The following is a 55,067-nucleotide window of genomic DNA, read 5'->3' as shown; positions in this document are numbered from 1 at the left end:
ATCGCCTTCCGCAAGGGGTTCATCAATCGCGATCAGCTGGCCGAACTGGCGAAGCTGACGGGCAAATCGAGCTATGGGCAGTATCTGGCGAAACTGCTTTGATTGCGGGCCTTCCGGCTCATGAGGATATGGAGATCGTTATGAGCTGGTCGGCGCGGCAGTACACGAAATTCGAGGATGAGCGGACCCGCCCGGTTCGCGATCTGCTTGCCCAGGTCCCGACGGACGCCGTGGCAAACGCGGTCGATATCGGTTGCGGTCCCGGCAACTCGACCGAGCTTCTGCTGGCGCGTTTCCCCCACGCCGCGATCAGCGGGATGGATAGCTCTGCCGACATGATCGCGGCCGCCCGCAAGCGCCTGCCCGCGATCCAGTTCGAGGTTGCCGATATCGCCTCATGGCAGCCGGCCGCCCCTATGACGTGATCCTGTCGAACGCCGTGCTGCAATGGCTGCCCGATCACGACGTCTTGATGCCATCGCTCATGGCCAAGCTTGCGCCGGGCGGCACGCTCGCCGTGCAGATGCCGGATAATCTCGACGAACCGGCCCATGTGCTGATGCGTGAGGTCGCAGCTGACGGGGCCTGGGCCGGCAAGCTCGCCCCAGCCTTGCAGGCGCGCGCGGCGCGCCATAGCGCCGACTGGTATTATCGGGCGCTGCGCGGCGGCACGGCAAGGCTCGATATCTGGCGCACGACCTATCATCATCCGCTCGCCGGCGGGGCTTCGGGGGTGGTGGAGTGGTTCAAGGGCGCCGCCTTGCGTCCGCTGCTCGATCTGCTCGACGAGGCCGAGCGCGAAGCCTTCCTCGCACGCTATCAGGGTCTCATTGCGCAGGCTTACCCCGCGATGCCGGATGGCACCGTGCTGCTGCCCTTCCCGCGGCTGTTCATCGTCGCGACACGCTAAAGCATCGGCCCGACAAGTGGATTGCGGTTTTCGGGAAAGCCGATGCAATCACAGATGGTTAGATCACGCTGCGTTTGGATGAAATTGTCCAAGTGCAGAAAACGTGATCGATTCTAATCGTTTAGAGCATGCTCTGAGGTGCGAACGGGGGGCTACGCGTAGCGCATCGCAGCTGCGCTGTGCATTCGCCGCAGCGCGGCGATGTCCAGTTCGGGCACGGCACCGTCGACAACCCGCCAACGCCCCGCGACCATGACACGATCGGCCCGGTTCGCTCCGCACAGCACCAGCGCCGCGACGGGATCATGCGCGCCGGAGAAGCGCAGTTCGTCGAGCCGGTAGAGTGCCAGATCCGCCTGCATGCCAGGCGCGATCCGCCCGATATCGGAGCGGCCGAGACAACGGGCCGAGCCTTCCGTCGCCCATCGGATCACGTCGCGCGCAGTCACGGCGCTGGCGCTCTTGTAGTGCAACCGGTTGATCAGCAGGGCGTGGCGCAGCTCTTCCATCAGGTTCGAGCCGTCATTGGAGGCCGAGCCGTCGACGCCGAGGCCGAGGGGCGAGCCGGCGGCCTCGAGTTCGCGCGTCCGACAGAAACCGGAGGCGAGCACGCCGTTCGAGGTCGGGCAATGGCAGATGCCGACGCCGGCCCGGCCCAGCCGCTCGCATTCCTCGCAGGAGAAATGGATGCCATGCGCCAGCCAGGTCTTCGGCCGCATCCAGCCGGCATCCTCCAGAAGGTCGAGCGGGCGCTTGCCGTAGACCTGGAGGCAATAGGCCTCCTCATCCTGCGTCTCGGCGAGATGGGTGTGCAGCGGAGCATCGAAGCGCGCGGCGAGCTCAGCCGATTTCGCCATCAGCGAAGGTGTGACCGAGAAGGGAGAGCAGGGCGCCAGCGCGATCTGGATCATGCTGCCTGGCTTTGGATCATGGAACAGCGAGAGCACGCGCTCACTGTCGGCCAGGATCGTCTCCTCGTCCTGCACCACAGCATCCGGCGGCAGCCCGCCATCCTTCTGCGACAGGTTCATCGAGCCGCGTGAGACAGTCATGCGGATGCCGAGCGCGCGCGCCTCGTCGACCGCGATATCGACCGCGCTCTCCAGCCCTTTCGGGAAGAGATAATGGTGATCTGCCGCTGTGGTACAGCCGGAGAGCAGCAATTCGGTGAGCGCGACCCGCACTGCGAGCCTGAGATCGTCGGGCGTCAGCCGGGCCCAGAGCGGGTAGAGCGCCTTCAGCCAGGGAAAGAGCTCACGGTCGATCGCGGCCGGGTGGGCACGAGTCAGCGTCTGGTAGAAGTGGTGATGCGTGTTGATCAGCCCGGGCAGCACGACATGATTGGAGGCATCGAATGTCTCGTCGACCGGCTGTGCCGGAGCGCTGCCGGCGGCCAGCAGTTCGGCGATGGCGCCATGCTCGACCACCACGCCGCCGCCGGCGTCCTCGGCGACGATGCCGAGCGGGTTCCTGATCCAGAGGCGCATGGCCGCTCCTTGCGAACGAGGCGTGGACGTCGCTCTTCAATAAAGGAAGGCGGCAGAGGGGAGGAATAGACCGAACGTCTTCCGGCACATCAAGGGGGCGCGCAGACGCCCTATGTCGGCTTTCGGCAGGCGAAGGGCAGGAATGTGCTCGAGAGTCCTCCGTTGAGGGACATCAGGACAAGGATATTAGCCAGCTCAAGCTCCTTTCCGCTGCGTGGGCAGACGTCTGCCTGTGCCGTGCAGTTGGTCGCAAGGAAGGCATCGTGCCGGGCGAGGAATTCGTCGCTCAGTCCTGTCTTTCCCCGCTTGGCGATGGCCGCACCATAGGCCTCCTTGTATCGAACGCATTTCTGCGTGGTCCAATCGACGTCGCGTTGGGCTTGCGCCAAGGCTTGGGGGGCTGCGCCCATGATCGTGGCCGACAAGGCAATCGCGGTCGCGGCTCGTCTTGAAAGAGAAGGCTTCATCGCATTCATGATTCCGAGTTTCCCGGCCCAGGTCGATGACCTTGGGGGGGCAATTGGGGCGTTCCTGCGGCGCCGGATTCATGATGCCCTGGTGCAGTCAAAGCCAGGCGGCCGGCGTCGGCACGCGCGGACGAGAAGTCGGCGGCGCGCCGCGCTTCTCCTTGACGCCGCTGTCTTGATCCGCCATCGCTCCGGCGCATTCTGAACGGAGACCGACGATGAGCCTGACCGATCTCGCCGCCACCATCGATGCCGCCTGGGAAAACCGGGTAGAGATCGGCGTCAGCACCAAAGGGGCGGTGCGCGATGCCGTCGAGCAGGCCATCGAGATGATCGATTCCGGCCAGGCCCGCGTTGCCGAGAAGCTCGGCGGCGAGTGGGTGACGCATCAGTGGCTCAAGAAGGCCGTACTGCTCTCCTTCCGTCTCAACGACAACAAGATCATCGCAGGCGGCCCGGGCGAGGGCGTCTTCTGGGACAAGGTCCCCTCGAAATTCGAGGGCTGGGGCGAGAACCGCTTCCGCGCCGCCGGTTTCCGCGTCGTGCCGCCGGCCGCCGTGCGCCGCGGCGCCTTCATCGCGCCGAATGTCGTGCTGATGCCGTCCTATGTGAATATCGGCGCCTATGTCGATTCCGGCACCATGGTCGACACCTGGGCGACAGTCGGCTCCTGCGCGCAGATCGGCAAGAACGTGCACCTTTCCGGCGGCGTCGGCATCGGTGGTGTGCTCGAGCCGCTTCAGGCCAACCCGACCATCATCGAGGACAATTGCTTCGTCGGTGCCCGCTCCGAGGTGGTCGAGGGCGTGATCGTGGGCGAAGGTTCGGTGATCTCGATGGGCGTCTTCATCTCGGCCTCGACCAAGATCATCGATCGCGCCACCGGGCAGGTCCATATCGGCAAGGTGCCGCCCTATTCGGTGGTGGTGTCCGGGTCGCTTCCCGGCAAGCCGTTGAATGACGGCACGCCGGGCCCCTCGCTCTACTGCGCCGTGATCGTCAAGACGGTCGATGCCCAGACCCGCGCCAAGACCGGAATCAACGAGCTGCTGCGGGACTGATACGCGCGCTGAGACCCCGGCAGAGGCGTAGTGCAGCCGGGGTCCTCGTCGTCAGCGGTAACGAATGGATCCCGGGCCTCGCTCTGGCCGCCCGGGATGACACCGTCCTGATGGTGTGTTTCAGCCCACGGGCGAGGGCGCTTCGCCGGCCGTCGGCGTTGCTGTCGCGCCGGGCGTCGAAGGATGTTCGACGGCCCCGGGCGAGGCCGAGATTGCGTCGCGCAGGGCTTGCTCGCGAGTGTGGTCGAGCGATGTCTTCAGCACCACGCCACCCGTGCCCTTGATCGCTTCGAGCACCTTGTCACCGGTCATCTTGCGGATCAGCAGGAAGAGCGCGGCGTTGCCGGGCTGCAGGCTGGTCGAGAGTTCCTTCATGAAGCCGTCATTGACGCCGTAATCGGTCAACGCACCACCGAGTGCGCCGGACGCAGCGCCGATCGCAGCGCCGAACACGGGCATCAGGAATATCGCGCCGATCAGCAGGCCCCAGAAGCTGCCTGAGACCGCCCCGAGCGCGGTGGTGTTCATGAGCTGGTTCAGCTTGATCTTGCCGCCCTCATGCATGACCGCGATCGCCGCGTCGCCGATCTCGATGAGGTATTCCTTCTGCAGGGAGATGACTTTCTGGCGCATCTCCTCGGCCTTGGCCTCGGTCGGGTATACGATGACGACGAGATCGGACATGGGACTCTCCTTTGGCGGGCAAACTCAACCTGCCGCGCAGCTGTGACAGAGTTGCGGCAGCGCGAGATTGCGCTCCGCTCTAGCCTGCCGGCAACCCCGCCGGTTTGATGCTCGTCAAACGCGGGCGAGGATGCTTGTCCCGCCCTATTCGCCCGCGATTTCCTTCGCCGCCTCGATGGCGCGGCCGCGCAGCGGCATTTCCTGCATCCTGACCAGGAAGAACAGGGCCAGAGCAAAGCCGGCGAAGGTCGCCGCGAAGACATATTGGAACAGCATGATCATGGTGGCGCGGTCCGCCGTTCCGGCCCGCAGGGTCTCGGCCGTAACGCCCGAGCCGGCGCCGATCCCGCCGAGCACGATCGCCCCGAATACGGCGACGATCAGCGCCCCGCCGATCTGGCGAAAGAAGTTCGCCGTCGCCGTCGTGGTGCCGAGCTGGTGCGGCTGGACGGCATTCTGGATCGAGACGGTGGCGACCGGCAGCAAGGTGCCGAAGCCGAGGCTGATCACGGCCAGCACGATGCCGAAGGGGATGAGCGACATCCGACCGGCGAAGGCGATCAGCAATGCGGTCCCGATCAGGGCGATGCAGAGCCCGGCCATCGGCACGCGCTTGTAGTGCTTGAGGAGGGTCATCGCCCGCCCCGATGCGGTCGCGCCGATGACTGTGCCGCAGGTCAGCGGGATCAATCCCATGCCGGAATTGGCGGCCGAAAGGCCGGCGACCGTCTCGAAATAGAGCGGCAGATAGATGGTGAGCCCGATGAAGGTGCCCATGCCGAAGCCGGCGGCGATCGTGCCCATGCGCACCACCGGATTAGCCAGGATCGCGAGTGGGATCAGCGGCTCCTCGGCGGTCTTGAGGCGAATGGCGAACGCGATCCAGAGCAGCGCCGACAGGCCGATCAGCCCGAGGATCTGGGTCGAGGCCCATGGGTAATGCACGCCACCCCAGGAGAGCGCGAGCAGCAGCGTCACCGTCGCGCTCGTCATCAGCCCGGCGCCGAGGAAATCGAGTTTGTGCGGCCGCTCATGGCGCGGGAGCCGCTTCAGCGCCTTGTCGGTCATCAGGTAGGCGAAGAGCCCAAGCGGCAGGTTGATCCAGAAGATCACCGACCAATGCAGCGCCTCGGAGATCACCCCGCCGAGCACCGGTCCGAGCAGCGAGGAGGAGAAGAAGACACTGGCGATATAGACTTGGTATTTTCCGCGCTCCTTCGGCGGCACCATGTCGCCGATGATGGTCTGCGCCATCGAGATCAGCCCGCCGCCACCGAGCCCCTGGACGAAGCGCGCCACCACCAGCAGCCAGAGTGACGATGCCAGTGCGCAGGCAACCGAGCCGACGATGAAGATCACGATGCCGGCGAGCAGCGTGATCCGCCGTCCATGGATGTCGGCGACCTTGCCATAGAGTGGCGTCACGGCGGTCGAAGCCAGCAGATAGGAGGTCACGACCCAGGGCAGATGCGTGACGTCGCCGAGCTCGCGTCCGATCGTCGGCATGGCGGTGGCGACGATGGTCTGGTCCAGCGCGGCCAGGAACATGGCGAGCATGATGCCGATGATGATGGAGCGGATATCCGCCTCCGACAGAGCCGGTTTGTGCTCATCGGTCTCGACACGCTTGTCCATCGAACTGCAACGCCTGCCCTGTGTTTGGGGAATGGCGGACTGTAGGATTCCATTGGTCCATGCGCCAGCGGCGCGCGCGCAAGGCAGGGCTGTGAACCAGGGCGGTCACGGATTCGTGTCGTGCCGATTCCAGATACAGGCGGACCAATGGAGTGGACCTGAACTGCGGCCGGCCCGGGCGTGGACCGCAGCGGGGGGGCGTATGACTGCAACGGCGCTGTTCACAAGGTGACGATGATCAAGCCCGGCAAGCGGCGCTAAGCCGTGGCGCAACTGAACCGGATTGTCTCTGCCGATCGGCTCCATGCTCCGACCGCCTGGCATGCATGACGGTCATTCCAGCCAGGCCCGCCTGGTGACCGTGACAAGCGCGGGACGCCCGCCTATCGTCGTATCCATGCTGCCATAGCGCCAAACATTCCGTCAGGTGGAGCTGGACGAGCCGCTCGCGAGGGCGATGCGCGCTGGCCGGATCCGCCGTCAATCCCGGTCGCCAGCTTCAGGGGCTGCGGCCGCCTCGCTGCCGTTCCCCGGGCATGGCCTGTTCAGGGACGAGCATTACTCCCCCCAACGACCAGCCGACGGAGACCTCACCATGTCGCATGCCCTGCAATTCTACATCGATGGCCAATGGGTCCAGCCGATGGGCAACAAGACCCTGGAGGTCATCGACCCTTCGACCGAGGAGGCATTTGCCACCATCGCGCTTGGCACCGAGGCCGATGTCGACAAGGCGGTCGCCGCCGCACGCGCCGCCTTCCCCGCCTTCGCCGCGACGTCGAAGGCGGAACGCCTTGCCCTGATGCGCTGCCTGCTCGAGGCCTACAAGGCGCGCTATGCCGATATCGCCGATGCGCTGTCGCAAGAGATGGGTGCGCCGAAGGATCTGGCGCATCGTGCGCAGGCCGGAATGGGCACCGCCCACCTCGCCAAGATGATCGAGACGCTCGAAAACTTCGAGTTCGAGGAGCTGCGCGGCACGACGCTGATCGCCAAGGAACCAATCGGCGTCGTCGGCATGATCACCCCCTGGAACTGGCCGCTGAACCAGATCATGTGCAAGGTCGCGCCGGCGCTCGCCGCCGGCTGCACCATGGTGCTGAAGCCGAGCGAGATCGCCCCGATCAACGCGATCATCTTCGCGGAGGTCATGCACGCGGCCGGTGTGCCGAAGGGCGTGTTCAACCTCGTCAATGGCGATGGCCCGACGGTCGGCGAGGCGATTTCGCGCCATCCGCAGGTCGACATGGTCTCGTTCACCGGCTCGACCCGCGCCGGCATTCTCGTCGCCAAGGCGGCGGCCGACACCGTCAAGCGCGTGCATCAGGAACTCGGCGGCAAGTCGGCGAACATCATCCTCGACGACGCCGACCTGAGCCAGGCGGTGAAGCTCGGTGTCGAGAGCGTGATGCGCAACAGTGGCCAGTCCTGCAATGCACCCACCCGGATGTTCGTGCCGGCCGAGCTGCATGACAAGGCGGTCGCGATCGCCAAGGCAACGGCGGAGCCGCTCAAGGTCGGTGCTGCTTCGGCTGAAGGCACCTGGCTCGGCCCGGTCGTCAGCGAGACGCAGTACAACAAGATCCAGGCACTGATCGAGGCCGGCATCAAGGATGGCGCCGATCTCGTCACTGGCGGTCCGGGCCGCCCCGAGGGCCTCAATCGCGGCTACTTCGTCCGCCCGACGGTGTTCGCCAATGTCACGGACGACATGACGATCGCGCGCGAGGAGATCTTTGGTCCGGTGCTCTCGATCCTGCCCTATCAGACGGAAGAGGAAGTCGTTACCCGCGCCAACGATACGCCTTACGGGCTTGCGTCCTATGTCCAGTCCGGTTCGCTGGAGCGCGCCCGCAAGGTCGCGGCGCAGATGCGCAGCGGCAATGTCTACATCAACTACCCGGCCTGGGATGCTGGCGCCCCCTTCGGTGGCTACAAGCAGTCGGGCAATGGCCGCGAATATGCCGATTTCGGCCTCGAGGAATTCCTCGAGATCAAGGGCACGGTCGGCTACGCGGCGGCCTGATCCGGGCGGCTTGCCGCATCCCTTCTGGTTGAGGGGATGCGGTGAAGCCGGGACGGTGGACGCGGATCGAGATCGGGTCTCGATCCCGGCAGTCGGACGGTGTGGGCCTCGGCTTGCGTCTGATCGTACAGGGGCGGCTGCGGCGTCCAAGCCTGTGTGAGTGCCTGCCGTGGCGAGGCACTGTTCGCGCAAAGGGGCGCGTGCATCACTGCGCACGCCCTTTCTCGTCTCTGCACGACATTGAAGGGCGCATTCCGCTCCCCCCGTTGAGGCCAGGCACTAGGGATCCTGAGATGACGCGCAATCGACGCGCGTCCCCAAGGAGCCGGGCAGTGAAGCGCTCGCTGGAAAACTCTCTGCGGTCTTGACGGCGGGCCAACCAGTCGGAAACGGCGTGCTGCGCTTTCGGAGAGGTTCTCGAAGATCTGCTCAGGGTGGGCTGGTCAGTAAAGCTGCCGCCGCTGAGCGCTTTCCAGGAATTTGGGTAGACCCCGCCACTGGTGAGCATGGCGACCGTGGCGACGCTTCAGTGGTAAGTTTATGCGACGAATGCAGGTTATTTACGCTATAAGATCGTCGATGGCGTGAAATAAGGTCACAATATACGATTGATATATTTTAGTCGGAGAACGTGCCGTAATTGGGCGCGTCGATTATTTATCAGGATCCGGAATATTCCGGGCAGGGGACGATCTTTGACTCGATGCGGCCATGTGGTGTGAATGGTTGTTCAAATTTTCTAATGAAATAAGTTACTAATTTCTTGACAGTTTTATGAATTCCCTTGCGGTATGCGTTTGCTATTGGGCGTTGAAGACCCAGGGGGGCGCATGCGGCCGCTACGGAGTTATCCTCGTGCCATCACGGGGCTGGCGGCCTTGTCGTCGGTGAGTTGGTTCGCGCTTGGCGTGACGCCGTCACTTGCCCAGACAGCATGGCAAGGCGTTTCTCCCAATTGGCATACGGCGTCGAACTGGTCGCTGGGGGCCGTTCCGACTGGCGCCACGACAGTTACCATCGGCGCTGGCTCGCTGATTGCGCCGTCCATTACTGCCGCCGGCGCGTCCGCGAACCTGCTGCATATTGGCGCGATCGGCATGACATCATCGCTGATCGTGTCGACCGGCGGCTCGCTCACCGCGGCCGCGACGACCGTCGCAAACCTTGCCGGAGAGGCGGGATCGGCCAACCAACCTGATCGGCGGGGCCTGGTCCGGCAACTATCTCTATGTCGGCTACAGGGGCCAGGGCAGCTTCACCGCTTCGGGCGGTGCGGCGGCAAATTTTGCGGCTTTCGTGACGACCGGCTCCTTCGCCGGATCTGCCGGAACGATCACGCTCTCGGGAGCGGGGACCACCTGGTTTAATGGCAACGGCCATATCGTCGGAGAATCCGGGCAAGGCACCTATCAGATTCTCGCCGGCGCGAGGGCCGATGACCGCGCCGTCACTGCCGGCTACAACGCGACGGGGGTGGGGGCGGTCACCGTCAGTGGAGCCACCTGGAATATCCGCGGCACGTTGATGACTGGCTACGCGGGGCGCGGCGATGTGGTCATCTCCAATGGCAGCTCGGCTGCGGTTGCGGTCAACACGAATGTCGGCGAGTTCGCGTCCGCCCGGGGGGCGCTCACCATCGATGGCGCCGGCTCAAAGCTGAAGGTCGGAGGCTATTCGGTCTTTGGAATGAGCGGCCAGGGCAGTGGTCTTGTCTCGAACGGCGCTGTTGTCCAGACGAACGAGGGCATCCTCGCCTGGCAAACAGGTTCGCGCGGCGATCTGCGGGTGACGGGTACGAATTCCCAGTGGCTCGGCTCCAGATACCTGATGGTCGGCAATCTCGGCGTCGCTGAAACAACGATCGACAGTGGCGGCAGGGTGCGCATCGACGACGGCCGCGGCATGCTTGTCATCGCCAACAGCGCCGGCTCGACGGGCACCGTGAACGTCGGCGCGGCAGCAGGAGCAGTCGCCCGCGCGCCCGGCTTCATCGATGTGGCGGAAATCCGCTTCGGACGTGGCTCCGCGCGGCTCGTGTTCAATCATACCGATACAAACTATGTGGTTGGCGCGACGTTGACCGGCAATGGAGCGATCCTGCACGAAAGCGGGACGACGATCCTGACCGGAATGAACACCTTCCGGGGGACGACGACGGTGAACGGTGGTTCGCTGATCGTGAACGGATCGATGGCGGCATCGTCTGGACTGACCGTCGCGGCGGGCGCACGGCTCGGCGGGTCCGGGCAATTGCCGTCGACCACGGTGAACGGCACGCTGGCGCCCGGCAACTCGCCGGGAACGCTGACGGTGAACGGCAATCTGACCATGGGCGCGGGCTCGGTCTATGAGGCCGAAATCCAGGGCGCGGTCGCAGACCGGGTCAATGTCACGGGGAAGGCCAACCTCGCAGGCACGCTCAGGCTGGCCTGGCTGGGCGGGCCCTCTTCCTTCACGACGTCCTATACACTGCTCTCGGCGCAGGGCGGGCTCGGTGGGACGGGTTTCGGTACGCTCGATTCGGGCAGCGCCTTCGGGGCCGGCATCGCCACCAACCTGGCCTATACCTCAAACGACGTGATGCTGACGCTATCGCCAAAGCCGCTGGCCGGCTTCGTCGCATCGCCCTTGAACGCCTTTTCGGTCGCCGCCGGGCTCGATCGGGCGGTGGCGGGCGGGGCCGATCCGTCGACGCTGTTTGGCATCTACAACCTGCCGGCGGCGGCGATCCCCGGGGCGGTGAACCAGCTTTCGGGCGAGGCGCATACGGCGGCCCCGGCGATGGCGGTCTCGGCCGCCGACCAGTTCCTGCGCGTCATGCTCGATCCCTTCGCGGCGGGCCGCGGCGCGACCGGGTCGGCGCCCGGCGAAGCCTCCTTCTCCGGCCTCGTCCGCAAGGGAGCCGACGTACCGACCACGCCGGCTTTCCTCGATCCACCGCCCTACACCGTCTGGGGCGCGGCCTTCGGCTCGGTCGGCCGCACCGACGGCAGCGCGCGCATCGGCTCGGCCAAGCGCGATCTCGACGATGCCCATCTCGCCGTCGGCGCCGATGTCAGGATCATGCCCGGCACGGTCGCGGGTTTTGCGGTCTCCGGCGGTAGCGCCCGCTCCTCGCTGTCCGGCGGTCTCGGCAAGGCCGAGGCCGATGTCTTCCAGGCCGGCCTCTACGGCACGACCCGGCTCGGGCCGGTCAATCTTGCCGCCGCCTTCGGCTATGGCCGGCTCGAGAACGAGATCAAGCGCAGCATCCCGGTGCTCGGCAGCGCATTGTCCTCGTCCTATGCCACCACCGCCTGGAGCGGCCGGCTGCAGGCGAGCGCCGCGGTGCTGTCCTGGAACGGCCTGACCTTCTCGCCGCTGGCGGCGCTGCAGGCGATCCAGGCGCGCAGCCCGGCCCTGACCGAGGCGAACTGGGCCGGGGCCAATGCTGGCGCGCTGGCTCTCGCCCGGCGCAACGACATGACCTCGCGCAGCGAGCTCGGCCTGCAGCTCGACTATGCCAGCGGCCTCAACGGGCTGCCGGTCGCGGGCTATCTCCGGGCGAGCTGGGCGCATTACTACCAGCGCGATGCCGGCCTCTCCGCCTCGATTGCCGGCCTGACCGGCGCAGGCTTTGCGGTCGAAGGCGCAAGGCCCGCCCGCAACAGCGCGCTGCTCGCCGCCGGGCTCGACCTCAAGCTCAGCCCCTCCGTCACGCTCGGCGCCCGCCTTGACGGCGAACTCTCCGGCACCACGAACCGCCTCGGCGGCCAGGCCCAGGTCAGGGTTAGCTTCTAGCGCGGGCATTCCGGCCGCGTGCATGATCTCGGTCTCATGACAAGCCTCGGAGTTGCAGCCAAAGTCTGTCCGCGCTTAAACGCAGCATGCGCCAAGCCCTGCTGATCGTGGACGTGCAAGCCAGCTTCTCGCCGCCGGAATGGCTGATCCAGGGTATTGCGGCTGTTGCTGCCGGTATGCCCTCAGTGGCGACGGTCGAGAGGCATGACGAGGCAGTGACGCCTTTCGAGCGTCAGCTGGGCTGGAAACCCGGTCTGTCGGACGAGAGCCTGGTCCCTGCCGATCGCGTCTTCATCAAGCACGGCTATCTGCCGCCGGCCGCGATGATCGACCATCTCCGAGGCATGCAGGTGCAGCGTGTGCTGGTCTGCGGCCTGCAGGCCGATACGTGCGTGCTGGCCGCCGGCTTTGCCCTCTTTGATGCGGGCCTCAGTCCGGCGCTCCTGAGGTGGTTGACCGTCGGCTCCTCTCTGGATCGTTCCGGCGAACTGGGTGTCCGGCTTTGGCGCCACCATTTCGGTGCGGTGATCCTGAACCCTGATGAGCTCCTGGCTGGGTAGGTGGCCTCGGCGCCGATCCGGTTCGATCCGGTATGACGAAGCATTAATGCCTGCGTCATCGAACAGTTCGGCCGGCTTCCCTATGCGGAGGGTGCTCGGTGTTTCGCTTTCAGGACGCGTCGCGTGAGTGATTTGACGCGATACCGATGGCTTGGCGTCGAGTGCAGGTCGAAGCAGTGAATGCTCCCTGCGCGCGTCGTTACTCGTACCGGGAATACCCGGGCGAGGCTTCGGCCCGCGGGAGGAGGCGCCGTGATGGGGAGATAGCGGCGCCTCCTCTTCGATCGCGCATGAAGTGTTGCGCATCGCAGGGTCTGCGAGCTTGGCGGCATTGCATGTGTCGCGCTGGACCCAGCGCTGTCCCGCCTCACATGCATCCGTGCATAAATCCGCCAAAGCCAAATCCTTCGGCTGGCGGAGCGCCGGGCCGCCATCGCCCAAGAAAAAAGGGCCACGCCAGAAGCGCAGCCCGAAGTCTAGGGAGGAAACGCCCAAGGAGGGCGCCACAGCATCTCTGCTGCGGTGCACAGGAGATAGGGCGCCACTCTCGCGACCGCAAGAGGAAAAGGGCAGTATCGCTGCCCTTTTTTGAGGCGGCCTGCTCAGCCTTGCTGCACGGCGGCGGGGTCCATCCACATCAGCTCCCAGACATGGCCGTCGAGATCCTGGAAACCGTGGCCATACATGAAGCCGTGGTCCTGCGGCTTCGCGTAGGTCTTGCCGCCGGCGGCGACCGCAGCATTCACCATCGCGTCGACATCACCGCGGCTCTCGCGCGAAAGGCAGGTCAGGACCTCGGTGACCTTGGTCGCATCGGCAATCGGCTGTGGTGCAAAGCCTGCGAATTTCTCGTGCGTCAGCAGCATCGCGTAGATGGTGTCGCTGATCACCATGCAGGCGGCAGTGTCGTCAGTGAATTGCGGGTTGAAGCTGAAGCCGAGCGCCTTGAAGAAGGCCATGGACTTCTGCAGGTCCTTTACGGGCAGGTTGACGAAGATCATCTGGGGCATGGTCGTTCCTTGCTTGTTTCTATGTTTGAGTTGGGAAACGGCCGCCGCCATAGGCGGTAGCAGTCAGGGCCGGGACAGTGCCCTGAGGTCCTGTCGGAACCGGTCAGGATCCGTTTCGGGCAAGAGCGCGTCGACCTCGCGGTGGACGCGCTGCCAAACCGGGACGGCGAGAAGGAGGAGGGCGTGACCGGCTGGCAGCAATGCCAGCAGCCGGCTGCGCCGATCCTTCGGATCGGTTCCGACGGAGATGAGACCGCGCCGTTCCAGCGGCTTCAGCGCCGCGGTCAGGGTGGTGCGGTCCATGGCGAGCAGGCTCGCCACCGGGCCGAGGCCCGGTGGCTGCGGACGATTGAGCGACATCAGCAACGAGAACTGCTGGTTGGTCAGGTCAAACGGCCGCAAGGCCTCGTCAAAGCGTCGCGCCAGAGCCCGCGCCGCCCTCTGCACATGCAGGCACAGGCAATGATCCCGCACATGCAATGTGGTCTCGAAGGGCAGCCGGTCCACGGCGGAAAGGGGAAGAGGCTTTGACATGGAGCCTTTATGTTGATATCAACCTATCCTGTCAAGAGGGGCGTTTCGGAAGGAGGAAGGCCATGCAGCAACACCCGGTTGTTTCACGCGAGGACTGGCTTGCAGCGCGCAAGGTACTGCTCGCCCGCGAGAAGGAAGAGACGCGTCTGCGCGACGCGGTGAATGCCGAGCGAAGCGCCTTGCCCTGGGTCCGGGTCGACAAGAACTATGTCTTCGACACCCCGGCAGGGAAGCGGCGGCTGGCGGAACTGTTCGACGGGCGCAGTCAGCTGATGATCTATCATTTCATGTTCGGGCCGGAATGGGAGGCAGGTTGCCCTGGTTGTTCCTTCCTGGCTGATCATCTCGACGGCACGCTGGCGCATCTGAACAATCACGACGTGACATTGGTCGCAGTCTCGCGGGCACCGCTGCCGAAGATCGAGGCCTATAAGCGCCGCATGGGCTGGCACTTCCCCTGGGTCTCGTCCCATGGCAGCGACTTCAATTTCGACTACCACGTCTCGTTCACGCCCGAGCAGCTCAAGGGAGACAGCGTCAGCTACAATTTCACCGATACGCCGGTGGGCAATGCGCATGACGAATTGCCCGGACTGAGCTCGTTCATCCGCAACGAAGCCGGCGAGGTGTTTCATACCTATTCGAGCTATGCGCGGGGCCCGGAGGAGCTGATCGGCACATTGATGATCCTCGACCGCGCGCCCAAAGGCCGCAACGAGGAGACGACCATGAGTTTCGTCAAGCGCCACGACGAGTACGAGACGGTGCCGATGGCCGCAGCCTGTTGCGCGTGATTGCAGGCCAGGTGCGCCCGGAACCCGGTCGCGGCGAAGCGCAGGACCGGGGTCCATGCCAGCCTTGGGACGGCCCGGGTTCAGGCATGGGCCCAGGGGAGGTCTCCAGTCGCCTGAAAGGCGGAGTGGCTCAGCCCCGCGCCACGCTCGCGCGTTTCACGATGCTTGCCAGTTCGGGCGAAGGATCGAGCGTGCCGAAGACATAGCCCCAGTCGGCATCGAGCCTGGAGCGGCAGAAAGTCTCGAACACCGCCTCATTCGCGTGCTTCTTCAGCTCCGAGGCCTGCAACGCATAGGCCATCAGGTTGGCGAGCCGGCGGCCATGGCCATCGTCATTGCGCGGTTTGGCCACCTCGTCGCCGAGCCTGTCGAGCCATCGGTCGAGCGCGCGGTTGGCGCCGCGAGCGGAACCGAGTTCGGCCATGAAGGCCTCTTTCGTGCGTGGATCGCGGTTGAACGAACGCAGCACGTCCATGCACATCATGTTCGAGGTGCCTTCCCAGATCGCGTTCAGCGGCGCCTCGCGATAGAGCCGTGCCATCGGGTTCTCCTCGATGAAGCCATTGCCGCCATGGCATTCCAGCGCCTCGGCGACGAAGGCGGCAGCGCGCTTGCAGTTCCAGAATTTCGCCAGCGGTGTCGAAACCCGTGCGACGTGGCGCTCCTGCTCGCTGCTCTCCATCGCGTCGGTGGCCGCGGCAACGCGAAAAGCCATCAGGGTCGAGGCCTCGGAGTCGATCGCGAGATCGGCAAGAATATTGGTCATCATCGGCTGCTCGGCCAGCGAGGAGCCAAAGCCCTTGCGCGATTGCGTGTGGTTGAGCGCCAGGGTCAGCGCCTGCCGCATCAGCCCGGCCGAGCCGATTGCGAAATCCAGCCGGGTCAGATGGGCGTGGCTGAGGATCTCGCGGATGCCATGGCCCTCCTCGCCGACGAGCCAGCCCAGGCACTCGCGGAATTCGACCTCCGACGAGGCGTTCGAGCGGTTCCCCGCCTTGTCCTTCAGCCGCTGGATCTGCAGCCGGTTGCGGCTGCCATCCGGCAGGAAGCCGGGGGCGAAGAAACAGGAGACGCCGCTCTCGCTGCGCGCGAGCGTGAAGAACCCGTCCGATTGCGGGACCGAGAAGAACCATTTGTGTCCGGTGATCAGAAAGACCCGCCCCTCCGGCGTATCCTCCAGATAGCGCGCGGTCGTCTGGGTCTGCCGGAGGTCCGATCCGCCCTGTTTCTCGGTCATCGCGTAGCCGATGCTCGCCCCTGTCTTCTGCGAGACCGGGAGTGGGCGCTTGTCATACTGGCCGGACGTGATCTTCTCGCGCCAGAGCGAGAACTCAGGCTGGGCCAGGCCCGGCCAGGCGGCATAGGTCATGCCGGTCGGGCAGCCGACCCCATGCTCGATCTGGTTCCAGACATAGGAGAGGACGCCACGCGCAACGTGGCCGTTCGGTTCTGTCGCCGTCCAGGCCAGCGAGGGCACCTCGAGCCGGAAGGCGAGCGCCATCAATTCGTGCCAGGCCGGATGAAATTCGACCCAGTCGACGCGGTTGCCGAAGCGGTCATGCGTCCTGAGCTCCGGCGTGAACCTGTTGGCGAGACGCGCCAGATCCTGCACCGCCTCGTCGCCGGCATGGGCGCCGAGCGCCGTCGCTCTGCCTGCAACCCAGGGAGCCTGGCGGGTGACGACGCCCTGCAGCACCGCGTCGTCGGAGAAGGCGTTCCAGCCCGTGGCGGGGCGCGCCTGGTTCAGCACCTGATGGGTCGGGGCAATGGCGTGCACGGTCATGGTGGTCCTCTGGTCAGGTCCGGCGCTGCGCCGGCTATCCCGTCCCGCGACGGGGAATGAAGGGGATCCGAGGCTGACGGGTTGCGCTATTCGGCCGCTTCGCGCGGGACCCCGTTCGGCGATTCCGGCACCTCGCAACCGGTGACACAGCAGCGCCCCGGCTGCTTCGAGACCCTGCCGCCATCGGCGAGGACGCCACGTCCGAGCAGGCTCTCGACCAGTTCAACCTTCTCCGCCACCGGGTAGTTGCGCCAGATTTCGCGCTTCATCGCTTCTGGCGAGCCGCCGCCATGCAACGAGATCACCGAATACCAGCCGGCCTCCTTCGAGACGGTCAGATCCTCGATGAAGCGCGCGACCTCGGCGCGCTGGGCGTGCGGGATATCGGGGCGGCCCGCTAGTACGGCGGACAACGAGGCAGCGGTCTCGGGATTATGATCCTCATCCGGACCTGGCAGCGCCACGATCAACCCGCCCGATACGTAGTGGGCGATGCGGTGCATGTCGTAGATCTGCGTCGCCAACAGCAGCTTGCCGATATTGGAGAAGACGCTGTCAGGCATCACCGAGCCAGCAGGATCCTTCTGGCAGTAGACGGAGGCCGCGACACCACAGGCAAAAAATCCTTCCGTGATCTTGATCAACTCGACCATCTGTTCGCGGACGTGGCCATGGCGCTCCGTATCGAGCCCGTTGGCCTCGATCATCAGTGCGCCGGCGCCGATCAGGAGATCGCCGAACCCGGCTCTGGCGCCGATGCAGGAATGGCGGTGATGCGTCGCGTAGCTCGTGGTCAGGAAGCCGCCTTCCTCGGTCTCGCCGGCAAGGAAGACGCGGTCCCATGGCACGAAGACATCGTCGAACATCACGACGCCGGTCGACTGGCCGTATTGCGCCGAGAATTTCGCGGCTGGATCGCCGGGGCGTCCGGCAGGTCGCGCCACGATGGTGACGCCCGCGGCATCGCAGGGCACGGCGCAGCAGACCGCGAAATCCTCGTCGCCCAGCACGTGGGTGCGGCAGGGCATCACCAGGAATTCGTGCATATAGGGCGCGCCGGTGACGATGGCCTTGGTGCCGCGAATGACGATGCCGTCCTTCCGCCGCTCCTTGATGTGAACATAGGAATCCGGGTTCGCCTGTGCGCCCGGCCGTTTCGAACGGTCACCCTTGGCGTCGGTCATGGCGACGCCGAGCGTCAGGTCCTTGTCCTGGACCTCGTGCAGGTAGGCTCGGAAGCGTTGCGCATAATCGGTGCCGTGGCGGGCATCGGTGACTGCTGTCGCCTGCCAGAGCGCATTCAGCGCATCATGGCTGAGATAGCGCTGGGCGCAGCCCGAGATCTTGCAGACCAGCCGAACCGCCTCGAGCTTGGCGAGCAGGTCGCTGGAGCGCTCATTGATGTGCAGCATGCGGTTGACGGTCTTGCCGGAGCTTGTCTGCCGTGCCGTCATCACCGGGAGATGGGCCTCCTGATGGGCGAGGCCGTAGGTAATCCCGACCGCGTTGATGCCGGGTGCCAGCAAGGGCTCGTCAGCCACGCTCTCGACACGCTGGCCGTTGACGAAAACACGCGGATGATAGGCGCGCAGCGACTCGCGGTAGCCCGCAGCATCCATCAGCATGGGCGTGTCCTCTTGGTATTTGATTGTTGCCCATAAAATTGAACGCCGTTAGAATTTCCGTCAACCCAAATTTGGAGCGATGTCGAGGTGGCAGTGGCCGAGACGATGCAAGGGCGCCGCAAGCGGGCGGTCACGGAACTCAGGCGCGGGCTGATCCTGGACGCCGCACGCACGGTCTTCGAGCGCGACGGGCTGGATGGCGCCTCGCTGCGCGCCATTGCGGCGGAGGCCGGTTACACGCCGGCGGCGCTCTACTTCCATTTCGATTCCAAGGAAATGCTCTATGCCGAGGTCCTTGGCCAGTCGCTGTCGGCGCTGCGCAACCATGTCGACAAGGCGGTCGAAGGGGCTGTTACGCCGGAAGCCCGTTTCCGCCTGGCAGCACTCGCCTTCTTCGATTTCTATGCGGCCCATCCGAGAGATCTCGATCTCGGCTTCTACCTGTTCCGTGGCGGCATGCGCCCCCATGGGCTCGGCCGCGAGCGGGACAAGGCCCTGAACGAGGCCCTGGAGGCGGGGCTCTCGCCAATCAGGCTCGCGGTCGAACAGATGGGCCGCGATCAGGAGACGGCACGGCTGGCCATGGCCGATGCCTTCGCCCATGCTTCGGGCGTGTTGCTGCTCGCCCATACGCAGCGGCTGCGGATGTTCGGTGCCCAGGCGCGCACGCTGATGGAGCGCTATGTCGATGTCCAGATCGGGCAATTGCTGATGGAGGGAGAGCGTCCATGACACTGCTTAAGGTCGAGCGCGCCCGCCTCGTCATCATCGATTTTCAGGCGCGCCTGATGCCGGTGATCCATGACGGGCCTCGCATGGTCGCGAATGCGCGCCGGCTCGTCGAGGCGGCCGCCCTGCTCGATGTTCCCGTGGTGATGACCGAGCAGAACCCGGTCGGGCTCGGCAGTACAGTGCCGGAGCTTTCGGGCGCCGGGCCGGTGGTGACCAAGATGAGCTTCGATGCCTGTGCCGAACCGGCCTTTCTGGGCGCGCTGGAAGAGGACGAAGAGCTGATTGTCTGCGGTTGCGAGGCGCATGTTTGTGTCGGCCAGACGGTTCTCGGGCTGCTGACGCAATGGCGCCGCGTGCTTGTGGTGCAGGACGCGATCGGCTCACGCGCGCCCGAGAACAAGGAGGCTGCAATCCGGCGCATGTCTGCTCATGGCGCCGAGATGGTCACGACCGAGATGGTCCTGTTCGAATGGCTGCGGACGGCGGAACACCCGCAGTTCCGCGCCGTGTCCAAGCTGATCAAATGAGGATGGGAATGACCAAGCCTGCCATCTGGTATTTCGACCTCATCTCACCCTTTGCCTATCTCGCATTGACGAAGCTCGACGCGATTGAAGAGCTGCGGCCCGTCGTGATGAAGCCCATCGTCTTTGGTGCGGTGCTCAAGCATTGGGGCCAGCTCGGCCCGGCCGAGATCGCGCCGAAACGCGTCCACACCTATCGGCTCGCGACGCACCTGGCCCAATCGCTGAGCGTACCCTTCCGCTTCCCGCCGAGCCACCCGTTCAACCCGCTCGCCATGCTGCGTCTGTTGACCGCGCTCGACGGGCAGAAGGCCGCGGTCCGCGAAGCCTTTCGGCTGATCTGGGGGCAGGGGCGCGACGGTAATGACCCAGCCGTGCTGGCCGAGGTTGCTGCGGTCGGCGGGGATCCTGCGACGCTGGACCGCATCGGCGAACAGCCGGTCAAGGATGCGTTGCGCCTGGCCACGGAAGAGGCTGTCGCAGCTGGGATCTTTGGCGTTCCGAGCCTGCTGATCGATGGAGGGATTTTCTGGGGCGTCGATGCCATGTCGATGGCGCGTGACTATCTGGCAGCGCCGGAACGCTTCCTGAGCGGTGAAATGGCGCGGGTTTCGAGCCTGCCGATCGGAGTTCAGCGGCAGCTCTGACCGGCGGGAGGAGGCGGCGCAGTTTCACCATGTTGTCGTCCCAAGCTGGAAATCGGCCGAGGCGTTGCGCCCGGCGGGTACAGGAGGAGACGCTTCATGCTGCGCCGGTCCTTTCTTCAGCTTGGCCTTGTCGGGCTTGCGGTGCCGGCCCTGGTCGGCCGGGCGGCGGCGGCCGGACCGACGGCGCCGGGTTCCAGATTCAACATCACCTATTTCGATATCCCCGCGATCAAGGGCTCGCGCGATGTCACCGATGCCGGCGACGGCACGATCTGGGTCTGCGGTCAGCGCAACGGCACGCTCGGCCGCTTCGATCCGCGTTCGAGCCAGCTCAAGGTGGTCGAGCTCGGCCAAGGGGCCGCACCCCACGGCGTGATCAGGGGCCCGGACGGCGCCGCCTGGGTGACGGAAGGGGGGCAGAACGCCATCGCCCGCGTCGATGACAAGACCCACAAGGTCGACCTGTTCAAGCTGCCCGCGGGGCGCGAGAATGCCAATCTCAATACCGGGATCTTCGACAAGGAAGGCATCCTCTGGTTCACGGGCCAGAGCGGGATCGTCGGCCGCTTCGATCCGCAGACCGCCAGGATGGAGATCCGGGATGCGCCGCGCGGTCCGGGCGCCTATGGCATCACCAGAACGCCCTCGGGCGAGATCTGGTACGCCTCGCTGGCCGGCAACCACATTGCCCAGATCAATCCCGGTACCTTCGAGATCACGGTGGTCGAACCCCCGACGCCTGGTCAGGGCGCGCGGCGGGTCTGGTCGGATTCGAAGAACCGTATCTGGGTCAGCGAGTGGAACTCCGGCAATGTCTCGGCCTATGACACACTCAGCAACAGCTGGAAGACCTGGAAATTGCCCGGTGACAGACCGCGCACCTATTCGGTCTATGTCGATGATGCGGACAAGGTCTGGCTGACGGATTTCGCGGCCAATGCCATCGTGCATTTCGATCCGGTCACCGAAGCCTTCAGCAGTTTCCCGAGCGACAAGCCGGGCGCCAATGTGCGCCAGATGGATGGACGTTCCGGCGAGGCCTGGGGCGGTGAGAGCGGAAATGACCGGCTTGTCCGCATCCAGACCGTGAAGCAGGCGTGAGGAGCGCGCTTGTCGCATCTGCGGCGGTTCTGCTTGCCGCTCAGCCGGGCACAGCTCAGGAGAGCGGGACGGGCGAGCGCCTGTTCGCAACCTGTCAGGCCTGCCACAGCCTTGATCCCGCGAAGCCCGGCATGGCAGGTCCGCATCTCGCCGGTCTGTCCGGCCGCCGCGTCGGCACGGCCGCGGGGTTCGATTATTCGCCGGTGCTGAAGGCCGCTGGCGCGCAGGGCCTCAGCTGGGACGCAGAGCGGCTGAGATCATACCTCGCCGATCCCGAGGCCATGTTCAAAGGCAGCTGGATGAGCGCGCCCGGACTCGCCCGTGAGGCCGACCGGGCAGCCGTCGCTGATTTCCTGATGCGGCAGCGCTGACGTCAGAGCGGTCGCTTGATGGCCCTCGAGATCACGCCGACGATGCCCTCGCGGAACAGCATCACGCAGATCACGAAGATCACGCCCTGCACCACCGTAACCCAGGCGCCAAGGCTGGCGAGATAGTTCTGCATGGAGACGATGACGAGCGCGCCGACGATCGGTCCGAACACGGTTCCGAGTCCCCCGACCAGGGTCATCAGCACAACCTCGCCGGACATCGACCAGTGCACGTCGGTGAGCGAGGCGAGCTGGAAGACGATCGCCTTGGTCGAGCCCGCCAATCCGGCCAGCGCAGCCGAGAGCACGAAGACCGCGAGCTTGTAGCGATTGGCGCGATAGCCGAGCGAGATCGCGCGCGGCTCGTTGTCCCGGATCGCCTTGCAGACCTGGCCGAAGGGCGAATGGATGATCCGGTATATCAGCAGCAGTCCGGCCATGAAGATCACGGCGACCACGTAATACAGCGCCCGGTCGTCGGCGAGGCTGATCAGGCCGAAGAGCTTGCCGCGCGGCACCGACTGGATGCCGTCCTCGCCGCCCGTGAAGCGCGGCGTCTGCAGCGAGAAGAAGAACACCATCTGCGCGAGCGCGAGCGTGATCATGGCGAAATAGATGCCTTGCCGGCGGATCGCGAGCGAGCCGAACACGGCGCCGAGCATACCGGCGATCAGCGTCCCGGACAGGATCGCGAGCTCGGGCGTCAGGCCCCAGTTCTTGGCCGTATAGGCGCTGACATAGCTTGCCATGCCGAAATAGGCGGCATGGCCGAAGGAGAGCAGGCCGCCATAGCCAAGCAGGAGGTTGAAGGCGAGCGCGAATAGCGCAAAGCACATCACCTTCATCACGAAGACGGGATAGGCGAGGAAAGGCGCGACAGCGACCAGAACGGCGAGCCCGATGAAGATCGCCCGGTGGAGGCGCTCGGTACCCTTCGTGGTCTCGGTGACCGCGAGGCCGCCCGCGGGAGCGTCGGCGGAAAGCGCGTCGGCCATGGTCAGATCCTTCCAATCATGCGGAACGGCGCCATCACGCGGGCCGCCCGAACAGCCCGGCTGGCTTCACCAGCAACACCAGGACCATGATGATGAAGATCACGGTCGCGGACGCTTCGGGGTAGAAAACCTTGGTCACGCCCTCGATCAGGCCGAGGCCGAAGCCTGTGACGATCGCGCCCATGATCGAGCCCATGCCGCCGATCACGACGACGGCGAAGACGACGATGATCAGATCGGCACCCATGTTCGGATTGACCGAGTAGATCGGAGCCGCGAGTACGCCGGCGAACGCCGCAAGAGCAACACCGAAACCGTAGGTCAGGGTCACCAGCAGCGGTACATTGATGCCGAAGGCCTGTGTCAGCGTAGGGTTCTCGGTGGCGGCGCGGAGATAGGCGCCGAGCCTGGTCTTCTCGATCATGAACCAGGTCGCCAGGCAGATGACGAGCGACGCGATGACCACCCAGGCGCGGTAGTTCGGCAGGAACATGAAGCCGAGATTGTGCCCGCCCGCCAGTTGCGGTGGAATCTGATAGGGCAGCCCGGATGAGCCGTAATTGTTGCGAAACAGGCCCTGGATGATCAGGGCGAGGCCGAAGGTCAGCAGCAGCCCGTAGAGATGGTCGAGATGAGCCAGCCGTGAGATCAGGAACCGCTCGATGAGCACGCCCACGACCCCGACGATCAATGGCGCCAGCAGCAGCGCTGCCCAGTAGTTGATGCCGAGATAGTTCAGGCACATCCAGGCCACGAAGGCGCCCATCATGTACTGCGCGCCGTGGGTGAAATTGATGATGTTGAGCAGCCCGAAGATCACCGCCAGCCCGAGGCTGAGGATGGCATAGAACGAGCCGTTGATCAGGCCGAGCAGGACCTGGCCAAACAGCGCCTGTGGTGGGATTCCGAGAAGCTCGAACATGCCTTGCTCAACTTATCCTGAAAATGCTGCCAAGGACCCGCGTACCGATACGCCATCCCCTGCTGCCATCATCCCGGGTCGGCCGATGACCTGACCCGGGAGATGTGCCGGAACACATGGATCCCGGGTCCCCCTAGGAGCGCCCGGGATGGCGCGCGAGCCGGGTAAGCGGGGCCGAAGCCTCGCTCACTTCTTGACGAGCGGACATTCGCTTTCGCTGAGCGGCTTGAAGGCCTGTTCAGCCGGCAGAACCGCGATCTGCTTGTAGTAGTCCCACGGCGCCTTGGACTCGGACGGCTTCTTGACCTCGAAGAGGTACATGTCGTGCATCTTGCGGCCATCGGCGCGGACCGAGCCCTTGCCGAAGAGCGGATCGTCGGTCGGCAATTCCTTCATCTTGGCCATAACGGCCGCGGAATCCTTGCTCTTCGCGGCCTCAACGGCCTTGAGGTAGTGGAGCATGCCGGAGTAGACGCCGGCCTGGACCATGGTCGGCTTCTTGCCGCCATGGGCCTTCGAGAAGCGCTCCGACCAGGCGCGGGTCTGATCGTTCGTGTCCCAGTAGAAGGCTTCCGTCAGCACCAGTCCCTGAGCCGTCTGCAGGCCGAGCGCGTGCACGTCGGTGAGGAAGACGAGTAGCCCCGCGAGCTTCTGGCCGCCCGCGACGATGCCGAACTCGCCCGCCTGCTTGATCGAGTTGATCGTGTCGCCACCGGCATTGGCAAGGCCGATGACCTTGGCCTTGGAGGCCTGCGCCTGGAGCAGGAACGAGGAGAAATCGGTGCCCGGGAACGGTGTGCGCACGGCTCCCAGCACCTTGCCACCGTTCTTGGTGACAATGGCGGCGGTGTCGCGTTCCAGGGCGTGGCCGAAGGCGTAATCGGCGGTCATGAAGAACCAGCTGTCGCCGCCGGCCTTCACCATGGCGCCGCCCGTGCCCTGGGCGAGGGCATAGGTGTCATAGGTCCAGTGCACGGTGTTCGGCGAGCAGGCCTTGCCGGTGAGATCCGAGGAGGCCGCACCCGAGTTGATATGGATCTTGTTCTTTTCCTTGGTGATCTGGTTGACGGCCAGCGCCACCGAGGAGGTCGGAACGTCAAGGATGATGTCGACGCCGTCCTGATCGTACCATTGCCGGGCAATGGTCGAGCCGACATCCGGCTTGTTCTGGTGGTCGGCGGAGATGATCTCGACCTTGATGCCCTTCTCGGCTGCCTTGAAGTCCTCCACGGCCATCCGTGCCGCAACCACCGAGCCTTCGCCGGAGAGGTCTGCGTAGAGGCCGGAACGGTCGTTGAGCACGCCCGCCTTGACGGAAATCTGCTGCGCCAGTGCCGGGCTCGCCAGCAGAGCGCCAAATACGCTGCCCAGCAGCAATGTCTTGAGTTTCATGCCGTCTCTCCCTGAAATGACGCCGTTCTCGACGTGATTGTTCAAACCCCGAGGTAACCGTGGAGCTTGTCGATGTTTCGCTCAAGCGCCTCGTTCGGAATCATGTCGACCACCTTGCCCTGCTCGACGACATAGTGCCGGTCGGCGACCGTCGCGGCGAAGCGGAAGTTCTGCTCGACCAGGATGATGGTGAAACCCTCGCGTTTCAGTTTCGCGATGGTGCGTCCGATCTGGTCGATAATCACGGGGGCCAGCCCCTCGGTCGGCTCGTCGAGCAGCAGGAGATTTGCGCCCGTGCGCAGGATGCGCCCGATCGCCAGCATCTGCTGCTCTCCACCCGACAGTTTGGTGCCCTGGCTCTTCAGCCGTTCCTTCAGATTGGGAAAGAGCTCGAAGATCTGGTCGAGGCTGAGTCCGCCCGGCTTCACCTGCGGCGGCAACAGCAGGTTCTCCTCGACATTCAGGCTCGAATAGATGCCGCGTTCTTCGGGAACGAAGCCGATGCCGAGACGGGCAATGGTACGCGAGGGCAGGTTGATCGTCTCGGTGCCGTCGAACGAAACCGAACCCTTGCGCTTGCCCATGATGCCGATGATCGACTTCAACGTCGTGGTCTTGCCGGCGCCGTTGCGGCCGAGCAAGGTTACCACTTCTCCCGGCGCGACGTCGAAATCGATGCCGTGCAGCACATGCGACTCGCCATACCAGGCCTCGAGCCCGCGGACGGCGAGCAGCGGTTTGGTGGCGCTCGCAGGCGCCGCGGCACGGGGCGCCTCAGTGAGCATGGCCGACTCCCGATCCGATATAGGCTTCGACCACGCGCGGATCCTTCGAGACCGTGGCGTAGTCGCCTTCGGCGAGCACCTGTCCACGTGCCAGTACGGTGATGCGGTCCGAGAGCGAGGCGACGACCGAGAGGTTGTGCTCGACCATCAGGATGGTGCGGTTGGCCGAGACTTTCCGGATCAGTGCCTCGATGCGTTCGACGTCCTCACGGCCCATTCCGGCCATCGGTTCGTCGAGCAGCAGCATCTCTGGATCGAGCGCCAGCGTGGTCGCGATTTCGAGTGCACGCTTGCGACCATATGAAAGCTCGCCCGCCGGCAACTCGGCAAAGGTCGAGAGGCCGACGGCCTCGACAAGGCGCAGCGCCTCGTCGTCGAGCGATTTCAGCACATTCTCCGAACGCCAGAAATCGAAGGAGTCACCACGCTTCCGCTGCAGCGCAATGCGGACGTTCTTCATCACGCTCAGTTGCGGGAAAACCGCCGAAATCTGGAACGACCGTACCAGCCCGAGACGGGCGATCTCGGCCGGCTTCTGCCGCGTGATGTCCTGGCCGTTATAGACGATCGAGCCCTTGGTCGGCGCAAGAAACTTGGTCAGCAGATTGAAACACGTCGTCTTGCCGGCACCATTTGGGCGATGAGCGCGTGAATGCTGCCACGCTTGACCTTGAGGTCGACGCCATTGACCGCGGTAAACCCCGCGAATTCTTTGGTTAGCCCCGAGGTGGAGAGAATAATATCCTCAGACATACCACGCACACATGGTCGCCACCTTCATGATTCTTGGATTGTTCGTTTCCCCTGCGGTCATGCTGCACCGCGCGCAGCGCGCCTGTCAACGCCACGCCGGTGCAGATGAATCCATGCGCATGTGCCTAGAAATGGCCGGTTAGACGAAAGGCTTAGAGGCGGTTTCGCGCTCTTGTCACACTAGCCGGCTGGCAGAACGGCGGCGGCCATGACCGATGCGATCGCGTCGAGCCGCTGTTGGTAATCTGTGCAGGAGGGCAGGGGGCCGAGTTTGGCGCCGGCGGCTGCCTGCATCAGCGTCGTGATCAGCATCGTGGAACTGAGGCCCGTGCGTTTCAGCGAAATCTCGCCCTTCGCTTGCGCCTCCTCGATGAGGGTGCGCGCATGCCTGACGAAGATGTCTTCGAACACAAGCAGTTCCTGCCCGGCGATGCTGGCGATGACGGCCTTCAACTCGACCAGATGCTCACCGGTTCCGAGGCTTTCGAAGGCCGTGGCGAAATGAGCTCTCAACAGTGCCGTGAGGCGTTCCGGGAAGGCGGCCTTGCTGTTCAGAACTTCACGGCAACGTGCTTCGACACGCCTGCCGAGCAGCGCCAGCATGGCCCGGAAAACATCATCCTTGCCCTTGAAATGGAGATAGAGCGTCGCCTTGGCCAGCCCGGCTTCCCTGGCGATGTCGTCCATCGAGGTGCGTTTGTAGCCGTAACGGGCAAACAGGCGCAGGGCCGCATCGGCGATCTGATCGATGCGACCGGTGGCATCATCGGCGGCCACGCCGGAACTTTCGCTTCTGTCGGACATTGCAGTCTTGACAAGATCCAAACTGAGCGCGACTATCCCAATTAGACTCAAACAGTCTAATACGTCTAGTCGCGCGACCCAAGACGACGGATCACCCGCCTGCTTCTGATATGTCAGATCGGGCCGTCGAGAGCGAGCCTCTCGATCCGCACCATGGTGCCGCGCTGTGTCATATCCAGCGATCCGGAGGCAGCCATGGTCTCACTCAAAGTCAACGGCAGGACGCACAGCGTCGATGTCGACGATGATACGCCCCTGCTTTGGGCGATCCGTGACAATCTCGGCCTGACCGGCACCAAGTTCGGCTGCGGTGTCGCGCAGTGCGGCGCCTGCACCGTCTTCATCGACGGCAAGCCGCTGCGCTCCTGCGTCACGCCGGTCTCGGCGGTGGGCGATGCCGAGATCACCACGATCGAGGCGATTTCGGGCAAGGAGGCTGATGCCGTTCAGGCCGCCTGGACGGCCCGCGACGTACCGCAATGCGGCTACTGCCAGTCGGGCCAGGTGATGAGTGCGGTTGCGCTGCTCACGGAAAACAAGAAACCGAGCGACCGCGACATCGATCTCGCGATGAACGGCAATCTTTGCCGTTGCGCAACCTATGTCCGCATCCGCGCCGCGATCCATGACGCGGCCCGCACGCTGGAGGGCTGAGCCATGACCGTTCACGATCAGAACCTCTCCCGCCGCTCGCTGCTGAAGGGAGCTGGCGCCCTCGTCATCGGGCTGCATCTCCCGCAAGTGGCCCGTGCTCAGTCCGGGGCAGGCGCCGCCTTCCGCCCGGGCGGAAACGCCACCTTCGCACCCAATGCCTTCGTCCGCGTCGCGCCTGACAGCACCATCACGGTGCTGATCAAGCATATCGAGTTCGGCCAGGGGCCATTCACCGGACTGGCGACGCTCGTCGCCGAGGAGATGGACGCAGACTGGGGCCAGATGCGCAGCGAGCATGCGCCGGCCGACGTCAAGCTCTATGCCAATCTCGCATTCGGCGTGCAGGGAACCGGTGGCTCGACCGCGATCGCCAATAGCTGGGAACAGATGCGCAAGGCTGGAGCCACGGCCCGTGCCATGCTGGTCCAGGCTGCGGCGCAAGCCTGGAAGGTCCCAGCCTCCGAGATCAAGGTCGAGGCTGGCGTCCTGAGCCATGTCTCCGGCAAACAGGGACGCTTTGGTGAGTTCGCCGAGGCCGCCTCCAGGCTTGCCGTACCGGATAACGTGCCGCTGAAGCCGGCTTCGGCCTACCGCCTGATCGGCAAGGAGGGCGCGGTCAGGCGGCTCGACAGTGCCGACAAGTCGCGTGGCAAGGCCGAGTTCACCATCGATATCCACGCTCCCAACATGCTGACCGTCGTCGTTGCCCGGCCCCCGCGCTTCGGCGGCAAGGTCGGAAGCTTCGACGCGGCCGAGGCGCTCAAGGTCAAGGGCGTCGTCGACGTCAAGCAGATCGGCTCCGGCGTCGCCGTCTATGCCAATGGCATGTGGCCCGCGTTGAAGGGTCGCGAAGCCTTGAAAGTGATCTGGGACGAGAGCGCAGCCGAAAAGCGCGGCAGCCGCGAACTCATCGCAGAGTATCGCGCGCTTGCCCGCCAGAAGGGTGTGGTCGCCGGCTCGCATGGCGATGCCGAGGCCGTGCTCGCCAAGGCGGGGACGGTGATCGAGGCCGAGTTCGTCTTCCCCTATCTGGCGCACGCGCCGATGGAGCCGCTCGACGGCTATCTGCAATGGGATGGCAGCGAGGCGCTCGCCCGCTTCGGCAGCCAGTTCCAGACCACCGAGCATATGACCATCGCAACCATTCTTGGCCTGCCGCCCGAGAAGGTCAGGCTCGAGACCATGCTGGCCGGGGGTAGCTTTGGCCGACGCGCGCAGGTCAGCCAGCATCTCGCGGCGGAACTCGCCATGGCCGCCAAGGCGATCGGGCCGAACCGTCCGGTCAAGCTGGTCTGGACTCGCGAGGATGACCTCTCCGGCGGCTATTATCGCCCGCTCTTCGTGCATCGCCTGCGCGGTGCCGTGAACGAGGGCAAGATCACGGCCTGGGCCGATAGCATCGTCGGCCAGTCCTTCTTCCTCGGCACGCCCTTCGAGGCGATGGTGGTGAAGAACGGCATCGACGCAACCTCGGTCGAAGGCGCCAACGAGCTCTTCTACGAGATTGCCGATTTCCACTGCGAGGTGAACAACCCCAAGGTTGGCGTGCCGACCCTGTGGTGGCGCTCTGTCGGCCATACGCACACGGCCTATGCGGTCGAGTGCTTCGTCGACGAGTTGCTGCAGGCGGCGGGGCAGGATCCGGTCGCCGGCAGGCTTGCCCTGATGAACCGTCATCCGCGTGCCGTCGGCGTGCTCAAGGCTGTCGCCGAACTGGCGAAGTGGAATGGCTCCGGCCCGGTCGACGGCCGCGCCCGCGGCGTCGCGGTGGTCGAGAGCTTCGGCTCTTTCGTTGCCCAGATCGCGGAGGTTTCGCTCGGCAGCGATGGTGAGCCGAAGGTTCACAAGGTCTGGTGCGCGGTGGATTGCGGGGTCGCGGTCAACCCCGACATCATCCGGGCGCAGATGGAAGGCGGCATCGGCTTTGGTCTTGGCCATGCGCTCTATGGCGAGATCACGCTCGACCAGGGCAGGCCGGTCCAGGCCAATTTCGATACCTATCGCTCGCTGCGCATCCACGAGATGCCGGAGGTCGAGGTCGCGATCATCAGCTCGACCGAAGCGCCGACCGGGGTCGGCGAGCCTGGCGTGCCGCCGATCGGCCCGGCGGTCGCCAATGCACTGGCAAAGCTCGGGCAACCGCGTCCGCGGCAATTGCCGATGGTCGGAGGCACGGTCTGATGCAGGCGCCCCTCCTTCATGCCGTCCTGGCGGGGGCCGGACTCTGTCTCGCCGGGACCGCGCTCACCTCGGCGCAAACGACGCGACAGGCGGCGCCGTCCGCCTCGCTGCGTCCAGCCGAGAGCTCCAGCACCATCGCCAACCAGCGCGATCGCTCGGTCGCCCTGTTCGGCGAGATCGGCACGGTGCTGCAGCATCCGCGCTGCATGAACTGCCACCCGGCGACCGAACGCCCGCGGCAGGCCGATGCGAGGCGCCTCCATCAGCCGCTCGTCGTGCGCGGCAAGGACGGGCACGGCGCACCGGGGCTGGAATGCGCGACCTGCCACGGCAAGCAGAATTTCGACCCGGCGCGGATTCCAGGTGATGGTCACTGGGCGCTGGCGCCAGCCTCGATGGCCTGGGAGGGCAAGTCGCTCGGTCAGATCTGCGAGCAGCTCAAGGACCAGAACCGCAATGGCAGCCGCGACCTGGCGGCAATCGTCAAGCATGTCACCAGCGACACCCTTGTGCTCTGGGCCTGGAACCCGGGACCCGGTCGTGTTCCGGCCCCCGGCAGCAATGCGCAATTCGGTGCACTGATGCAGGCCTGGGTCGATACGGGAGCCGCCTGTCCGGCGTCCTGACGTGGCTCCTTCTTCTCCCCCCTCGGGCCACGAGGGGAGGCACACATGCCCACCCACACCCTCGTCCATGTTGCAACTGCACCATGGGCTCGGCTAGTCCTTGGGAGGAACGCTCCTCTCCCCCTGATCCCAGCGGCAAAGGCATCGCGATGAAGAAGGTCTACCCCGACGCAAAGGCGGCGCTCGCCGGTATCGTCAAGGACGGCATGACGATCATGGCCGGCGGCTTCGGCCTCTGCGGCATTCCCGATACTCTGATCGAGGCGATCCGTGATTCCGGCGCCAAGAACCTGACCTTCATCTCCAACAACGCCGGCGTCGACGGCGCGGGACTTGGTCTGCTGCTGGAAACCCGCCAGATCAAGAAGATGATCAGTTCCTATGTCGGCGAGAACAAGCTTTTCGCTCAGCAATACCTGGCCGGTGAACTCGAGCTTGAATTCACGCCGCAGGGCACTCTTGCCGAGCGAATTCGTGCCGGCGGGGCCGGCATTCCCGCCTTCTTCACCAAGACCGGTGTCGGTACGCTGATTGCCGAGGGCAAGGAGGAACGCGAGTTCAATGGCGAGCGCTACATCATGGAGCGTGGCCTCTTCGCCGATATCTCGATCGTTCATGCCTGGAAGGGCGATACCGAGGGCAACCTCGTCTATCGGAAGACGGCGCGGAACTTCAATCCGATGATGGCGAGCGCCTCGCGCTTCACGGTCGCAGAGGTCGAGCACCTTGTGCCGGCCGGTGAGATCGATCCCGATCACATGCACACGCCCGGCATTTTCGTGAAGCGCATCGTGCATGTGCCGAACCCGGTCAAGCGCATCGAGCAGCGCACCACCCGTCCCCGTCCGACGGCTTGAGGAGACAAGGACCATGGCTTGGACACGTGAGCAGATGGCCGCCCGCGCCGCCAGGGAGCTGCAGGACGGTTTCTACGTCAATCTCGGTATCGGCATCCCGACGCTGGTCTCGAACTACATTCCCGCCGGCATGAGCGTGCAGCTCCAGTCGGAGAACGGCATGCTCGGCATGGGTCCCTTCCCCTATGAGGGTGAAGAAGATCCCGACCTGATCAATGCGGGAAAGCAGACCATCACCGAACTGCCGACGACGAGCTATTTCTCCTCGGCGGATTCCTTCGGCATGATCCGTGGCGGTCATATCGATCTGTCGATCCTCGGCGCGATGCAGGTGGCCGAGAACGGCGATCTCGCCAATTGGATGATCCCCGGCAAGATGGTGAAGGGCATGGGCGGCGCGATGGATCTCGTCGCCGGTGTCAAGAAGGTCGTCGTGGTGATGGAGCATGTCGCCAAGAACAAGGACGGCTCCGAATCGGCAAAGCTGCTCGAGGCCTGCGACCTGCCGCTGACCGGCGCCGGCGTCGTCGACATGGTGATCACCGATCTCGGTGTCTTCGCCGTGGACAAGGCGAATGGCGGCGGCATGACCCTGATCGAGCTGGCGGACGGCGTTTCGCTGGATGAGATCAAGGCCAAGACCCAGGCCAAGTTCAAGGTCGCGGTCTAGCCGCCGCGGTATCATCCCAGGGCGGCGCATGTCGCCCTGGATCGCCGCGCTGAACACGCGCGATCAGGTCTCAGTCGCGGCCTGTCCCGATCTCCCAACCATGCCGGATCAACTCCGGATCGGCATGCTCCTCCTGCGGATAGCCGACGCAGAGCCAGGCGATCAGCTTCCATTGCGGCGGTACGCCAAGCGCAGCCGCAATCGCCTCGGGTTCGAGGATCGAGACCCAGCCGACGCCGATGCCATGCATGCGCGCTGCCAGCCAGAACTGGGTTATGGCGGCGACCACGGAATAATCGAGCATCTCCGGCATCGTGCGCCGGCCGAGCCCATGGCCTTGTTCCGTGCCGTGGTCGCAGAACACGGCAAACTGCTCGGGGGCTTCACGCAGGCCTTCGAGCTTCAGGTTGGCATAGAGCCGGGCTCGCTCGCCGGCATAGTCACCGAGCGCCTCGGCGTTGCAGTGCGCAAAACTGGCCTGCGCCGCCGCACGCTGCACTGCGTCCATGACACGCAACCACCGCCAGGGCTGCGAATGGCCGACCGAGGGAGAGAGTTCGGTCAGCTTCAAGAGATGCGCCAATAATGCTTCGGCCACCGGCTCCGATCGGAAGCGGCGCACATCGCGCCGCCAGGCGAGCAGTGTCTCGAATTGTGCCGCAAAGGCCTCGTCGAAGACCGGAGGCTCGCTCATGGCTGCCCACTGAAGCGGGCGATGGCGTGGAAGAAGGAGCCGGTTACCAGCGCTCGCCGGCCGCCGGCGGGAGCTGGAGCCGAGCCATGCGGGTCGGTCACCATCGCGAAGGGCGCGTCATCGCCAACCGAAGTGATCGTCGCATAGTGGAATTCATGTCCGGTCAGTGCCTGCCCGGCCGAACCCAGCGGACCATTCGCCTGGAGCACGGCGCGGCGGTAACCCAGATTCATCTTGCGCTTCGCGAAGCTGGTCTCGACAGAGAGCAGGTTCGCCATGGCATGGGCTGTGCCGTCGGCATCGATCAGCGTTTTGCCAAGCACCATGTAGCCGCCGCACTCGCCATGGACTGGCCGGGTCTCCGCGAAGCCGCGCAAGCCCGCCAGGAAGCGGCTGGCGCCGGCGATCCGGCCGGCATGAAGCTCCGGATAGCCGCCCGGCAGCCAGCAGCTGTCGCAATTCTGCGGCGGTGGTTCGTCGGCGAGCGGCGAAAAAGGAACAAGCGTGGCGCCGGTCGCACGCCAGCCGGTTTCGACATGAGGATAAACGAAACTGAAGGCGGCATCGCGGGCAATGGCGATGCGGCGTCCAGGGGCGGGCAGGGCGGGAGCACCATGCCGGGTTACCGGGAGCTCGGTCGGTTCGGCCGCGGCAAGGATCGCATCGAGGTCGACCGCGGCTGAGATCGCGTCTGCGAGCGCATCGAGCCGGGCATGCAGATCCTCTGTCTCGCCGGCTTGTACAAGGCCGAGATGGCGTTCGGGCAGGATCAGGCTTGCCTCGCGCGGCAGGGCGCCGAGCACGGGTAATCCGATCCGCTCCATGCCGGCCGAGGCGAGCCGGCGATGGCGTTCGCTTGCCACCTTGTTGAGGATCACGCCGACGATACGGATGCGCTCGTCATAGCGCATGCAGCCCAGCGCCACCGCGCCAGCCGACTGCGCCTGACCGGAGACATCGACGACCAGCACGACAGGCCAACCGCAGAAGGCCGCGATATCGGCGCTCGCGCCCGTATGCCCCATCTCGCCCGGCACGCCGTCGAACAGGCCCATCGAGCCCTCCGCGACGACGATATCGGCGGCTTCTGCAGCCTCTCCTGCGATCTGGCCGAGCAAAGTGTTCGGCATCGCAAAACTGTCGAGATTGGCGCTGGGTGCGCCGGTTGCGGCCGCGTGGAATGCCGGGTCGATATAGTCCGGCCCGCATTTCAGTCCGCGGACGGTCAGCCCTCGCTTCACCAGGGCCCGTTGCAAACCGAGCGTGATCGTCGTCTTGCCCGAGCCGGAGCGCGGCGCGGCGATGAGGAGGCCTTTTCCGCTCATGCGATGATCTCCGCAGGCCCCTGACGGAGCCGTCTTGCTGCGCTATGCAGGCGCTCATGGAAGACTTGCCGCCCCAAGGCGAATTGCGACGCGGCTGGACGACTGGCGCTTGCGCTGCCGCCGCCGCCAAATCCGCCTATTGCGGCTGGGTGGCCGGCTCGTTTCTCGATCCCGTCGAGATCACGCTGCCGGGCGGGCAGCGGCCGGCCTTTGCCCTGGCGCGTCAGGCTGAGCTGGCAGAGGGCGCCGAGGCCGGCATCGTCAAGGATGCGGGCGACGATCCCGACGTCACGCATGGCGCGCTGGTGGTTGCGCGGGTCGGCCCGGCCGCGCCTGACGCGGGCATCGTTTTCCGCGCCGGAGAGGGCGTCGGCACCGTCACCTTGCCCGGCCTGCCATTGCCGGTCGGCGAGCCCGCCATCAACCCGATGCCGCGTGAGATGATCCGGCAGGCCCTGACGGAGGTCATCGCGGCGACAGGCGGTCCGCCCGACGTTACCATCACCATCGCGATTCCTGGCGGCGAGGCCATCGCCCGAAAGACGATGAATCCGCGCCTCGGCATCGTGGGGGGGCTCTCGATCCTCGGCACGACCGGAATCGTCATACCGTTTTCGTGCTCCGCCTGGATTCACTCGATCCATCGCGGCATCGATGTCGCACGCGCGACCGGGCTGACCCATGTCGCGGGCGCCACCGGCTCGACCTCCGAAGCCGCCATCCAGCGTCTCCATGGCCTGCCGGAGCAGGCCCTGATCGACATGGGGGATTTCGCCGGTGGCATGCTGAAATATCTGCGACGCCACCCGGTCCGTCGCGTCACGGTCGCCGGCGGCTTCGCCAAGATGGTCAAGCTCGGGCAGGGCATGCTGGACCTGCACTCGCGTGCGGGTCCGGTCGATTTCGCCTGGCTGGCGGCGCGGATCCTGGAGGCGGGTGGAAGCGAGCACCTCGCGGCCTGGGTGCCTCAGGCCAATACGGCGCTCGAGGTGTTGCAACGTGCCCAGGCCGAGGGGTTGCCATTGGCCGAAACCGTCGGCCGGCATGCCTGGGTCAATGCCGCGCATTCCTTCGGCGTGCCGGACAGTGAGCTGGAGATCGCGATTTTCGATCGCACCGGCGGCCTTCTGGCGCGCACACCATTCCGCAAGGTGGGGTAGGTCCGACCGCGTCACACGCCACCGCCGCTGGGCCGGAAGCGCCGGTCGTAGCCTGCAGAATACAAAGCGCTTTCACCAAAATCCTGCGAACCGAGCGCCGGACCGACAAGGATCAGCGCGGTCCGCTCCAGCCCCGAGGCCTGAACCTCGGCCGCGATCGAGCCGAGCCTCCCGCGCAGCACGCGCTCATCCGGCCAGGAGGCGCGGAAGACGATGGCGACGGGACAATCTGCTCCGTAGAACGGTGTCAGCTCGGCGACGACCTGCTCGATGACATGGATCGAGAGATGGATCGCTAGCGTCGTGCCCGAGGCGGCGAAGGTCGCGAGTTTCTCGCGCTCCGGCATCGCCGAGGCGCGGCCCGAGGTGCGTGTCAGAACCAGGGATTGCGCGACACCGGGCAGCGTCAGTTCACGCTTCAGCGTCGCTGCAGCCGCGGCGAAGGCCGGCACGCCGGGCGTGACAGTGTAGGGGATGCAGAACGCATCGAGCCGGCGCATCTGCTCGCCGCAGGCGCTCCAGATCGAGAGATCGCCCGAATGCAGCCGGGCCACGTCCTGCCCCGCTTCATGGGCGACCCGCATCTCCGCAATGAGTGAGTCGAGGTCGAGCGGGGCGGTGTCGACGATGCGCGCTCCGGGTGGACACCAGTCGAGCATGGTGCGCGGGATCAGCGAGCCGGCATAGAGGCAGACCGGGCAGGCGGCGATCAGGTCGCGCCCGCGAAGGGTGATGAGATCGGCGGCACCTGGGCCGGCGCCAATGAAATGGACAGTCATGACGTGCTCCGCGCCAGCGCGCAGGTGACGCGGGCAGTGGCGATCCGTGGCTGGATCAGCACCGATCCAGGGCCGGCGGCCGCGAGCGCAGCCGCCTCCGCGACGGAGCCGACGCCATAGAGAGAGGCGATGCGGGTCGAGCGTGTTGCACAGGCGGCCTCGTAGCCCTTGAGCGCTTCGTCGGGAATCGCGACGAGTTCGGCGTTGCGGCTCCGCGCTGTGGCAAGGAGACCCGCCTCGCGCGAACGGCTGGCGATGGTGGCGAGGCGCAACGCCGTCGGCGCCACGCCGGCTTGCCTGAGCGCCTGGTCGAGGCAGGCGAGAATATCCACCTCGCTGGTGCCCGGGCGTAATCCTATCCCCGCCACGATCACGGCTTCACCACCCGCCATTGTGTCACCGGCATCGCGGCGCGCCAGCCATGCATGCTGCCGATCGCGTCGAGATGGCTGACGCCGATCCGGCGCAAGGTGCCGCCATACGCGGCGTAGAGCGCTGCAAGCCGGGCTTCGCCCTCCAGCGTCACCACATTGGCAACGAGGCGGCCGCCCGACTTCAGCGCACCCCATGCAGCCTCGAAAACTCCGGACTCGGTGATGCCGCCGCCGATGAAGACCGCATCCGGGACCGGGCGGCCGGTAAAGCTCGCCGGTGCCGTGCCGATGGCGACCTCGATACGGAGCGCACCGAGGGTCGAGCCGTTGCGGGTGATCCGCGCAGCCCGCTCGGGCCTGGCCTCGAAGGCGATGGTCTGGTTGCCGGGATTGCGCAGGCACCATTCGAGCCCGACCGAGCCCGAGCCGGCGCCGACATCCCAGAGCAGTTCTCCGGCACGCGGCCGCAGGGCCGATAACGTGATCGCACGGATATCGGCCTTGGTGATCTGGCCGTCATGCTCGAACCAGTCGTCATCCAGTCCGGAGGCGAGTGGGAGGATACGCGCTTCGCGCTCTGCGACCAGATCCAGCGCGATCAGGTTGAGCGGGTCGACTGTGCCGAGATCGAAGGCCTGCGCCTTGCACTCGCGGATGCGTTCGCGTGGACCGCCAAGCGCCTCCATCACCACGAGCCGCGAGGCACCAAAGCCGCGCGCGCTCATCAATTCAGCTAGCTTTCCCGGGGTCGAACCGTCCCAGGACAGAGCGAGCATGCGCCGGCCGGGCTGCAGAAAGGGGATGATGCGTTCCAGCGCGCGACCATGCAGCGAGACGCGGCCGCATTCCTCTTGCGGCCAGCGCAGCCGATTGCAGGCGAGCGCGAAGGAAGAGAGCTGCGGATAGATCCGCATCTCGTCCGGGCCCAGCGCCTTCGCCAGGCCGGCACCGATCCCATAATGGAACGGGTCGCCCGTGGCGAGCACGCAGACCTTGCGGCCTCTCTGCGAGAGGATCAGCGGCAGCGCATTGCGGAAGGGCTGCGGCCAGGGCGCAGCCTCACCCGCAACCGGCCCGATCAGGGCGATATGCCGGGCGCCGCCATAGACGAGCTCGGCGCCTTCAAGCGCGGCAAGCGCATCCGGCGAAAGCCCGGCGCGGCCGTCTTCTCCAAGCCCGACGAGAGAGAGCCAGGGCTCGGCGGCCGAGGCGGATGCCCTCGACAGTTCGTCGGATTCAGGCGAAAACAATGTCATGACGGTCCTGATCCTCGGCGGCACCAGCGAAGCTGTAGCGCTTGATCAGCTTCTTGCTGACCAGGCGCCGGAAATCCGCGCGGTTGTCTCGCTGGCCGGACACACCTCCGATCCCAAACCCCTCAATTTGCCGGTGCGTGTCGGTGGTTTCGGCGGCATCGAAGGCTTGCGCCATTATCTCATAGAAAACCGGGTCGTCGCCGTGGTCGATGCCACGCACCCTTTCGCCGCCATCATGCCGTTCCACGCGGAGGCCGCCTGCAAGGCCGAGAACGTGCCGCTCATCGCGATCCGGCGTGAATCCTGGAAGCCCCGACCGGGCGATCGCTGGCGCTCGGTGCCGGACATTTCGGCAGCGGTCGAGACGCTGGGCAAGCCGCCGCGCCGTGTCTTCCTGACGGTCGGACGGCTGGAGCTGCCGGCCTTCGCCGATGCACCGCAGCACCACTATCTCGTCCGGGTGATCGAGCCGATCGGCGACCGCCTGCCGCTGAACGGCGTCAAGGTCATCCAGCAGCGTGGCCCCTTCGAGGCCGATGAAGAGGAGGACCTGATGCGCCGGGAGGGCATCGAGATTCTCGTCTCCAAGAATTCCGGCGGTCCGGCGACGGTCGGCAAGCTGACGGCGGCCCGCCGGCTTGGCCTTCCCGTGATCATGGTCGAGCGGCCGCCCAAACCCGATGTCGCAACCGTCGATCATATCGATCAGGTCCTGCCCTGGCTGGTGGCGCAGGGGATCTTCGTCACCGAACGCGGTGTGTAGACGATCGGCGCCTGGCCGGGGCGGGCGATCGTTCGCGTGCTCGAGGCACCGATCATCACCAGCGTTGCCATGTCGGCCGAGCCTGCCGCCCCCACAGCCTCGCTCATCGGCAATACGCGCAAGGCTTCGTCCGGCCGTCCCACCGCGCGCGCGAAGATCACGGGTGTTTCAGGCGCGCGATGCCGGGCCGCCAGCGCCAGGGCCTCGCCGAGCTGCCAGGGCCGAGCCTTCGAGATCGGGTTATAGAGCGAGATCACGAAATCGGCGTTCAGCGCCGCTTCCAGCCGCGCGGTGATCACGTCCCAGGGCTTGAGGTTGTCAGAGAGCGAGATCGCGCAGAAATCGCCGCCAAGCGGAGCGCCGGCCCGCGCCGCTGCGGCGAGCATCGCGGTAATCCCGGGTTCGACGCTGATCGGCAGGGCCAGCCAGCCGGGCTCGCCGGCCTCCAATGCCTCGAACACGGCGGCTGCCATCGCGAAGACGCCCGGGTCACCGCCCGAGACCACCGCGACCGTCCGGCCCTGGGCAGCAAGGTGCAACGCATAACGGGCGCGTGCGATCTCGACCCGGTTGTCGGATGCGTGTTTCGTCTGCCCCTCGCTGACCGCCAGTCGGTCCAGATAGGGACCGTACCCGACGAGGTCGGTGGCCGCTTCGAGCGCAGCTTGCGCAGCCGGTGTCAGCCAGTGCGGCTCTCCGGGGCCGAGGCCGACGATGGTGAGCGAGCCGCTCATAGCCGTCGGCCCTCGCCCGGAACGAGGATCATCGAGAAATAGGGGGCTGTGTCATCGGCCTTCTCATCGAGCCGGGTCACGACCTGCCCGGCCATCGTCGCCCGCTCGACATAGATCGCGCGGTGGATCAGCCCGGCTGCCTTCAGCGCACGGCGTACCTTCGGCAGGTTGCGGCCGAGTTTCATGATCACGGCCGCATCGGTATCGAGCAGACGGCGACCCAGCTCCGCTTCCGACAAGGTGCCGGGCAGCACGGTCATGACGTCGTCGCCCCACGTGATCGGCGCGCCCGCGCGGACCCAGGCGCCGGCCATGCCGGTGACGCCCGGCACGACCTCCGTCGGAAAGCGGTGGGCGAGCCGCCGCCATAGATGCATGAAGGAGCCGTAGAAGAACGGATCGCCGTCGCAGAGCACGGCGACTGTCCGGCCCGCCGCCATCTCGGCCGCCAGCAATTCCGCGGATTCATCGTAGAAGGCGGCGATCGGCCCGGTATAGCCATCCTCCGCGACCGGAACCTCGGTCGTCACTGGGAAGGCGAGCACGATCTCGCGCGCCGGATCCGGCGGGATCACCGCGTCGGCGGTGACGCGTGCATTGCCGCGACTGCCCTTCTTGCAGAAATGCACCAGCCGGTCGGCGGTCGCGATGATGTCGCGGGCCCGGACCGTCATGTAGTCGGGGTCTCCTGGGCCGAGACCGACGCCGAAGAGCAGGGTGCCCGGGTTCTGTGGTGAGGACCGGTCTATGCTCACCGGCTCACTCCTTCTCTTGCGCCAGGGCGTTGACGGCAGCGGCCGCCATCGCAGAGCCGCCGCGGCGCCCATGGACGACAAGGAAAGGCACGCGGCCATCCCGCGCCAGCGCCTGCTTCGATTCAGCCGCGCCGACGAACCCGACTGGGATGCCGATCACGGCTGCCGGCCTTGGCGCACCGGCATCGAGCATTTCCAGCAGGCGGAAAAGCGAAGTCGGGGCATTGCCGACGACGACCAATGCCCCTGCGAGATGCGGTCGCCACAGTTCCATGGCTGCCGCCGAGCGCGTCGTGCCGGCCTGCTTCGCCAGCGCCGGTACCTCAGCCTCGTCCAGCGTGCAGATCACCGCATTGCTGGCCGGCAGGCGGGTGCGGGTCACGCCATTGGCGACCATCTTGGCGTCGCACAGGATCGGCGCGCCGGCACGCAGCGCAGCTTCCGCAGCGTCCGTGAAATCGGCGGACATCTCGACGTCGCGCGGCAGGTCGGTCATGCCGCAGGCATGGATCATGCGCACCACGACGCGGGCGGCCGCACCTGAGAAGCGGGAGAGATCGGCCTCGGCCCGGATGATGGCGAAGGAGCGCTCATAGATCGCATCACCCTCGCGGATATAGTCGTAGCGCGTGTTCAAACCTGTGGTCCTGAAAGCCGGCCTGCGGTCAGGCGGGTGTGAATGTCCTGTCCCGGCTGCAGACGCTGCACAATCTGCGAAAGGTCAAGCCTCGCCATCGGCTTGTCCCGCGTCGTTCCGCCGACGACGACGTCATAGCGCCCGTCATGCCCGACCAGGGTGAGGTCGGCGGGGCCCGCATGCGCGCAGGATTTGACGCAGGCCGATAGATGCAGGCTGAGGCCCGCAGCGAGAAGCGAGGCTGCCGCCGCGGCCAGGACCGCGGCATCGCCCATCGTCTGCGTCTCGCCGCGCAGGCAGGCAGGCTTGCCGGAGCATGCCTGCACCGAGAGCCGTGGATCGGCGTCTCGGATGATCAGCCCCAGTGCCTCGCATCGTGCGGTGAGGCTCGCGGCGGCATTGTGCTCGAGTCCCAGGAAAGCCAGCCCGCGCCAGGGCGAAAAGCGGATTTCGCTGACGCCATGCGCGCTGGCGGCCTCGCATAGCCGCGACAATGTCCGAGTGTCCGAGCGGCCGAACGGCAGCCCCGCGATCAGGGCACAACGGGAGGCGCGCAACGCGAAGAGCCCGACCCGCCTCGGAGCGGAGCGAGCCGCCGGCGCAGCCGCCCGCGATATCGAACAGGCCTGGGTCAGCGCGCTAATCTGGTCGTCGTCGAGATCGCGCAGGCGATGGATCCTGTCAGGCGCAGCCCGCCGGTATGCCGCAAAGCCTGACAACAGCCCTGCCGTTACGGCGCCCGCATCATCGGATGCGACCGGACCAAGCCAGCCGCCTTGCGGCAGGCCGATCACGACGGAGCCCTGGTCAATCGCAACCACCCGCAGATCGCCGGCAAAGCCATCGAGTGCGAGTTCGCCGCCGCCATCGACGATGACGCTGGTCTTGGGCGGCAACCCTGAGATGGCGCGCCCCTGGCGTTCCAGCGATGCGGCCAGAATGGCGGCATCGATCAGATCGCCCGCATCCTGGCCGGCGAGCGGTGAGGCGAGCACGAGGCGCTGTGGCCCTGGCCCGCCGGCTTCGTCGACGAGCCGCTCCGCCAGCAAGGCCTCGACAAGGGTGGGATGGGCCTCCTGCCGCACACCCCTGATCTGGAGATTGCCGCGGCCGGAAATCTCGATGAGGCCATTGCCCGTCTCTTCGGCCAGATCCGTCAGGCGTCGCAATTGTGCGGGCTGCATCCGCCCGCCCGGCGGGTGCAGTCGCACGAGCCAGCCGTCCCCGGTTTCCATCGGCCGGAGCGTGCTCGGACACCAGCCGCGCCGGAGCGCTTGCTGCGTCGGGGCGATCATTCCGCCGCGTCCTTGCTGGTGAGGAAGGCGGCCACGGAATTGCGCCGGCTCTGCCAGAGGCCGCGCCGCTCGGCTTCCGTCAGCCGCGCGCGGATCGAGGCGGCCGCGGGCGCATTTGCCTGTTCCAGCGCGCTCCAGATGGCCGGGTCGGCGCAATAGGCCTGGAATACGGCGTCGAACAGCCCGTCCGAGACCGCGTCGGTGCTGGCCGCATAGACGAAGAGCGTGTCGATGGTCTCGGCGAGTTCGGCCGCACCGCGCCAGCCATGAGCAAGCTGGCCTGCGATCCAGCGCGGGTGGCAGAGCCGGCCGTGGACGATGCGCGCAATGTCCTCGGCCAGGGTGCGCGTCTTCGGTGCGTCCGGGTTGGAGCTGTCCAGGCTGTAGAGCGCCGCCTCGCTCCCGAGCGCCTGCGCCGCCGCTGCAAAACCGCCGATCACATCGGCGGCGCTCGTCGCTTCCAGAATGTCGCGCCCGGCCGTGTCGCTGATATGGACGAAGGCGTTTGCCGAGGCGACGCGACGCGCGAAGCCGGGATCGGCGCTGGCCACACCCTCCGCACCACCGAAGGCATGACTGCTGGCTGCGAGATAGGCTGCGCCAAGGTCGCCGCGGCTCTCCCATTGCCCATCGAGCGCGCGGTCGGCCATGGCCGCGCCGAAGCGGCCGGGTGCCGGGCCGAAGATGCGCGCGGCGTCTTCGCCGCGCCGGCGGGCTGCAGCAGGCTCGTTCCACTCATCGGCTTCGTCGAGCACCGCTACGGCACGTGCTGCGGCATCGATCAGCGCGATCTGACCTGGGAATGTGTCGCGAAAGGCGCCGGAGATGCGGATGGTGAGGTCGATGCGCGGGTGTTCGAGCCTGGCCTGCGGAATCACGGAAAATCCGGTCACGCGCGTTGAAGCGTGATCCCAGAGCGGCGCGACGCCCATCAGGGCAAGCGCATGCGCGATGTCCTCGCCGCCGGAGCGCAGTGTGGGCGAAGCCCAGAGATCCATCACGATCCGGCGTGGATAATCGCCGTGATCCTGGAGATGGCGTGCGATCAGCGACGCTGCGGCGCGCACGCCGAGGCGCGCGGCGGCCCGGGTCGGGATCGCGCGCGGATCGAGCGTCGAGAGGTTGCGGCCGGTCGGCAGCACATCGCTCTGCCCGCGATGCGGCGAGCCGGCAGGGCCGGGCGGAACGAACCGCCCGGCCAGCGCGCGCAGCAGGTTGTCGCGCTCGTTGCGGGATGACGCGGGATCATGCGCAGCCCGCCCGAAGACATGCAGCCCATCGCGGAAGGGCAGTTCGGCGATGTCGCAGAGATGCGCGTCGAGCTGGGTCAAGGCGCTCGCCATGTCGAGATCGGGCGTGACACCGCAGGCTTGCGCCAGCCCGCTTGCTTCGGCTCGCCCGCGGATTTCACGGGCAACGATCTCGGCGCGGCGCGGATCGAGGACCTGCGCTTGCGAAAATTCCTCGACGAGATCGCGCAGCAGCCCCACTTCGCCGGAGGCATCGGCATGCACCAGTTCGGGCGGGAGATGGCCGAGCGTCACGGCCGAAAGCCGGCGCTTGGCAGGAGCCGCCTCGCCGGGATCATCGACGACATAGGGGTAGATCACCGGCAGGCCGCCAATCGCAAGCCGCGGCCAGCAGCTTGGCGAAAGAGCCACCGCCTTGCCGGGCAGCCACTCGGTCGTGCCATGTGTACCGAGATGGATCAGCGCGTCGGCATCGGCAACCCGCCGGAGGCCGAGATAGAAGGCGAGATAGGCATGGCCCGGCGGCGCATCGGGGTCGTGATAGCGCGCCTTGCGGTCGGGCGTCGTGTCGCGCGGGGGCTGCAGCGCAATGGTAAGACGACCATAGCGGACCGCACGGAAACGGAAGGCCGAGCCGTCGCAGGCGCTATCCGCCTCGGGTTCGCAATGGGCCGTGACGAGTGCCCGGCGTGCCGCGTCGGGAATCGCTGCGAGCCAGACGCGATACTCGGCGAGCGGGACTGCAAACTCAGCCGGCCCTTCAGTCAACGCCTGCATCAAACGCGTGTCGTCACCGTGAGCGAGGTGGCCATTCCGGCTCTCCCCTGGCGCGTCCGGGATCACAGTCAGCGCGGATGGGGCGACATCGTATCCGGCCTGCGCCAGCAGTTCGCAAATGGCCGCGACACTGGCTGGGGTATCGAGCCCGACTGCAAAGCCGGCCCGCCCTCCGCGCGCCGGGTAGTCGGACATCACCAGGGCGAGCTTGCGCTCGGCGGCCGGTTTGCCGGCCAGTGCGATCCAGCCCGACGTGAGATCGGCAAGGGCGGCCACACCATCGCGATCAGGAACCAGCCGGCGGCTCGTCAGGCCGGTCCGTCCGTCCGTCATCTCCGCCTTGAAGGCGACGGGAAGAGCGCCCAGCCGCCCGTCGAATTCCGGCAGGGCCACCTGCATGGCGAGATCGGCCCCGGAAAGCCCGCGTGGCGAAGCCTCCCAGGCATCGCGCGGACTGCCGACCGGTACCGCCTGCAGAATCGGGCAGTCGGCGGCATCCAGCACGAAATCCGCGCTGTCGCGGGCCGAGAACGCAGTGGTGGTGATGATGGCGGCGGGCTTGCGTGCGGCGATCAAGGCCGCAAGTTCGCCGGTGACTGCCGGGTCCTTCAGGCTCGTCAGGGCCAGGATCAACGGGGCATGGCCGCGCGCGCTCACTGTCTCTGCGATTGCCTCCGCCATGGCGGTGTCCCCGGCGGCGACGCTGGAGCGATAGACCAGGACCGGGACCAGCGCATTCGCGACGGGGCACTGCGAGAGCGCTTCACGCCATGCCAGCGGAGCACCGCCCGCGCCAAGGGCGAAGAGCGAGGGCAGAGGGATGGGGGCGAGGTCGGACGCATCGCCTTCACCGCGAAGGAACGCATGCACCCGTCCGAGTAGCCGGCGCATATTCTCCGCACCGCCGCCGGCGCGGAAATAGGCGAGGAGCTCCGCAGCGAAACGCGGTTCGACGGTGCCATACTCGGCCAGCCGCTCATCAGGCCGGTCGTCGCCGGGCAGCACGACGAGCGGTATCCCGCCCCGTCGGCAGATTTCCGCAAGCTGCTCGATGCCGTAACGCCAGTAGTCCAGCCCGCCGAGACAGCGGATCAGCACGAAGCGCGAATGCGCCACCGTCTTCTCGACGAGAAAATCGACGGAGAGTGGGTGCTTCAGCCGGCGCAGCGAGGCGAGCCTGACAGCGAGCTCGCTTGCGCCGGCCGCGGCCGCCAGCGCCGAAAGGTCGCTGTCGGCGAATGAAAGCACCAGCACATCCCCCGGCGGCAGGGCGAGATCGACGGCATCTTCGCCGTCGTCGAGCCTGATCTCGCTTGAGGGGAGGAGGTGCATGGCTCAGCCCGCGAGGGCGGCCTCCACGGCCTTGCGATCGAAGCCCTTCAGGCCAATCACCACGAGCCGACCATCCTTGGCTTCGCCGGCCGTCCAGGCCCGGTCGTAATGGTGGCTGACCCGGCGGCCGACGCCCTGGACGACGAGCCGCATCGGCTTGCCCGGAATCGCGGCAAAACCCTTCAGGCGCAGCACGCCGTCGGCTTCAGCTGCCCTGGCAACGCGGGCCGCCAGCTCCTCGGGGGAGGTCGCAGCGGCGAGAGCGAAATCAAGGCTCTCGAAATCGTCGTGGTCGTGGTCCTCGGCGCTCTCGTGATGCGAGGGGCGTCCAGCGAGGTCGGCCTCGGCAGCCGCGTTGAGACCGACGATCAAGGCAGGCTCGACCTTGCCATGAGCCGTCTCGACGATCTTGATCGCCTTCGGCAGATGCGCGGCGATCTCGGCCTTGACGCGTTCGCGGCCGGCTGCATCGACGAGGTCGCTCTTGTTGAGCAGGATCAGGTCGGCGCAGAGGATCTGGTCCTCGAACACCTCTTCGAGCGGATTGTCGTGCCCGACCGCGGCGTCTTGGGCCGCCTGCGCGGCGAGAGCGTCCGGATCATCCGCGAACTGGCCATCCGCCACCGCCGGTCCGTCGACCACGGCGATGACGCCATCGACCGTGACGCGTGACCGGATGGCCGGCCAATTGAAGGCGTTGACCAACGGCTTCGGCAGGGCAAGCCCCGACGTCTCGATCAGGATGTGCTCCGGCGGGTTCGGCCGGTCGAGCAGCTTTTCCAGCGCCGGCACGAAGTCGTCGGCGACGGTGCAGCAGATGCAGCCATTCGGCAGTTCGACGATGTCCTCCGCCGTGCAGCCGGAAATGCCGCAGCCGGCGATGAAGGAGCCGTCGAAGCCGAGATCGCCGAACTCGTTGACCAGCACGGCGATGCGCTTGCCCCCGGCATTCTCCAGCAGGTGCCGGACCAGTGTGGTCTTTCCGGCGCCGAGGAAGCCGGTGATGATCGTGCAGGGGATCTTGCCCAGCGAGCGGGCTTGGGGAGCGTTCATGATCTCATCCTTGTTGGCGCGCCGGGAGAGGCGGTACGCGCGCGACCACGCCTTTGCGGAACGAAGCGGGTCTTTCTTTCCAGGGAACGATACCGTTTGCGCTGGCTGCAAAGCTCGCAGCTGCGTTAACGATTTCGGCGATATGGCTGTCTGCGTCGAGATCGCCGATCAGATAGGTCCATTTGCCGTCGGCCGCTAAGGCGACGGTGCAGGGGCGATTGCAGACCGCGAGGCAGTCGACGGGTTCGACCGGAAGCGTCCCGCCGTCGCGCGCAATGCGTTCGCGCAGCGCCTCGGCAAAACCAAGTCCGGGCTGGTCGTACCCCTCCGGCAGGTCCGCCCGCGCGCGCCGGCAGGCGACGCAGACGAAAATGGTGACATCGCCTTCGGGCATAGGCCGGTTCCTTTGCTTCCGGCGCGATCCCGTAGGATCGCGCTCAGCGTCAGGCTTTGGCCAGGGCTGCGGCACGGCGCGTCGCCCAGGGCCAGAGCACGCCGACGGCAAAGCCGGTGGCGAGCCAGAGGGCGGCCTGGAGCGCGAGCGAGAGCGCGGCGAAATGCGCTGCAATTTCGGCCGGGACCTTGCTCTCCGGGGCGGCAGGATGTGGTGCGCCGATCAGATGGGGAACGAGCATGGCAAGCACGGCAAGCGCCCGCAGCCAGCTCGTGTCTGCCCGCAGGAAGACCCAGAGGCCGCCGGCGGTGACGAGCGCCGTGGCGATCCACCAGGCCTGGCGGTGGAGAAGTTCGGCCGACGCGCTGCCGGGTAGTTCCGGCGCGAGCCCGGTCGCCGGCACCAGGCCGAAGGCCAGGAAGCCGCAAGCCGCCCAGATCAGTGCGGTCCGTTCCGTGATGGCATCGCCCGCTGCGATCATGCCGCCGAGCAGCAGGGCGGCAAAACCGATCGCGGTCGCAATGGTGACGATGGTGGTGAAGGCAGTGCGCTGCAAGCCATCCTGTGGCTTCCACTCGGCGTGGTCGGCTGCGTCGGCGCCGCCATGGGCAAGGACGATCCTGGCATCGCCGGTGAAGCTGGCGTGCTGAAGCTCGGCTGCGCGCAACGCCGTCTCAAAGGTTTCCGCCTTGAGGATCAGCGGCGTGGTGGTGACATGCTGGAGTGCTGCGACCAGAAGCCCAGCAAGAAGCCCGGCCAGAAGACTGACCGTGAGAACACGATTGACCATGGTGTCTTTCCCTCAGTGGCAGGGAAAGGCGAGGGTGTGGCGCGTGTCGTGGGCTGCGTTGTGAACGCTGGTCGAATGGGCGAAGCCGACGGTGAAGATCAGGGCCGCGCCGAGTGCCAGGGCAGCTGCGACAGCCTTGACGCGCTCGGAAGCGCTGGCCTGGGTGGTGATCGAAGCCGTATTCGTCGTCATCTCGGTCTCCTTGGCCACCCCGCCGGCAGCCCGTTGGATTGCATCACTCGCTGACGGCAGGTCTCCTGGCTCGCGGGTCCGGATCTCTCGCCGCCTTCCCGGGACAATCCCAGTGGCCGATGGCGCGAAACTCGCCGCTTACAGTTGCGGGGGCAGCCGCGGTATCGCACCGCGTTCCCTTTTCACCTCGTTGCAGAGGCACCGTCGGGGATGATCATTAGCCATCTGCACGGTGCTGTGCAATGCAGCGATCGTGATTGCGAGCGCAGTGAAGCGATGTGATCTCTTGTGGCCGGTCCCGGCTTGCTTCGCTGCGCTCGCCAGGTCCGTTCCTTAGGCTGATCTTCCCTGGGCTGAGATTTTGGCAGTGGCAGCGATCCTTTCCCCTCTCACCCTCGTTCTGGGCGGCGCCCGCTCCGGCAAGAGCCGCCATGCCGAGGCCCTGATCGAGATGGTGCCGGCGCCATGGATCTATCTCGCCACGGCGCAGGCCTATGACGATGAGATGCGCGCCCGGATTGTCGAGCACCGCGCCCGCCGGTCGAAGGAGTGGATGACCGTCGATGCTCCGCTGGAGCTGGCGGAGGCGATCCGCGCGGTTCCCGCGGGGCAACCCGTTCTGGTGGACTGCCTGACGCTCTGGCTGACCAACGTGATGCTGGCGGAGCAGGATGTGGCGGCTGCAGGCCGAGGACTGGTCGAGGCCTGCGTCGCGGCGCGAGGCCCTGTGGTCCTGGTCTCCAACGAGGTCGGGCTCGGTATCGTGCCTGAGAATGCGCTCGCCCGACGGTTCCGCGACGAGGCGGGGCGGCTGCACCAGATGCTTGCGGCGCGGGCCGACCGGGTGATCTTCATGGTCGCCGGTCTGCCGATGCAGGTGAAATGAGCAGGAGGTTCCGATGACGATCGATGCTGACGAGGCCGCCCGCCACAAGGCCAAGATGGAAAAACGCAAGGCGGTGCAGGACGCCGAGGTCGCCGCCAAGACGATCGAAAAGGGACTCCTGATCGTCAATACGGGACCAGGCAAGGGCAAGTCGACTGCCGCCTTCGGATTGATTCTGCGGGCTCTCGGCCATGACTGGCGCGTCGGGGTGGTGCAGTTCATCAAGGGCGCCTGGGCGACGGGTGAACGCAAGGCGCTCGACGCCTTCGGCGATCGCATCGTCTGGCACACGATGGGCGAAGGCTTCACCTGGGAAACGCAGGACAAGGCCCGCGACATCGCGGCTGCCGAGCGCGCCTTCGCCAAGGCGAAGGCGTTGATGGACGATCCGGAGATACGCCTGCTCGTGCTCGACGAGCTCAATATCGCGCTGCGCTACGACTATCTGCCGCTGGCTGAGGTGGTCGAGACATTGGCGAGCCGGCGCCCCGATCTGCACATCGTCGTCACCGGCCGCAATGCCAAGCCCGAGTTGATCGCCGTCGCAGACCTCGTCACCGAGATGACGCTGGTCAAGCACCACTTCGCGGCAGGCGTGAAGGCACAGGCAGGGATCGAATTCTGAGGCTAACGCATCGACCCGAAACGTGAATTGCAGCTTTCGGGAAAGTCGACGCAAACACAGAGGCTGAGATCGTCGGTCCCGATGCAAGGTCCGGTCCGACGAACTAGAGGGCGAGCGCGGTGACGGCCCCCGCAACGGCGAGCCCCCACAGGAGCAGGCACGCCCTCCGATAGAGAGCGAGCGCCCGCCGGATATCCGCCGCGTCCGCTTCGGCCCGGCCGTCCCCCATCCAGCCGTCATCGATCCTGACATCGCCATAAACGCGAGGCCCCGCCAGCCGGAGGCCGAGCGCACCCGCCATCGCGGCTTCCGGCCAACCGGCATTGGGCGAACGATGATGGCGGGCATCGCGTCGGACAGCTCGCCACGCATTGGCGGAGTCTGACCTTCGGTCGAGTGCGGCGGCTGCGGTCAGCAGCAGCGCGGTGAGACGAGAGGCGGGAAGGTTGACGAGGTCGTCGAGACGCGCCGCCGCCCAGCCGAAAGCGAGATGGCGCGGTGTCTTGTGGCCGATCATCGAATCGGCGGTATTGATCGCCTTGTAGAGCGCGCCGCCCGGCAGGCCGCCGACGCCGAGCCAGAGGGCCGGAGCGACGATCCCGTCCGAGAAATTCTCGGCAAGGCTTTCAATCGCCGCGCGGGAAACCCCGGCTTCGTCGAGGGTTTCGGGGTTGCGGCCGACAATCATCGAAACGGCCGCGCGACCGCCGGCGAGGCCATCCCGCTCCAGCCCTTCGGCGACGCGCGCGACATGCTCGTGCAGGCTGCGCTGTGCGATCAGGCTGGAGGCGAGCAGTGCGAGCGGTAGCCAGCCAAGCGGGCCGAGGCCGCGGCAGAGCAGGGTCAGCGCCCATGTGATGGCGAATGTGGCGGCAAGCAGCAGCGCGAGGGCGAGGCTGCCGGCCGCCTTCCGCACCATGAAGGAGGCGCTCTCGCGATTGAGCATCCGGTCGAGCCAGGAGATCAGCGCACCGATCCAGGTGACGGGATGGCCGATCAGCGCATACAAGCCCTGGGGATAGCCGAATCCCGCCTCGATGATCAGCGCGGCGGCGAGAAGCGGCAGGGAATCGGACAGGCTCATGCGGGGCGGGAATGGCTGAGGCGGCGGGCAAGGTCTGGCATGGTGGCGATCTGGCGCAGGCGAAGGCGCTGTTCCCGGAGGCGCCCGAGCCATGGATCGATCTTTCGACCGGGATCAATCCCATCCCCTATCCGGTTCCCGAGCTGCCGTTAAGCCTCTGGCAGCGCCTGCCGGGAGTGCGGGACGAGGCGGCATTGCTTGCTGCGGCCCGCGAGACGTACCGGGTGCCCGAGACGGCCGGCATCGTCGCGGCGCCCGGCACTCAGATACTGATCGAACTGCTGCCGCGTCTTGCGAGCATCGGGCCGGTCGCCGTGATCGGTCCGACCTATGCCGAACATGCGGTGGCCTGGCGCAAGGCGGAGATGGACGTGCGGGAGAGCGCAACGCCCGCGGAGGTAGGCGGCGCGGGCGTGGTCGTGCTGGTCAATCCGAATAATCCCGATGGGCGGGTGATCGAGCGCGCGCAACTCACGGCGGTTGCGCGCGACCTGGCCGGACGAGGCGGGTTGCTCGTCATTGACGAGGCCTTCATCGATTTCATGCCCGAGGCGAGTCTGATCCCGGATCTGCCACCGGCGACGCTGATCCTGCGCTCCTTTGGCAAGACCTACGGGCTCGCCGGCTTGCGTCTGGGTTTCGCGATCGGCGAGGTGCGCCTGACGGAGGTCTTGCGGGCGGCGCTCGGTCCCTGGGCCGTCGCGGGGCCGGCGCTTCATATCGGGGCGCAGGCGCTCGGTGACTCGGACTGGCTCGCGGCGGCCTCTGGTGCCCGGGCCAGCGATGCCGCCCGTCTTGATGCCCTGCTGGCGTCGCGAGGTGTGATTGTCGGCGGCACCTCCCTGTTCAGGCTGTTGGCGACGCCGGACGCACCGGCACTCTTCGCCCATCTCGGCCGCCACGGGATCTATGTCCGTCGCTTTCAGAACAACGCGAGCTGGCTACGGCTTGGCTTGCCCGGCGACGAGGCGTCCTGGCAGAGGCTCGCCACTGCGCTGGCATCCTTCCTGCCTCCTTGCGCCGCCTAGAGGCGCAGGCACGGAACGCCGGCCAAGGCATCGGCCCGAAATGTGGATTGCGGTTTTCGGGAAAGCCGATGATCTAAACTGGGTTTCGTCATCAGGGGGATGCAATGACGTCTTGGCCGCAGGAAACTGAACTCACGATCGGCTTCGCGCATGCCGCCTACCAGCTCGGAGCGGAGTTCGCTGCGCGGGGGCGCCCCGCGAGGAGCTTTGAGGTTCGCAGCTTCGAGGAACTCAAGGCGCGCGCACCCGAAGCCGATGTCCTCGTCGTCTCCGGTCTCTGGCGCAACGAGCTGATCGCTGCCTGCCCGCGCCTGCGTTTCGTCCAGTCGATCAGCGCCGGCACGGATCAGTTCGATAAGCCCGCCTTCGCCACGGCGGGCATTCGCCTCGCCAGTGCGCAAGGGGGCAATGAGCGCGCCGTTGCCGAGCACGCCATGGCGCTCATCCTGGGCCTCACCCGTCAGATCCATCTCGCTCGCGACAACCAGATGGCAAAGCACTGGCGGCCTATGATCGGCGATCGCGCCCGGCGCGAGGACGAGCTCGGCGGCAAGACGATGGTCGTTGTCGGCCTTGGACGGATCGGCCTGCGTTTGGCGAGGTTGGCTGCGGCCTTCGGTCTGCGCATCATCGGCGTGCGCCGCAGCGAGCGGGCCGAGCCCGGCATCGACGCGATTGTGGCGACGGACAAGCTGGGCACGGTACTGGCCGAGGCCGACATCGTTGCGTTGACCTGTCCGCTGACGCCCGAGACCGAAGGACTGATCGGCCGCGAGGCGCTTGCCGCGATGCGTCCGGGCTCTCTCCTGATCAATGTTGCGCGTGGCCGCGTCGTCGACGAGGCGGCGCTGCTGGAGGCACTGGGCTCGGGGCGCCTGGCTGGCGCCGGGCTCGACTGCTTCCATGACGAGCCGCTCCCGCCGGCCTCACCCTTCTGGGGCCTGCCGAACGTCATCGTCACCCCGCACAGCGCCGGCGAGACGCGCGCCTATGAGGCGAATGTCGTCGACATCCTCCTCGACAATCTCGACCGGCTGGCGCGTGGCGACGCTGAGTTGCGCAACCAGATCGTTTAGAACATCGGGCCGGATATCGCTTCCGGTCCGTGGATCCTGGCTTCTGTGGTCGCATCGGATTCCCCGAGAACCGCAATCCACTTCTCGGGCCGATGCCTTGGCGGGGGTTCGCTTAAAGCATGCTGCGAAAAAGTGGCAACGTTTTTCGCATCAAACATGCTCTAAACCATTAGATTCGATCACGTTTTCTGCGCTTGGACGATTTCGTCCCACCGCAGCGTGATCTAGGCCTCGTGCAGCCTGCGGTAGATGCCGTCGGCCTTGACCAGATCGGCATGGCTGCCCTGCTCGGCGATGCCGGTCGAATCCACGACCACAATCCGGTCGGCATCGCGGATGGTCGCGAGACGATGCGCGATCATCAGCGTGGTGCGGCCCTGCGACAGGTCCGCGAGCGATTGCTGGATGGCGCGCTCGGTTTGCGTATCCAGCGCCGAGGTCGCCTCGTCCAGGATCAGGATCGGCGGATTCCTCAGGAAGATGCGAGCGATGGCGAGGCGCTGCTTCTGCCCGCCTGAAAGCTTGACCCCGCGCTCGCCGATGATGGTGTCGAGCCCGTCTGGCATCGCCGCGATGACCTCGTCGAGCCGTGCGCGCCGCGCGGCGTCGACGATCTCAGCCTCGCTCGCCTCGAGCCGGCCATAGGCGATGTTCTCGCGCATCGTGCCTGCGAAGAGGAAGACATCCTGCTGCACGATGCCGATCTGCCCGCGCAGCGAGGCCAGCGTCATATCTCGGATATCGATGCCGTCGATGGTGATGCTTCCGCCGCTGACTTCGTAGAAGCGCGGCAGCAGGGAGCAGATCGTCGTCTTGCCGGCCCCTGACGGGCCAACGAACGCGATCGTTTCGCCGGGCTTGATATGCAGGTCGATGCCGCTGAGCACGGGGCGGCCGGTCTGATAGGCGAACGAAACGCCCGCATAGCGGATTTCGCCCGAGAGTCTCGGCGCGGTCACCGCGTTCGGGCGGTCGGCGATATCCGGCTCGGTGTCGAGGAACTCGGTATAGCGCCGGAAGCCGGCAATGCCCTTCGGATAGGTCTCGATCACCGAATTGATCTTCTCGATCGGTCGGAAGAACACGGCGATGAGCAGCAGGAATCCGACGAAACCGCCTTGGCTCAGGCTGCCGGTGATGACGAGATAGCTGCCGGCGACCATCACCACCATCTGGGTCAGCCGCATGCTGAGATAGCTCAGCGAGATGGTCGCCGCCATGATGCGGTAGGCATCGAGCTTGGTCTGGCGGTAGTTCTGGTTGTCACGGGCGAAAAGCCGCCGCTCGTGCTCCTCGTTGGCGAAGGCCTGGACGACGCGGATGCCGCCGACATTCTCCTCGATGCGCGCGTTGAAACTGCCGACCCGCCCGAAGAGCTGCTGCCAGTTATGCGTCATGCGCCCGCCATAGCGGCCGGTCAGCCAACCGGTCAGCGGCACGATCGCGGCTGTGACGAGCGCAAGCTCGGGGCTGACCATGAACATCAGCACGAAGGCGCCGAACAGGGTCATGATCGCGATGAACAGGTCTTCGGGCCCGTGATGCGCGACCTCTCCGATCTCCTCGAGGTCCTTGGTGAGGCGGGCCACGAGATGGCCGGTCTTCTGGTTGTCGAAGAAGCTGAAGGAGAGCTTCTGCAGATGGTCGAACGCCTTCCGCCGCATCTCGGTCTCGATATTGATGCCGAGCATGTGGCCCCAATAGGTCACGATCGCCATCAGCCCGCTATTGAGCAGGTAGATCACCAGCAGTGCGGCGGCGCAGGCGAGGATCAATCCCCAGTTCTGGCCGGGCAGCAGCCAGTCGATGAAGAACTTCACCGCGATCGGGAAGGCGAGCTCGAGCAGGCCCGACAGCACCGCGCAGGAAAAATCCAGCAGGAAGAGGCCGCGATGCGGTGCGTAATAGGCGAAGAAACGGCGAAGCATGATGACGATGTCTTTTCAAATCCGGATCGCGGTTCGGATCGGGCGTCCTCGCTCCGGATCGCGCACGACTATCCGCGGGTCCAGAGGCCGGAACGGGGCCGGCCCCTTCTATAGGCTGTGGCGTGCCGGGGCGGAATGCCGGCAATGCATGGCCGGGCACTGATCACTCATCGGCAAGGCTGGGGCCCCTGCGCTCTGCCGCGCTCCAGACAGGCCAGGTCAGCGGTTGTAACGCACCGGCACCGCGAGCGAGATCGTGCCGCCCCCGCCCACGCCGGCGGGAGGCGCCGGGACGGGGCTTGCCCTGCGGATCATGCTGACGGCCTCCTCGTCGAGCGTGGCATCGCCGGAGCTACCGGCGAGTCGCGCGGACAGGACACGCCCGCCCCGATCGATCGAGAAGGCAATCTGCACCGTGCCGGGACGCGCGCCGCCCGGGAAGCGCTTGTAGCGGTTGAGATGGGCGATCAGCATGCCGCGCCACGACGCCGTCGAGGCGGAGGGCGATGC

General features: G+C 66.1%; 52 protein-coding genes, 2 pseudogenes and 1 riboswitch (2 of these 55 cut by a window edge). Of the genes and pseudogenes, 23 read left to right on the top strand and 31 right to left on the bottom strand.

Translation table 11 applies throughout. The features are described from left to right. Both rfbA and tam read left to right on the top strand, forming a co-directional pair. Positions 1 to 102, top strand: partial view of a glucose-1-phosphate thymidylyltransferase RfbA gene (gene rfbA / locus BIWAKO_RS06910; RefSeq protein WP_069877913.1) — the end only. 759 nt of this gene lie to the left of the window's left edge; 102 of the gene's 861 nt are visible here — the last part of the coding sequence; its start codon lies off the left edge, out of view; it ends in the stop codon at positions 100 to 102. Positions 103 to 140: 38 nt separating this feature from the next. After that, a pseudogene (gene tam, locus BIWAKO_RS06905) lies at positions 141 to 910 on the top strand (trans-aconitate 2-methyltransferase). A gap of 152 nt (positions 911 to 1,062) precedes the next feature. On the opposite strand, the gene BIWAKO_RS06900 reads toward tam, so the two are convergent. Beyond that, positions 1,063 to 2,397, bottom strand: a complete 1,335-nt coding sequence (locus BIWAKO_RS06900; RefSeq protein ID WP_069877912.1) for an 8-oxoguanine deaminase — start codon at positions 2,395 to 2,397, stop codon at positions 1,063 to 1,065. Positions 2,398 to 2,507: 110 nt separating this feature from the next. Further along, the gene (locus BIWAKO_RS06895; RefSeq protein ID WP_141740011.1) at positions 2,508 to 2,873 is read right to left on the bottom strand and encodes a hypothetical protein; all 366 of its coding nucleotides are present in this window, start codon (positions 2,871 to 2,873) and stop codon (positions 2,508 to 2,510) included. Between the two features lie 209 nt (positions 2,874 to 3,082). On the opposite strand from BIWAKO_RS06895, the gene dapD reads away from it, so the two are divergent. Beyond that, the gene (gene dapD, locus BIWAKO_RS06885) at positions 3,083 to 3,925 is read left to right on the top strand and encodes a 2,3,4,5-tetrahydropyridine-2,6-dicarboxylate N-succinyltransferase (protein ID WP_069877909.1); all 843 of its coding nucleotides are present in this window, start codon (positions 3,083 to 3,085) and stop codon (positions 3,923 to 3,925) included. Positions 3,926 to 4,045: 120 nt separating this feature from the next. On the opposite strand, the gene BIWAKO_RS06880 is transcribed toward dapD, so the two are convergent. After that, positions 4,046 to 4,609, bottom strand: coding sequence for a DUF1269 domain-containing protein (locus tag BIWAKO_RS06880; protein ID WP_069877908.1), 564 nt, complete (start codon positions 4,607 to 4,609; stop codon positions 4,046 to 4,048). A 144-nt stretch (positions 4,610 to 4,753) separates the two neighbouring features. Continuing rightward, entirely contained in the window at positions 4,754 to 6,244 is a 1,491-nt protein-coding gene (locus tag BIWAKO_RS06875) for an MDR family MFS transporter (RefSeq protein WP_069877907.1), read from the bottom strand. A 595-nt stretch (positions 6,245 to 6,839) separates the two neighbouring features. On the opposite strand from BIWAKO_RS06875, the gene BIWAKO_RS06870 reads away from it, so the two are divergent. The 3 genes from BIWAKO_RS06870 (at position 6,840) to BIWAKO_RS06855 (ending at position 12,610) form a co-directional block, all read left to right on the top strand. After that, positions 6,840 to 8,270 (top strand): aldehyde dehydrogenase family protein, encoded by a 1,431-nt coding sequence (locus BIWAKO_RS06870; RefSeq protein WP_069877906.1) that lies wholly within the window; start codon positions 6,840 to 6,842, stop codon positions 8,268 to 8,270. A gap of 1,164 nt (positions 8,271 to 9,434) precedes the next feature. Further along, on the top strand, positions 9,435 to 12,050 hold the full coding sequence (locus tag BIWAKO_RS06860; RefSeq protein ID WP_069877904.1) for an autotransporter outer membrane beta-barrel domain-containing protein: 2,616 nt from the start codon (positions 9,435 to 9,437) through the stop codon (positions 12,048 to 12,050). Between the two features lie 86 nt (positions 12,051 to 12,136). Then, positions 12,137 to 12,610 (top strand): cysteine hydrolase family protein, encoded by a 474-nt coding sequence (locus tag BIWAKO_RS06855; RefSeq protein ID WP_069877903.1) that lies wholly within the window; start codon positions 12,137 to 12,139, stop codon positions 12,608 to 12,610. A 602-nt stretch (positions 12,611 to 13,212) separates the two neighbouring features. Here BIWAKO_RS06855 and BIWAKO_RS06850 read toward each other — a convergent pair. After that, positions 13,213 to 13,620: a VOC family protein gene (locus BIWAKO_RS06850; protein WP_069877902.1), complete on the bottom strand. Its 408-nt coding sequence runs from the start codon at positions 13,618 to 13,620 to the stop codon at positions 13,213 to 13,215. Positions 13,621 to 13,683: 63 nt separating this feature from the next. Further along, entirely contained in the window at positions 13,684 to 14,154 is a 471-nt protein-coding gene (locus BIWAKO_RS06845; protein WP_069877901.1) for a MarR family winged helix-turn-helix transcriptional regulator, read from the bottom strand. 62 nt (positions 14,155 to 14,216) lie between these two features. On the opposite strand from BIWAKO_RS06845, the gene BIWAKO_RS06840 reads away from it, so the two are divergent. After that, positions 14,217 to 14,948 carry a DUF899 domain-containing protein gene (locus BIWAKO_RS06840; protein WP_069877900.1) on the top strand — a complete coding sequence of 244 codons (732 nt, stop codon included), beginning with the start codon at positions 14,217 to 14,219 and terminating at the stop codon, positions 14,946 to 14,948. A gap of 130 nt (positions 14,949 to 15,078) precedes the next feature. Here the strand turns inward: BIWAKO_RS06840 and BIWAKO_RS06835 are convergent, their stop codons facing one another. Both BIWAKO_RS06835 and BIWAKO_RS06830 read right to left on the bottom strand, forming a co-directional pair. Continuing rightward, positions 15,079 to 16,731 carry an acyl-CoA dehydrogenase family protein gene (locus tag BIWAKO_RS06835; RefSeq protein ID WP_069877899.1) on the bottom strand — a complete coding sequence of 551 codons (1,653 nt, stop codon included), beginning with the start codon at positions 16,729 to 16,731 and terminating at the stop codon, positions 15,079 to 15,081. A gap of 86 nt (positions 16,732 to 16,817) precedes the next feature. After that, positions 16,818 to 18,356, bottom strand: coding sequence for a 4-hydroxyphenylacetate 3-hydroxylase family protein (locus tag BIWAKO_RS06830; RefSeq protein ID WP_069877898.1), 1,539 nt, complete (start codon positions 18,354 to 18,356; stop codon positions 16,818 to 16,820). Between the two features lie 93 nt (positions 18,357 to 18,449). On the opposite strand from BIWAKO_RS06830, the gene BIWAKO_RS06825 reads away from it, so the two are divergent. From BIWAKO_RS06825 to BIWAKO_RS06805, 5 genes are all read left to right on the top strand, one after another. After that, positions 18,450 to 19,088, top strand: coding sequence for a TetR/AcrR family transcriptional regulator (locus BIWAKO_RS06825; protein WP_069877897.1), 639 nt, complete (start codon positions 18,450 to 18,452; stop codon positions 19,086 to 19,088). Next, positions 19,085 to 19,615: an isochorismatase family protein gene (locus tag BIWAKO_RS06820; protein WP_069877896.1), complete on the top strand. Its 531-nt coding sequence runs from the start codon at positions 19,085 to 19,087 to the stop codon at positions 19,613 to 19,615. Before BIWAKO_RS06825 ends, BIWAKO_RS06820 begins: the two co-directional genes overlap by 4 nt. 8 nt (positions 19,616 to 19,623) lie before the next feature. Next, positions 19,624 to 20,259, top strand: coding sequence for a 2-hydroxychromene-2-carboxylate isomerase (locus BIWAKO_RS06815; RefSeq protein WP_084652163.1), 636 nt, complete (start codon positions 19,624 to 19,626; stop codon positions 20,257 to 20,259). 96 nt (positions 20,260 to 20,355) lie between these two features. Then, positions 20,356 to 21,360, top strand: coding sequence for a Vgb family protein (locus tag BIWAKO_RS06810; protein WP_069877894.1), 1,005 nt, complete (start codon positions 20,356 to 20,358; stop codon positions 21,358 to 21,360). Continuing rightward, a complete protein-coding gene (locus BIWAKO_RS06805; RefSeq protein WP_069877893.1) occupies positions 21,357 to 21,731 on the top strand; it encodes a c-type cytochrome in 375 nt (124 codons plus the stop codon). The genes BIWAKO_RS06810 and BIWAKO_RS06805 overlap by 4 nt, the downstream gene beginning before the upstream one ends. 2 nt (positions 21,732 to 21,733) lie before the next feature. On the opposite strand, the gene BIWAKO_RS06800 is transcribed toward BIWAKO_RS06805, so the two are convergent. From BIWAKO_RS06800 to BIWAKO_RS06775, 6 genes and pseudogenes are all read right to left on the bottom strand, one after another. Beyond that, complete coding sequence (locus BIWAKO_RS06800) at positions 21,734 to 22,726, bottom strand: branched-chain amino acid ABC transporter permease (protein WP_069877892.1); 993 nt, start codon at positions 22,724 to 22,726, stop codon at positions 21,734 to 21,736. A 34-nt stretch (positions 22,727 to 22,760) separates the two neighbouring features. Beyond that, positions 22,761 to 23,648: a branched-chain amino acid ABC transporter permease gene (locus BIWAKO_RS06795; RefSeq protein ID WP_069877891.1), complete on the bottom strand. Its 888-nt coding sequence runs from the start codon at positions 23,646 to 23,648 to the stop codon at positions 22,761 to 22,763. Between the two features lie 186 nt (positions 23,649 to 23,834). Then, positions 23,835 to 25,040 (bottom strand): ABC transporter substrate-binding protein, encoded by a 1,206-nt coding sequence (locus BIWAKO_RS06790; protein WP_069877890.1) that lies wholly within the window; start codon positions 25,038 to 25,040, stop codon positions 23,835 to 23,837. Positions 25,041 to 25,081: 41 nt separating this feature from the next. Further along, entirely contained in the window at positions 25,082 to 25,825 is a 744-nt protein-coding gene (locus BIWAKO_RS06785; protein ID WP_069877889.1) for an ABC transporter ATP-binding protein, read from the bottom strand. Further along, positions 25,815 to 26,578: pseudogene (locus tag BIWAKO_RS06780) on the bottom strand (ABC transporter ATP-binding protein). Before BIWAKO_RS06780 ends, BIWAKO_RS06785 begins: the two are co-directional and overlap by 11 nt. A 180-nt stretch (positions 26,579 to 26,758) precedes the next feature. Further along, positions 26,759 to 27,382 carry a TetR/AcrR family transcriptional regulator gene (locus BIWAKO_RS06775; protein WP_069877888.1) on the bottom strand — a complete coding sequence of 208 codons (624 nt, stop codon included), beginning with the start codon at positions 27,380 to 27,382 and terminating at the stop codon, positions 26,759 to 26,761. 195 nt (positions 27,383 to 27,577) lie between these two features. Between BIWAKO_RS06775 and BIWAKO_RS06770 the strand changes: the two genes are divergently transcribed. The 5 genes from BIWAKO_RS06770 (at position 27,578) to BIWAKO_RS06750 (ending at position 32,370) form a co-directional block, all read left to right on the top strand. Then, a complete protein-coding gene (locus tag BIWAKO_RS06770) occupies positions 27,578 to 28,036 on the top strand; it encodes a (2Fe-2S)-binding protein (protein ID WP_069877887.1) in 459 nt (152 codons plus the stop codon). 3 nt (positions 28,037 to 28,039) lie between these two features. Next, positions 28,040 to 30,217 carry a xanthine dehydrogenase family protein molybdopterin-binding subunit gene (locus BIWAKO_RS06765; protein ID WP_069877886.1) on the top strand — a complete coding sequence of 726 codons (2,178 nt, stop codon included), beginning with the start codon at positions 28,040 to 28,042 and terminating at the stop codon, positions 30,215 to 30,217. Continuing rightward, positions 30,217 to 30,843 (top strand): Isoquinoline 1-oxidoreductase subunit, encoded by a 627-nt coding sequence (locus tag BIWAKO_RS06760; protein WP_069877885.1) that lies wholly within the window; start codon positions 30,217 to 30,219, stop codon positions 30,841 to 30,843. The genes BIWAKO_RS06765 and BIWAKO_RS06760 overlap by 1 nt, the downstream gene beginning before the upstream one ends. Before the next feature lie 149 nt (positions 30,844 to 30,992). Next, the gene (locus BIWAKO_RS06755) at positions 30,993 to 31,700 is read left to right on the top strand and encodes a CoA transferase subunit A (RefSeq protein WP_069877884.1); all 708 of its coding nucleotides are present in this window, start codon (positions 30,993 to 30,995) and stop codon (positions 31,698 to 31,700) included. Between the two features lie 13 nt (positions 31,701 to 31,713). Then, positions 31,714 to 32,370, top strand: coding sequence for a 3-oxoacid CoA-transferase subunit B (locus tag BIWAKO_RS06750; RefSeq protein WP_069877883.1), 657 nt, complete (start codon positions 31,714 to 31,716; stop codon positions 32,368 to 32,370). Positions 32,371 to 32,440: 70 nt separating this feature from the next. Here BIWAKO_RS06750 and bluB read toward each other — a convergent pair whose 3' ends face one another. Further along, positions 32,441 to 33,064, bottom strand: a complete 624-nt coding sequence (bluB, locus tag BIWAKO_RS06745; RefSeq protein ID WP_069877882.1) for a 5,6-dimethylbenzimidazole synthase — start codon at positions 33,062 to 33,064, stop codon at positions 32,441 to 32,443. Then, positions 33,061 to 34,389 (bottom strand): cobyrinate a,c-diamide synthase, encoded by a 1,329-nt coding sequence (locus BIWAKO_RS06740; RefSeq protein ID WP_069877881.1) that lies wholly within the window; start codon positions 34,387 to 34,389, stop codon positions 33,061 to 33,063. Before BIWAKO_RS06740 ends, bluB begins: the two co-directional genes overlap by 4 nt. A 56-nt stretch (positions 34,390 to 34,445) precedes the next feature. Here BIWAKO_RS06740 and BIWAKO_RS06735 point away from each other — a divergent pair, with 56 nt between their 5' ends. Then, a complete protein-coding gene (locus BIWAKO_RS06735; protein ID WP_069882236.1) occupies positions 34,446 to 35,549 on the top strand; it encodes a cobalt-precorrin-5B (C(1))-methyltransferase in 1,104 nt (367 codons plus the stop codon). Positions 35,550 to 35,560: 11 nt separating this feature from the next. On the opposite strand, the gene cobM is transcribed toward BIWAKO_RS06735, so the two are convergent. From cobM to BIWAKO_RS06720, 3 genes are read right to left on the bottom strand one after another with little or no spacing between them, the layout of a single operon-like run. Next, on the bottom strand, positions 35,561 to 36,328 hold the full coding sequence (cobM, locus tag BIWAKO_RS06730; protein WP_069877880.1) for a precorrin-4 C(11)-methyltransferase: 768 nt from the start codon (positions 36,326 to 36,328) through the stop codon (positions 35,561 to 35,563). After that, positions 36,325 to 36,720: a cobalamin biosynthesis protein gene (locus BIWAKO_RS06725; RefSeq protein WP_069877879.1), complete on the bottom strand. Its 396-nt coding sequence runs from the start codon at positions 36,718 to 36,720 to the stop codon at positions 36,325 to 36,327. Before BIWAKO_RS06725 ends, cobM begins: the two co-directional genes overlap by 4 nt. Then, complete coding sequence (locus tag BIWAKO_RS06720) at positions 36,699 to 37,958, bottom strand: bifunctional cobalt-precorrin-7 (C(5))-methyltransferase/cobalt-precorrin-6B (C(15))-methyltransferase (RefSeq protein WP_069877878.1); 1,260 nt, start codon at positions 37,956 to 37,958, stop codon at positions 36,699 to 36,701. The genes BIWAKO_RS06725 and BIWAKO_RS06720 overlap by 22 nt, the downstream gene beginning before the upstream one ends. Between BIWAKO_RS06720 and BIWAKO_RS06715 the strand changes: the two genes are divergently transcribed. Continuing rightward, positions 37,957 to 38,721 (top strand): cobalt-precorrin-6A reductase, encoded by a 765-nt coding sequence (locus BIWAKO_RS06715; RefSeq protein WP_069877877.1) that lies wholly within the window; start codon positions 37,957 to 37,959, stop codon positions 38,719 to 38,721. The genes BIWAKO_RS06720 and BIWAKO_RS06715 overlap by 2 nt on opposite strands. Here BIWAKO_RS06715 and cobJ read toward each other — a convergent pair. The 9 genes from cobJ to BIWAKO_RS06670 are packed head-to-tail and all read right to left on the bottom strand — an operon-like array spanning position 38,664 to position 47,930. After that, positions 38,664 to 39,455 carry a precorrin-3B C(17)-methyltransferase gene (gene cobJ, locus BIWAKO_RS06710; protein ID WP_069877876.1) on the bottom strand — a complete coding sequence of 264 codons (792 nt, stop codon included), beginning with the start codon at positions 39,453 to 39,455 and terminating at the stop codon, positions 38,664 to 38,666. The genes BIWAKO_RS06715 and cobJ overlap by 58 nt on opposite strands. Further along, entirely contained in the window at positions 39,452 to 40,210 is a 759-nt protein-coding gene (locus tag BIWAKO_RS06705) for a precorrin-2 C(20)-methyltransferase (protein WP_274533576.1), read from the bottom strand. Before BIWAKO_RS06705 ends, cobJ begins: the two co-directional genes overlap by 4 nt. A 4-nt stretch (positions 40,211 to 40,214) precedes the next feature. Then, positions 40,215 to 40,847, bottom strand: a complete 633-nt coding sequence (locus tag BIWAKO_RS06700) for a precorrin-8X methylmutase (RefSeq protein ID WP_069877875.1) — start codon at positions 40,845 to 40,847, stop codon at positions 40,215 to 40,217. Next, positions 40,844 to 42,142, bottom strand: a complete 1,299-nt coding sequence (cobG, locus tag BIWAKO_RS06695) for a precorrin-3B synthase (protein WP_069877874.1) — start codon at positions 42,140 to 42,142, stop codon at positions 40,844 to 40,846. Before cobG ends, BIWAKO_RS06700 begins: the two co-directional genes overlap by 4 nt. Further along, a complete protein-coding gene (cobN, locus tag BIWAKO_RS06690) occupies positions 42,139 to 45,501 on the bottom strand; it encodes a cobaltochelatase subunit CobN (RefSeq protein WP_069877873.1) in 3,363 nt (1,120 codons plus the stop codon). Before cobN ends, cobG begins: the two co-directional genes overlap by 4 nt. Before the next feature lie 3 nt (positions 45,502 to 45,504). After that, positions 45,505 to 46,554: a cobalamin biosynthesis protein CobW gene (gene cobW, locus BIWAKO_RS06685; protein ID WP_069877872.1), complete on the bottom strand. Its 1,050-nt coding sequence runs from the start codon at positions 46,552 to 46,554 to the stop codon at positions 45,505 to 45,507. 4 nt (positions 46,555 to 46,558) lie between these two features. Then, positions 46,559 to 46,948, bottom strand: coding sequence for a DUF1636 family protein (locus BIWAKO_RS06680; protein WP_069877871.1), 390 nt, complete (start codon positions 46,946 to 46,948; stop codon positions 46,559 to 46,561). Positions 46,949 to 46,997: 49 nt separating this feature from the next. Then, a complete protein-coding gene (locus BIWAKO_RS06675; protein WP_069877870.1) occupies positions 46,998 to 47,738 on the bottom strand; it encodes a CbtA family protein in 741 nt (246 codons plus the stop codon). A 12-nt stretch (positions 47,739 to 47,750) separates the two neighbouring features. Then, positions 47,751 to 47,930, bottom strand: a complete 180-nt coding sequence (locus tag BIWAKO_RS06670; RefSeq protein ID WP_069882234.1) for a CbtB domain-containing protein — start codon at positions 47,928 to 47,930, stop codon at positions 47,751 to 47,753. Between the two features lie 38 nt (positions 47,931 to 47,968). Next, a riboswitch (cobalamin riboswitch) is annotated at positions 47,969 to 48,151 on the bottom strand. A gap of 140 nt (positions 48,152 to 48,291) precedes the next feature. On the opposite strand from BIWAKO_RS06670, the gene cobU reads away from it, so the two are divergent. Beyond that, a complete protein-coding gene (gene cobU, locus BIWAKO_RS06665) occupies positions 48,292 to 48,816 on the top strand; it encodes a bifunctional adenosylcobinamide kinase/adenosylcobinamide-phosphate guanylyltransferase (protein WP_371331852.1) in 525 nt (174 codons plus the stop codon). A 13-nt stretch (positions 48,817 to 48,829) separates the two neighbouring features. Then, complete coding sequence (gene cobO, locus BIWAKO_RS06660) at positions 48,830 to 49,441, top strand: cob(I)yrinic acid a,c-diamide adenosyltransferase (protein ID WP_069877869.1); 612 nt, start codon at positions 48,830 to 48,832, stop codon at positions 49,439 to 49,441. Positions 49,442 to 49,544: 103 nt separating this feature from the next. Here the strand turns inward: cobO and cbiB are convergent, their stop codons facing one another. Beyond that, entirely contained in the window at positions 49,545 to 50,525 is a 981-nt protein-coding gene (gene cbiB, locus BIWAKO_RS06655; protein WP_069877868.1) for an adenosylcobinamide-phosphate synthase CbiB, read from the bottom strand. Between the two features lie 11 nt (positions 50,526 to 50,536). Here cbiB and cobD point away from each other — a divergent pair, with 11 nt between their 5' ends. Together cobD and BIWAKO_RS06645 are read left to right on the top strand one after the other, a co-directional pair. Continuing rightward, on the top strand, positions 50,537 to 51,553 hold the full coding sequence (gene cobD, locus BIWAKO_RS06650) for a threonine-phosphate decarboxylase CobD (protein WP_069877867.1): 1,017 nt from the start codon (positions 50,537 to 50,539) through the stop codon (positions 51,551 to 51,553). Between the two features lie 104 nt (positions 51,554 to 51,657). Next, on the top strand, positions 51,658 to 52,629 hold the full coding sequence (locus BIWAKO_RS06645) for a D-2-hydroxyacid dehydrogenase (RefSeq protein WP_069877866.1): 972 nt from the start codon (positions 51,658 to 51,660) through the stop codon (positions 52,627 to 52,629). 224 nt (positions 52,630 to 52,853) lie between these two features. Here the strand turns inward: BIWAKO_RS06645 and BIWAKO_RS06640 are convergent, their stop codons facing one another. Together BIWAKO_RS06640 and BIWAKO_RS06635 are read right to left on the bottom strand one after the other, a co-directional pair. After that, the gene (locus tag BIWAKO_RS06640) at positions 52,854 to 54,557 is read right to left on the bottom strand and encodes an ABC transporter ATP-binding protein (protein WP_069877865.1); all 1,704 of its coding nucleotides are present in this window, start codon (positions 54,555 to 54,557) and stop codon (positions 52,854 to 52,856) included. A gap of 219 nt (positions 54,558 to 54,776) precedes the next feature. Next, positions 54,777 to 55,067, bottom strand: partial view of an energy transducer TonB gene (locus BIWAKO_RS06635; protein ID WP_069877864.1) — the 3' end only. 594 nt of this gene lie beyond the right edge of the window; only the last 291 of its 885 coding nucleotides appear in the window; the start codon falls outside the window, past its right edge — the gene reads right to left on this strand; its stop codon occupies positions 54,777 to 54,779.

Source organism: Bosea sp. BIWAKO-01 (assembly GCF_001748145.1).
Lineage (GTDB): Bacteria > Pseudomonadota > Alphaproteobacteria > Rhizobiales > Beijerinckiaceae > Allobosea.
Note: the sequence above shows the minus strand (reverse complement) of the source record. Positions and strands in the feature narration are given on the sequence as shown.

Excerpts from the sequence above, each read along its gene's own strand:
- BIWAKO_RS06900 (WP_069877912.1), bottom strand. The coding sequence starts at position 2,397 with ATGCGCCTCTGGATCAGGAACCCGCTCGGCATCGTCGCCGAGGACGCC.
- BIWAKO_RS06895 (WP_141740011.1), bottom strand. The coding sequence starts at position 2,873 with ATGAATGCGATGAAGCCTTCTCTTTCAAGACGAGCCGCGACCGCGATT.
- dapD (WP_069877909.1), top strand. The coding sequence starts at position 3,083 with ATGAGCCTGACCGATCTCGCCGCCACCATCGATGCCGCCTGGGAAAAC.
- BIWAKO_RS06880 (WP_069877908.1), bottom strand. The coding sequence starts at position 4,609 with ATGTCCGATCTCGTCGTCATCGTATACCCGACCGAGGCCAAGGCCGAG.
- BIWAKO_RS06875 (WP_069877907.1), bottom strand. The coding sequence starts at position 6,244 with ATGGACAAGCGTGTCGAGACCGATGAGCACAAACCGGCTCTGTCGGAG.
- BIWAKO_RS06870 (WP_069877906.1), top strand. The coding sequence starts at position 6,840 with ATGTCGCATGCCCTGCAATTCTACATCGATGGCCAATGGGTCCAGCCG.
- BIWAKO_RS06855 (WP_069877903.1), top strand. The coding sequence starts at position 12,137 with ATGCGCCAAGCCCTGCTGATCGTGGACGTGCAAGCCAGCTTCTCGCCG.
- BIWAKO_RS06850 (WP_069877902.1), bottom strand. The coding sequence starts at position 13,620 with ATGCCCCAGATGATCTTCGTCAACCTGCCCGTAAAGGACCTGCAGAAG.
- BIWAKO_RS06845 (WP_069877901.1), bottom strand. The coding sequence starts at position 14,154 with ATGTCAAAGCCTCTTCCCCTTTCCGCCGTGGACCGGCTGCCCTTCGAG.
- BIWAKO_RS06840 (WP_069877900.1), top strand. The coding sequence starts at position 14,217 with ATGCAGCAACACCCGGTTGTTTCACGCGAGGACTGGCTTGCAGCGCGC.
- BIWAKO_RS06835 (WP_069877899.1), bottom strand. The coding sequence starts at position 16,731 with ATGACCGTGCACGCCATTGCCCCGACCCATCAGGTGCTGAACCAGGCG.
- BIWAKO_RS06830 (WP_069877898.1), bottom strand. The coding sequence starts at position 18,356 with ATGCTGATGGATGCTGCGGGCTACCGCGAGTCGCTGCGCGCCTATCAT.
- BIWAKO_RS06820 (WP_069877896.1), top strand. The coding sequence starts at position 19,085 with ATGACACTGCTTAAGGTCGAGCGCGCCCGCCTCGTCATCATCGATTTT.
- BIWAKO_RS06815 (WP_084652163.1), top strand. The coding sequence starts at position 19,624 with ATGACCAAGCCTGCCATCTGGTATTTCGACCTCATCTCACCCTTTGCC.
- BIWAKO_RS06810 (WP_069877894.1), top strand. The coding sequence starts at position 20,356 with ATGCTGCGCCGGTCCTTTCTTCAGCTTGGCCTTGTCGGGCTTGCGGTG.
- BIWAKO_RS06800 (WP_069877892.1), bottom strand. The coding sequence starts at position 22,726 with ATGGCCGACGCGCTTTCCGCCGACGCTCCCGCGGGCGGCCTCGCGGTC.
- BIWAKO_RS06795 (WP_069877891.1), bottom strand. The coding sequence starts at position 23,648 with ATGTTCGAGCTTCTCGGAATCCCACCACAGGCGCTGTTTGGCCAGGTC.
- BIWAKO_RS06790 (WP_069877890.1), bottom strand. The coding sequence starts at position 25,040 with ATGAAACTCAAGACATTGCTGCTGGGCAGCGTATTTGGCGCTCTGCTG.
- BIWAKO_RS06785 (WP_069877889.1), bottom strand. The coding sequence starts at position 25,825 with ATGCTCACTGAGGCGCCCCGTGCCGCGGCGCCTGCGAGCGCCACCAAA.
- BIWAKO_RS06775 (WP_069877888.1), bottom strand. The coding sequence starts at position 27,382 with ATGTCCGACAGAAGCGAAAGTTCCGGCGTGGCCGCCGATGATGCCACC.
- BIWAKO_RS06770 (WP_069877887.1), top strand. The coding sequence starts at position 27,578 with ATGGTCTCACTCAAAGTCAACGGCAGGACGCACAGCGTCGATGTCGAC.
- BIWAKO_RS06765 (WP_069877886.1), top strand. The coding sequence starts at position 28,040 with ATGACCGTTCACGATCAGAACCTCTCCCGCCGCTCGCTGCTGAAGGGA.
- BIWAKO_RS06760 (WP_069877885.1), top strand. The coding sequence starts at position 30,217 with ATGCAGGCGCCCCTCCTTCATGCCGTCCTGGCGGGGGCCGGACTCTGT.
- BIWAKO_RS06755 (WP_069877884.1), top strand. The coding sequence starts at position 30,993 with ATGAAGAAGGTCTACCCCGACGCAAAGGCGGCGCTCGCCGGTATCGTC.
- BIWAKO_RS06750 (WP_069877883.1), top strand. The coding sequence starts at position 31,714 with ATGGCTTGGACACGTGAGCAGATGGCCGCCCGCGCCGCCAGGGAGCTG.
- bluB (WP_069877882.1), bottom strand. The coding sequence starts at position 33,064 with ATGAGCGAGCCTCCGGTCTTCGACGAGGCCTTTGCGGCACAATTCGAG.
- BIWAKO_RS06740 (WP_069877881.1), bottom strand. The coding sequence starts at position 34,389 with ATGAGCGGAAAAGGCCTCCTCATCGCCGCGCCGCGCTCCGGCTCGGGC.
- BIWAKO_RS06735 (WP_069882236.1), top strand. The coding sequence starts at position 34,446 with ATGGAAGACTTGCCGCCCCAAGGCGAATTGCGACGCGGCTGGACGACT.
- cobM (WP_069877880.1), bottom strand. The coding sequence starts at position 36,328 with ATGACTGTCCATTTCATTGGCGCCGGCCCAGGTGCCGCCGATCTCATC.
- BIWAKO_RS06725 (WP_069877879.1), bottom strand. The coding sequence starts at position 36,720 with ATGGCGGGTGGTGAAGCCGTGATCGTGGCGGGGATAGGATTACGCCCG.
- BIWAKO_RS06715 (WP_069877877.1), top strand. The coding sequence starts at position 37,957 with ATGACGGTCCTGATCCTCGGCGGCACCAGCGAAGCTGTAGCGCTTGAT.
- BIWAKO_RS06720 (WP_069877878.1), bottom strand. The coding sequence starts at position 37,958 with ATGACATTGTTTTCGCCTGAATCCGACGAACTGTCGAGGGCATCCGCC.
- cobJ (WP_069877876.1), bottom strand. The coding sequence starts at position 39,455 with ATGAGCGGCTCGCTCACCATCGTCGGCCTCGGCCCCGGAGAGCCGCAC.
- cobG (WP_069877874.1), bottom strand. The coding sequence starts at position 42,142 with ATGATCGCCCCGACGCAGCAAGCGCTCCGGCGCGGCTGGTGTCCGAGC.
- cobN (WP_069877873.1), bottom strand. The coding sequence starts at position 45,501 with ATGCACCTCCTCCCCTCAAGCGAGATCAGGCTCGACGACGGCGAAGAT.
- cobW (WP_069877872.1), bottom strand. The coding sequence starts at position 46,554 with ATGAACGCTCCCCAAGCCCGCTCGCTGGGCAAGATCCCCTGCACGATC.
- BIWAKO_RS06680 (WP_069877871.1), bottom strand. The coding sequence starts at position 46,948 with ATGCCCGAAGGCGATGTCACCATTTTCGTCTGCGTCGCCTGCCGGCGC.
- BIWAKO_RS06675 (WP_069877870.1), bottom strand. The coding sequence starts at position 47,738 with ATGGTCAATCGTGTTCTCACGGTCAGTCTTCTGGCCGGGCTTCTTGCT.
- BIWAKO_RS06670 (WP_069882234.1), bottom strand. The coding sequence starts at position 47,930 with ATGACGACGAATACGGCTTCGATCACCACCCAGGCCAGCGCTTCCGAG.
- cobO (WP_069877869.1), top strand. The coding sequence starts at position 48,830 with ATGACGATCGATGCTGACGAGGCCGCCCGCCACAAGGCCAAGATGGAA.
- cbiB (WP_069877868.1), bottom strand. The coding sequence starts at position 50,525 with ATGAGCCTGTCCGATTCCCTGCCGCTTCTCGCCGCCGCGCTGATCATC.
- cobD (WP_069877867.1), top strand. The coding sequence starts at position 50,537 with ATGGCTGAGGCGGCGGGCAAGGTCTGGCATGGTGGCGATCTGGCGCAG.
- BIWAKO_RS06645 (WP_069877866.1), top strand. The coding sequence starts at position 51,658 with ATGACGTCTTGGCCGCAGGAAACTGAACTCACGATCGGCTTCGCGCAT.
- BIWAKO_RS06640 (WP_069877865.1), bottom strand. The coding sequence starts at position 54,557 with ATGCTTCGCCGTTTCTTCGCCTATTACGCACCGCATCGCGGCCTCTTC.